Raw genomic sequence first — 57671 nt, forward strand, 5'->3', positions numbered from 1 at the left:
TTCACGATCAACACGAATGGAACGTGGACTTACGCCACGAACACTGCCCACGACGAGTTCGTGGCCGGCCAGACCTATACGGACAGCATCACGGTGTCGTCCGCAGACGGCACGACAACGACGATCACCGTCAACATTGCCGGCACGAACGACGCCGCGGTTCTGACGCCGGTGACTGTGAACCTGACGGAAACCAACGCAGTCCTGACCACGGGCGGCACTCTGACGATCAGCGATGTCGACAGCCCGGAGACCTTCGTCGCTCAGACGAATGCTGCTGGTTCGAACGGCTATGGCAAGTTCACGATCAACACGAATGGAACGTGGACTTACGCCACGAACACTGCCCACGACGAGTTCGTGGCCGGCCAGACCTATACGGACAGCATCACGGTGTCGTCCGCAGACGGCGCGACGACGACGATCACCGTCAATATTGCCGGCACAAGCGATGCGCCGACTTATTCCGTCATCGCCGATATTGCGGGCAATGGTCAGGGCAATGCCATGACCATTCAAGCATCGGAGCTTACCGGTAATACTTCGTCTTCCGCGACGATCACTGCAATTTCGAATGTAAGCAGCCTTGATCTAGATGGCGGTGATATATCCGCTGATGGTAAATCCGTTCAGATCAAGGACATCGGCATCACGAGCGGTGGTTCGTTTACCTATCAGTTGAGCGACGGATCGACGGGAACTGTGTCGGTGGTCGGTGGCTCCACGATCACAACGCCGGACAACGGGAATTATATTCTCGTAGCCAGAGACGGGGTCGTTAACACAATGACCGGCAGCAATGGTGACAATATCTTTATTGGCGGCACCGGTGCCGATACCATTGCAACCGGCAACGGTGTAAACACGGTTTATGGTGGAGGCGGTAACGACACCATCACGACCGGCAATGGCACCAACACGATCACCGGCGGCAGCGGTAACGACAGGTTCACCCTTGGCACGGGGACCAACACCATCACCGACCTGGGCAACGGAGACATTCTCGTGGCGGCGGGAACCACCGTTGCGACAGCTGACACTAACTGGTCGGCGTCGAGCAGTTCGGGTTCGCTTTCCTCCAACAGTGGCTCGGCAACGATCATCGCGGCTGGCCACGACATCAGCGTTGCCAATGCCACCGGCGCGAATGGCTGGACACTGACCAATGATGGTGATTCCACGGCTGTCTCGCTGACCGGTTCGTCCAAGGCCGACACCATCACGGGCGGTTCGGGCAACGATACGCTGAGCGGCGGTGCGGGCAAGGATACCATTACCGGCGGTGGTGGCAATGACACCATCACCGGCGGTGGCGGCGGCGACACTCTTACGGGTGGCGCAGGCAGCGACACGTTCGTGATTGCTGCCGGCGATTCCACGCCTCAAATTGGCGGGACCTTAAACGACGGCACCATCACGGGCTATGACGTGATCACCGACTGGGGTACCGGCGGAACTGCGGACAAGCTCGACTTCTCGGTGCCAGTGAAGCAGGCCAATCTATTCGTCACCAATGGTGTTGACTCTACTCTCGCAATCGGCGGAGATACCGTCGAACTGCACACGGTCAACTATCAAACGGGTATTGCTACGTTCTATGGCACCGATAACTTGCAGACCTATCAGAATTACCCGCCCCTTTCGATAAACTCGACACAGGCTCTTGCCGCTGTTGTGCAATATCTTATGGCCACTAACATTGGCGAAGCCGGCGCGACACTTGCGTTTAACGCAATGGGTAACGGCTACGTGTATCAGCAAACCGGAAGTGGCGCGGGCGGAACACTGGTAGAGTTGACCGGGGCACCGCTCACCGACATCTACACCACCCCCTTCAACCCTAATGGTGTCGTATCGTCTATTGACCCCATCATCCTCGATCTCGATCACAACGGCTTCACCTTCACCTCGGTCGAAAATGGCGTGAAGTTCGACATCGATGCCGATGGCCACAAGGACCAGGTGGCTTGGACCAAGACCGACGGCATCCTTGCCTTCGATGTCGATGGCAACGGCAAGATCGACAACGGTTCGGAGATCTTCACCCCGAACTTTGGCGGCGGCACGCATGCCGGCGGTGTGGCGGCGCTTTCGACGCTTGACGTCAATCATGACGGCAAGATCGATGCCTCCGACACCGGCTTCGACAAGCTGCTGGTCTGGCAGGATGCCAACGGCAACGGCATCAGCGACGCCGGCGAGCTGAAGGGCCTCCACGATTACGGCATCACCGGCATCTCGCTCGATGCTCATGGCGCGGAAGGTTATATCGACGGTCAGTCACTGTTTGCAGAGGGTTCGTTCACCTACGCAGACGGTTCGACCGGCTCGTTCGTGGAAGTCGGGTTCGACACTCTGTTCAGCGATGCGCCTGACCACTCCCTGGTCGGAACCGATGGCGACGACATCCTTGCCGGCATGCCGGGCCTGACGCAGATGACCGGCGGTGCCGGCGCGGATACCTTCGTGCTCGACCCTTCGGCCCTGCACGAACTCGACATGGCCGACATCATCACCGACTACAAGTCGAGCGAAGGCGATGCGGTCGATGTTTCGAAGCTCCTCGACACCCTGCTTGGTCATCAGGCAACCGGTGAAGAGGCTGCCGCGAACGTTCGCACCACGATTGCCGGGACCGACACGACCGTCAGCGTTCAGGTGGCGACCGATAGCTGGAAGGACGTCGCCGTGCTTCAGAATCACACGGAAGCCGTCAAGATCCTCTTCGACGACGACAAGCACGCGGCCAACATATCTCATGTCTAAGTGAAGATTGCCCAAAATCGAAACAACGGAAAAGGCGCGCAAGCGCCTTTTCTTGTTTCAGAAGATGCTGATCAATAAAATAATACCAAAACTTGAGTCTCTTCAATTTTATACACTTTTGAGGCGTTACGTGATTTGCGGCCAACTACGGAAGGGACATACCGATGTGTCTCGGAGGCTACACAAGAGGTAAATGTATACGCCTGGGCAATTAGATGCCAAACCACAAGTTTTTAGGCCGATATTTTGTCGTTAGAAATTTCGCATAGAAAACAATTATATAGATAGTTTCCATTTGGTAATTAACCCTAGGCTATGGAATATTCCGAGCGGGCTTGGGCCTCTGAATTAGAAATGATAATACTTCCCAACGAAATCGCCGCAGTATATGAATGCCGTAATGGGATTTAGATCGGCGAGGGGCTTCCGATTGTTTAAGAGCAAAAGAATTTTAGCGACGCTGTTGGCGACTGTAGCTTTGGGGATCGTGTTTAGCGCGCCTGCCAATGCAATGACGCTTGATGAAGCGGTAGCAAAAACCTTGAAAACGAACCCGCAGATCATGCAGGCGGTAGAAAACCGCGAGGCTGTGGAGTTCGAGTTGAGGCAGGCACGGGGCCTTTATCTTCCTTCGATAGATTTGCAGGCGGGCGTAAGCCGGCGTAGACTGTCGAACAGCAGTACAGGCACGCTTACCCGTGACTATGAAAACTTCAAGGGGTCCGACGCGAGCCTGACGATTACTCAAACGTTGTTTGACGGCGGTAGTCGCCGTTCTCAGGTCGAGCAGCAGGCGTCGCGCGTTGATGGTGCTTCGTTCCGCGTTGTTGAGCGGTCCGAGTCGCTGGCTCTTCAGGTCACTCAAGATTATCTCGAGTATATCCTTCAGTCCAAGATCGTCGCTATTGCGCAGCAGAACGTTGCTGCCCACAATCAGATCCTCGGCGATATCGGTGCCAGCATCCAGGGTGGTGCGCTGACCGACGCCGATCGTCTGCAGGGCCGCGAGCGACTCGAAGCGGCACGTGCCCGGTTGCGCGAAGCCCAGGAAGAGCTGGAACTCACGAAGATCCGTTTCCTGAAGACGGTCGGCGAGCCGATCGGCCCTGTGAAGGCGCCGGTATCGCTTGCGAAGTTCATTCCGAAGACGCTCAACGATACGATCTTCATCGCCAAAAAAAACAGCCCGCAGATTCATGCGGCCGATGCAGATGTCGATGCGGCGGATGCCGGTGTGCGTGGCTCGCGCGCCAACTATCTCCCGAAGGTCGATCTTCAGGGCAGTGCGCGGGTCGGCAACGACATCGATGGCAACCAGGGCAATACCAATGACGTTCAGGTCGGTGTGACCGCCCGCTGGAACCTCTATCGCGGTGGTATCGATCAGGCGCGTGAGCAGGAGCAGATCCGTCGCGCCAGCGAACAGCGTTACGGTTTGGCCCAGGCCCATCGCGAGGTCGAAGAATCCATTCGCTCCGCATGGAACGAGCGTAGCGGCCGCGGCGAACTGGCCGGGATCCTGGCGCGCCAGTCCTCGACGAACGGCAGCCTTGTCACCTCGTATCGCGAACAGTTCAAGGTCAATCAGCGTTCGCTTCTCGATGTGCTGGATGCCCAGAACACCCGTTTCAACACCAGTATTCTTGCGGAAACCGCACGATTTGCTTCCCTTTTCGCCGAATACAAGATCCTGGCCGCATCCGGCAGTCTGCTTCAATCGATGAAGCTGAAGCCGGTCGGCCAGGCTGAGGCGTATGCCCGGAATGAGTTTGCTGTCCCGGGTGGCGTCACGAATCCTGGCTATGTCGAAGTTGACTCCCGTCAAAAGGCTGGCATGCCCATGGATCTCCTGGCGCCGATCCGACAGTAACGGATTGGCAAGGACCAAATGCTCAACGTAAAGCTCGACCACGCAGATACTACGCCGTTTCGGACATTTAAAACTGCATTCAGGTCTGTTGCGAGCTTTTACGGGCGCCCGACGTCAGACATCGTCCTGTTCTCCGGATTGCCGGATGAGGTTTCCGAATCCCTGGAACTGGACGATGTCGAACACCTTGCCCAGCGTATCGGGCTGGAAGTCATCCGCCACGGCGAACGCGAGTGTCGCGAGGGCAATTTCGATTGCCCAGCCATCATTGTCTTCGAGAACGGCGGCGTGCTGCCGCTACTCGAAACCGATCCCGATGGAAACTACATCACGGATCTCGTTCCGGCCTCGGGAAATCCCGTCAAACTGACGCGTCAGGAACTCATGGCCCTGAAGCCGAGCTTCGGTTTTGCCTTCACGCTTTATTATCAGAACGCGTCCGAGCATGCCTCGGTTGGTACAGCCGGAGAAATCGAGCGCCGCCACTGGCTGTTGCGCGCGCTGGTTCCCTATTGGCGCACCTATATCCGCGTCATCATGGCTGCGCTGTTCATCAATCTGATTGCGCTCGGATCGCCGCTGTTCACGATGAACGTCTATGACCGCGTGCTTCCCAACAAGGCGTTTCCGACGCTTTGGGTGCTCGCCATCGGCATCACGCTAGCCTACACGTTCGATTTCCTGCTGAAGACCGCCCGTGCCGCCCTCATCGACCATGCCGGGCGAAACGCGGATTTGCGCCTGTCCCAGATGATCTTCGACAAGGTGTTGAATTCCACGCTCGCTTCGCGTCCGTTATCGACGGGCGAATATGCCAACCGTGTCACGCAGTACGAGTTCGTCCGTGAATTCTTCACGTCCAACACTGTCGGCCTGCTGATCGATACGGCGTTCGTGTTCATCTTCCTGATCGTGATCTACACGCTTTCCGGCTGGCTCGTGGTGATCCCATCCGTGGCTTTGCTGCTGTCGGTGCTGATCGGCCTGCATGCCCAGGCCAAAATCGGTCATCGCATGGCGGCGGCCACCAACGAGGCGTCACGCCGTCAGTCGCTGCTGGTCGAGACGATTTCGACGATCGAGACCGTGAAGAGCCTTCGCGCCGAGGCCGGCATGCTGCGTCGCTGGCAGGAACTGATGAAGCTTTCGAGCCGCACCAGCGAAGAAATCAAGCATGTCTCTTCGAATGCAGTGAACCTCACCAATCTTGTCCAGCAGATGGTCAGCGTGCTGATCGTGATCGCCGGTACCTACGAGTTTTCCGAGGGCCATCTGGCAATGGGCGCGATCATCGCGACCGTCATGCTGGCAGGCCGGGCCGGCGCTCCGCTCGGCCAGATCGCCATGGCGCTTGCCCGGTTCCGGCAGGCGATGACGTCGCTCAAGATCCTCGACAAGATCATGGAACAGCCGGAGGATCGTCCCTCCACGGTGGGTTTCGTGAACCGCGAGATCAAGCGGGGCGGCTTCAGCTTCCAGAACGTTTCCTTTCAGTATCCGGGCTCTGACTACAAGGTCATCAATCAGCTTTCGCTGACCGTCGCTCCTGGCGAGCGGGTCGGGATCATCGGCCGCATCGGCTCGGGCAAAACGACGCTCGGCCGCCTTCTCGACGGCCTCTTCCTGCCATCCGACGGTCGCCTGTTGATCGACGGCGTCGATATTCGCCAGTATCACATGTCGGAAGTCCGCTCGGCGGTGGCAGTGGCCGGGCAATCATCCGATCTGTTTTCGGGGACGGTGAAGGAAAACCTTCTGATCGGTCGCGCCGATGCGACGGACGAGGAATTGCTCCACGTGTCGCAGATGACCGGCGTCGACGAGTTCGTTTCCAACCATCCGCGCGGTTTCGACATGCCGGTCGGCGAACGCGGCAGCAATCTCTCCAGCGGCCAGAAACAGGCCCTGGCGATCGCGCGCCTGCTGCTGACCAAGCCGAAGATTGTCTTTCTTGACGAGCCATCAGGCGCCATGGATCTTGCGAGCGAGCGCCACCTGCTCGCCAAGCTCTCGACCGCATTCAGCCGCGACACGACGCTGCTGATCGCCACGCACCGTTTCAGTATGCTGGAACTGTGCGAACGGCTGGTGGTGATCGACAAGGGCCGTATCGTTGCCGACGGGCCGAAGGCTGCCGTGCTCGAGGCGATGCAGCGCAAGGGAGCAAAGCCGTGAGCAAAGGCGTTCACGACAATCCTCCGTTCTTCGCTCGCATGCTGGTCGGGCTGGTGGCCGCCTGCATGGCGACATTCCTTGCCTGGGCCGCACTTGCGGAGATCGACGAGATCGCCCGGGGCGAAGGCAAGGTCATTCCCATTTCCAAAACCCAGATCATCCAGTCGTCCGAAGCCGGGGTTGTGCAGGACATTGCGGTTCAGGTCGGCCAAGTGGTCCGCAAAGGCGATCTGATTGTTCAGCTGAACAATACGACAACCGAATCGACGCTCGGGGAATCGGTTGCCAAGGCAAGGGCGATCGGTGCGAAGATCGCACGCCTGCAGATGGAAGAAAAAGGCGAGTACGACCAGCCGTTCGTATGTCCGGCGGATGTCTTGAAGGTCGCCAAGAACGTCTGCGACAACGAAGATCGGCTGTTTTCGGCGAACAAGGCCAGTTACAAGAACAAGTTTGATGTGCTGCAGGAGCGTGTGAAGCAGCGTCAGAACGAACTCAGCGAAGCCAATGCCAATATTGATCGGCTTGAACAGAATATCGCCTCCTCGATGCGGCAGCGCGATCTTTACGGTCCTCTCGCTAAAAAGGGGCTGGTCTCGCAGACGCAGCTTCTGACGATCGAAAGCCAGCTTACGGACCAGCAGGGTCAGCTCAAGGTCTATCAGGAAAGCCTGATACGCCTTCGTGGTGCTGTCGATGAAGCAAAGCTCCAAGTGGGTGAAATTTCATTGGCGGTTCGTCAACAGGCCCTCACCGACAAGGCGCAAGCTCTCGCAGAGCTCTCGGTCATCGACCAAACGATCCGCGGTGCTTCGGACCGCGTCAAGCGTACCGACATTCGCTCGCCGGTCGACGGCATCGTCAATACCCTGGAAGTCAACACGATCGGCGCCTATGTGGATCCGGGCCGTGTGGTTGCCGGGATTGTTCCGACGGCCGATACGCTGCTGATCGAAGCGCGGATATCGCCACGCGACGTCGCGTTCGTCCGCCGCGGGCAACCGGCGATCGTCAAGATCACGGCCTATGATTTCGCGATCTTCGGCGGACTCGAAGGCGAAGTGACCAACGTTTCAGCCGACAGTATCGTTGAGAAGGAAAAGGGCGAGACCTACTACCTCGTCCAGGTCAAGACCAACAAGTCCGAGCTGGAACGCAACGGCAAGCTCTATCCGATCATTCCTGGCATGATTGCGTCCGCGGAAATCATGACGGGCCGCAAGACAGTCCTCAGCTACCTTATGAAGCCTATCAATCGGGCGCGTTCCGATGCGCTTACCGAGCGGTAGAGGCCTCCAATGAAATCAGGTGCGCTTTCAATGTCCGTCATCGAACCTGCGGGCGACCCGCTGCCGATCATCGACAAGGAAGAAGTCGAGCCGCGTTTTCGCGCGGTTGTCGCGCGCAATGGCGAGCGCCGTGGTATCAGGCTCGAGAAGATCTATTGGGAAGGCCTCAGCCGGATGTCGGCGGCGGGCAAGATAACCACGGGTGATCTGGTTCAGTACACTGCGGCCCAGATGCCGGAAGCGGGCAATCTCACCTCGTTGCTGCGCGTCCTCAGCCTTAAATGGGCGCTTGGGCGGCTGGCGACGGTCGAGGATGTCTCGTCGCTCGAAAATCTCAATGCGCTGGTCCAGGCTTCACCGTCGCCGACGGTCGTGCTGACACGTGAAAAGCGCCTGCAATTCTTCAACGAGCCGTTTCTCGTCATGCTTCGGCAGCGGTTGGTGGGAGAGGATACGTCGCAGCTGATGAAGACCTTGAAGTTCTCGATCGACACACAGATCGAGGACGCCATGGATACGCTGCAGATGAACCGTGGCAAGACCTTGAATACCGGCTTCACGATCTCCTGCGCCAGGCAGGTCATCAAGGGTCAGATCAATCTGGCCCTTGCCCCGGCACACGAAAAGCCGATGCTGGTCGGCTATATTTCCCGTTATTGATGTTCTCAAGGTTTAAGGCCGGAGCGCAACGCGCGCCGGCCATGGGAGAGCTTAGAAGTTGGCGCCTTCGCCCGGCGCAATCTTTTCCAGCGGCGTCACCATCGCCACGTTCTGGTCCTTGCGGCGTGAGCCATGCAGGAAGCCCTTGCCGCCTTTGATGGAGTAGAGCGGCATATAGTCGGGAAGCTGGGTGTCCAGGAGAACCTGATTGCGCATGTTGTCGAGGATGAAGAACTTGCCGCCGGCTTCGACCGAGAGAATGGCATGGTAAAAATGGCGTTTCTGGTCGAACAGGACGACGATCGACATCTGGCTGGGGTCGATGCCTTCCGCACGAAGCGCCGCCATCTTGAGGATCGCGAAATCTTCGCAATCGCCCTGCTGGAGGCTCAACGTTTCCTGGGGAGTGCTCCAGCGGTCGGCGACCCCGTAGGCGTCCTGGTCGGTGCGGTAACGAATGGACTGGTTCACCGCGGCGTTGACGGCATTGAGCTTGTCGCGGAGCGACGATTGTGACGTGTTCATGCCGACAAGCTGGATGGCGGCAAAGGCAGGGCTGCAGCCCTTGCCGTTACATTTCACCGCAGTGCCATTGTCCATCTCTTCGAGAGCCGGAGCGAGCTTCTTCAAGGCGGCAAGCCGCTTGAAAGGAATAGCGACCGTATCGAACACGGCGCCGTTGGACGGTGCTGGTTCTACTCGCCGGGACGGGTAAAGGTCGGCCGGCTTGATTGCGACCTCGGTCACGTTCGCAGATCTTGCCGCAGGCAGAGCGATCTTCGAGCCGAGCTCGCTGAATGTCTGAAATGCTGCGGCAACCTGTACGTTTCCGAATGCAAGCGAAGCCATGATGGAAAGCGGCTTCGGAAGATATTCAAGAAAATGACTTCCGATGATCGATACCGTTGATCCAGTATTGATCTGAAATTGTTGCTGGTTCATGGGTGCGGATAGTGCTGTTGAAGCAATGAATGGTAATACTAATGTGGCGACGACTGCGGCTTTCAGCGTATTCTTCTTGTTTGCCATTTTCTGTCTCCCTTGTTGAGGAGAAGTTAGCAAAGCCGCCTGAATTTCTGGTTTTTGAAGATAGATAATCTATAAATAAGTTATTTGAGAGAAAAAGCATAAAATTTTATATTCATACGTGGGCGCTTGTTAATGAGTTTTGTCTGGGCTAGCATGCCGCCGCGACAATCAAGAAGGCCGCAGAGTGGTCCACGAAATGCCCCAGGGACGTTCATTTTTTTACTGTTCAGATCTCGCCGACATTGCTCATAAAACCTTCCGGATGACGATGCGCCTGCGTCCGGTACGCTTATGGCTGCTAAGTCTGTTTGCTGCCGCCGTTCTCTCCGGCTGCGAGTCCTCGTCCGTCGCCGATAAGGTTCTGGACGACAAGGCGCTGAAGCCGCCGCCGTCCATGGTTGAGGAAACATTCGGCCGGGGCTCGACGGAAATTACGCTGCTTCTGACAAAGGCGCCGAACGGCGTCTATGAGGGCGCCGCGCGCGACATACGCGACGGTGCGGCGCTTGCCATCGGCGAACTTGACGATGCCGCTGTGATGAAGATCAAGGTGGTCGACGTGGCGGGAGGGCCAGCTACTGTGGCTGCGGCGCTCGCAGCTGCCAAGGCACGCGGTTCCGGTCTGCTGATCAGCTATGCGCCGCAGGCGACGACGGCGGCGATTGCCGCCATTCCGGCCGATCAGCGACCGTCGCTGATCAATCTTTCAAGCCCTGTGGCGGGCGCGAAAGTCTTCAATTTCGGGTTTGACGAAGTGGCGAGCGTTGCTCGGGGTGTGCACCCGGTCATCGCTTCCGGCCACAAGAGAGTTGTCGTTCTGACGCCCAACAGCATAGCCGGCGTTGACGAAGAGCGCCTAAGATCGGCCGTCACCCAGGCCGGCGGTGCGCTGATCGGCGTGGTTCGTTATGATCCAGCCGCGCCGCTTGGTGACCTGCTTACCCGCAACAAGGCTTTGCTCGATGATGCCGGTGCCCTGGTGCTGATGGGTGATTCTGCGGCGATCGGGCCTATCTTGAAGGGTGTCAGGGCCTCTTTCGCCAAACTGGCCGTTGTCGGAACCAGCCATTGGCCGATGGAGCTTTATTCCGATCCGGCAGCCAACGGCGTCATCATCGCAGCGGTCGATCCGGATGCTTCGCTGCTGATCGGCGAGCGCTATCGCCGTTTCAACAAGCGTTCGCTCTCGGTCTATGCCGCCGAGGGTTACGACAGTATCGCGGTCGCTGCCGGCATCGTCAGAGGCAAGGGTGCTGCGGCACTGACGCCGGAAATGCTGATGACAAAGACCGGTTTTCGAGGGGTTACGGGTCTGTTCCGCTTTACGCCGAGTGGTATGGCTGAGCGCAAGATCGGGCTTTACAAGATCGACGGCGGCCGGTTGGTGGCCATCGAGCCGAAGGCGGTCAGCTTCTAGCGGTGCATGGGCGGTTCCCTTTCTGCCGGCATGCTCTATGTGCTGGTAATCCAAGGTTCTCTCTCAAAGGCATACATGGCTTCAGCAGATACTGAGACGACGGATGTCTGCATCGTCGGCGCCGGCCCCGTCGGGTTGGCACTCGCCTTCAAGCTGGAGGAGTTGGGGCTCTCGGTAACCCTTGTCGAGATGGGTGCGGGCGGAGCAACGGATGATGCCGGTGCCGGTGGTATCGAATTCACCAACGGCCATCATGCACCTTCGATGGCGATGTCCCGGCCAGGCATCGGCGGAGCTTCCGCGCTCTGGGGCGGCCGGTGCGTTACCTTCGACGATATCGATCTACAGAAGCGAGATCATGTGCCCTTTTCCGGCTGGCCTATTTCTCACGAGGAGCTTCGCCGCCATTATCCGGAGGCGCTGACATTCCTCAATTGCAATGCCGCCGAGCCTGCTTTTGAGGCGATCGACGTTTCCGACCATGGGGTCTATACGAACGCTCTGGAGCGATGGAGCCGGTCTCCGGATCTTGGCCCGGTTTACAGAGAGCGGCTCAAGGCTTCCAAGCGTATTCGTTTCGTCAACACGATCGTCACTGGGATTACACTCGATCGTTCTGGTGGACTTGTCGAAGCTCTCGCCACCTCGCGCGGAGGGCGGGAAGGCCAAATTACGGCTAGGACTTTCGTGCTTGCGGGAGGAGGGCTGGAAAATGTCCGCCTGCTGCTTGCTCTGCGGGAGAGGCAGCCAGAGGCATTGGGCGGTACCAGCGGTCCGCTCGGCCGTTTTTATCAAGGGCACCTCACCGGCTATATTGCCGTGCTGCAATTCGACAGGTCCAGGCTCGCGAGCCATTTCGCCTTTAATGTCGACGACGAAAACTATGTCTTTCGTCGCAGGCTGCAGATCGTACCGGAGATCCAGGCAGAGGAGGGGCTTCTCAACTGCGTCTTCTGGATCGACGCAATTTCGGTCGCCGACCCCGCGCATGCCTCCGGCGCGCTGTCGCTGATCTATCTGTTCCTGAAAATGTTCGGCCTCTACCGCCGTCTCTCGAATGGCCTGGCACCGACGGCCAAGGGGCCTGAGAATATCGACCGCCGGCAGCATTGGCGGAATATCCGCGCCGATCGCCGCCTGGTGTTCGATCTGTTCGGGTCGCTTCTCAATATGTTGGAGAGGCGCATCGAGCCGTGGCGTACGCTGATCAATCCGAAAGGTCGTTATCTGCTTCGCTACCATGCCGAACAGGTGCCCAATCCGGAAAGCCGGGTCCACCTTCAACAGGGTGGAGCGGGCAGGCAGGCCGCCCTTGTCGTCGATTATCAAGTGGTCGAACAGGACGTCAGTTCGGTCCTGAAATCGCACGAGATTCTCGATACGTGGTTACGTCGAACCGGGCTCGGTCGGCTGGAATATCTGCATGATGCTTCCCAGCGGCGGCAGGCCGTGCTGAGCCAGGCGTTCGACGGTTATCACCAGATCGGCCTCAGCCGCATGTCCGATACACCCGATGATGGCGTCGCGGATGCCAATTGCCGCGTGCATGGCATCGGCAATCTTTATCTCGCCGGCAGCGGCCTGTTTCCGACAGGAGGCCATGCCAATCCGACACTGCCGGCCGTGGCGCTGGCGCTCCGGCTCGCCGAGCACCTCTTCGAAAAGCTCAAGCGGTAACGGTCCGCCTGCCTCCAACGGGATGAGAGGTGAATTCGGCGGACTTCTGGCGAAGGGTCAACCGGCCGGCCGCGTAGAACATCAGGAATGAACCGATCTGGTAGGGGAAAAGTACGTCGACTTCGACGAAGGCCCGGATCAGCAACAGAACGCTCAGCGCGCATAACAGCGTCGACGCGGGATCGCGATTGCGGCTCAGCATCGCGCTCAGATGGCCGAAGACGTTTATCAGCATGATCATGCACAATAGGGCGAGCCCGACCAGACCGGTCTCGACGGTGACTTCGATGAACGTGTTGTGGAAATGAAAGCCGCTACGGGCCGTGATGAAGAAATCATCCCATAGCCTCTCGGCATCGGCGAAGCCGGGAACCCAGTAACCCTGATAACCGGTGCCGAGAATCGGGTTGTCGCGGATCGCCTCGATTCCCTGCTGCCAGAGATAGGTCCGTCCCGTCAGCGTCGAATCCTTGCCAAAGATGCCGAGAACGGCATCGACAGCGCCCATCTGCAGCGCTCCGATGATCGCGACCACGCCGACCACCACCAGCCCGGAGACCAGCAGCTTGCGGTGATTGGGGGAAAGCTGTGCGACCGGCATATAACCGGCGCAGAGCGCCAAGACGCCGGCGGTCGTAATGGCAGAGGTCGCCGACTGCGAGGCGAGAAGGCAATAGGCGCTGAGCAGGCCGACGCCGCCCGACGCCATCAACCAGGGGCCTTTCTGCCGCCAGATGAGCAGATAGGACGCGGCGAAGAAAAGGCCGAGCGAAGCGTAGAAACCGAGCTGGTTCTTCGAGGAGAAGGCTCCGACGAAACTATAACTGCCGTCAATGGCGTCGTAGAGGTAGGTTCCGAACAGGATGGAGAAGACGAGCACGATCGCCGTGCCCAGGATCGCACCGCGGGTCAATGTCAGCACGCTGATCGTGCGCATGGCGATCAGCGCACAGACGACATGCGTCAGGTATTGTATCGCGGTTCGCAGCGAGATGCCGAAGGCGGGCGACCAGAAGGCGGAGACGAAGCAGAACAGCGCAAATCCGAATATCCAAAGATATTTCAGATAATTACCGAGAGCCTGCCGATAGTCGGCAACTACCAGCAGGAACCAGAGGCCATAATAGGCGAGGATCGAAATCTGCCCGAACCGGCTCGAATAGGCGAACACGAAGAAGGACAGCGCGACCGCAGCCACGCCGTAGACTTCATTGCGAGCCGGGTCGATCAGCGCAGATTTCGCAATCCTCATGCGATCCTCATTGCATCAGGAGTTCAGCAGCGACCTTGACAACATCGCCGGGCAGAAGCTTGTCGTTTTCGCCGACGGCGACCTCTTTCGGCCCCTGGCCCTCGTCCCGCACCACGGTGTATTTGATGGTGGCGGACTTGCCCGAAGGGTCGAATTTCAGCGCCTCGGCCGATTGAGCCACGGCTTCCGACATCAGCTCGCGGCTGGTTCCGAGCTGCAATCCGAGCTTTTCGAGTTCGGCTTCGGTGTTCTGCAGCTCCTGGGCGCGCTGGGCTTCCCAGTCGTTGCGCAGGTTGATCTCGTCCTGGTTCGCCTTGTTGATATCCTGCTTGGCGCGAAGTATTGACGTGTCGATATCAAGGAGGTTCGCTTCGATGGTCGCGGCCCTTTCCTCGGCGGTGATGCGGCGGCTGGAGGTCGCCAGTCCCTGTTCGGTCAGCTTCGCCATTTTTTCCCGGTCCTCGCTGACGAGCTGCAGCTGCCGCTTCTGGGTGTCGGTCTTCTGGCTGAGAGACTGGACCTCGTTTTCGAGCAGCGTCCGCAGGTCGGTGAGAGCCTTCAACTGAAGCTCGTAGCGTTCTCGCCGCGATTTCATCAGCGAGACTTCGCTGGCGATCAGCTTTTCGGCATTGCCGACGTCCTTGAGTTCCGGCGGGACTTTCAATTCGGTAGCACCGGCGACTTCCGCCAACAGCCGGGCGCGGCGGGCGAGAAGCCGGCCGCGTTGGGAATCGTAGACCGAGGCGTCGCCGCGGGCATTGATGAAGTCGCGGGCGAAACGCTGGCCCGAATCAGACCGGAGAAGACCGCCGGCGAGGCTGATGGCCTTCAGCACGGTCAGGTTGGGGGTATAGGGATATTCGCCCGGCGTATGCACGTCGCCAGCCAGGAAAACCGGCCGGAACTGGGCGATTTCCACGGAAGCCGACGGCAGGTTGCGCAACGCGAATTTGCCGCGCAATTCCTCGCCGATGGTTTTTGCGACTTCGCCCGCCGTCTTGCCGGCAGCCGGGAGGTCACCGATGAAGGGGAGCGAGAGCGATCCGGTCGGCCCGATGGTATAGTCGCCGCTCACCGCATCCCAGTTGCGGATCGTGCCGTCGGCCGGCTGCCACTCGGCGACGCGGACGCGAAGCTTGTCCATCACCCCGAGGCGATAACCGGTCTCTTCCGCAGTCGCGTTCCCGGCCAGAGCGACTGTGATCGCACCGGCCAGAAAACATAACGCACGCAAGCTCCTCGCGGAGGCGGTTTGTGTCTGCATGGATTTTTCCTTCAAAAGGCGCGGAACCAGTCCGCGCTCGAAGCCGCCAGATTTGCCGATCCCGTCAAGCGGTCCGGCGCCTCAGCAGAGAGGATGGACTATCAGTAACTGCCGCGCGCCATGCAGACGGCGGGAATCGTTTTCACAATGATTGCGACGTCGCCGATCAGCGACCAGTTCTGGACGTATTGGGTGTCGAACGCGATGCGGGTATCATAGGAAACGTCATTGCGACCGCTGATCTGCCACAGACCGGTGAGGCCCGGGCGCGTGCTCAGGTAAAAGGCCGCAAAGCTGTCATAGAGGTTCAGTTCCTCGTCGACCACGGGGCGAGGGCCGACCACGCTCATTTCGCCACGCAGGATGTTGAGAAGCTGCGGAAGTTCGTCGAGGCTAAGCTTACGCAGCACAGTGCCGACAACCGTCACCCGGGGATCGAACTTGAGTTTGCGCGTCGCTCGCCATTCCTCCGCCGCTTGCGGATTGGCTTTCAGATAGTTTCGCAGGACTTCATCGCCATTCACGGCCATCGTGCGGAACTTGAGGCATTTGAAGGTACGACCGTTGTGGCCGATCCGGCGATGTCCATAAAAAATGGGGCCATTATCGGAGAACTTTACCAACGCCGCGATCATCAGGAAGATGGGACTGAACAGGATGAGGGCCAGGGCGGCGGCGGTGATATCGAAACTTCGTTTTGCCAAGCCCCCAGTTGGGAGAGTCATGCGGGCTTGGTCTGACGTTGAGAACGGCGAACCTGCCGAACGTGTCGCTGACTTCATAGAGTGAACTCCATTTATGTTTTGCGATAGTCGGTGCCATTACGGCGCGTCATTGAGCGTTAATGTGATAATAAGTCTGTGTTCGCAATTTGATGAAGATCAAACTTTTCCGTCAACCGCATCCCGCCGGAGTCGGGGCGCGGATTCCAACCCGCGATTGGGCGGGAACAACTTGAGAGATATACGCCGGAAGCGCAGTCAATACTGTACTGGGCGTGTAAAAGCGGTCTAGTGGCTAATATTCCCGACCTGGTTCAAACTTATCCCGGCATTCTCTCCTGTCGGCCGCCTAGTCATAGATCGCCCAGCTGCTTGGGGACGGGGACCAAAGTAGCTTGCGTCTGGGACCAAAGGCCCACTCCTGCTGCGCCGCAATACAATGCTGCGGCGCAACAAAGCCTGTCGGTTTCGAGTTAGCTTTGTAACAAAAGTTGATCGGGTTCGAGGGGAATTGAGAGATGCGGCTGGCGAGTTCGTTCCAACAGCGGCGAATCCGGGCATAAATGTGGCAAAAGAGAGGCGCAGTGCTTGTGGCGCTGTGATAGATGGGCCTGCTGCCCGCAGTATTTGTTCGGAACCTCATGGACCTTACGAAAGTTTCACCAATAGTCTGGCATTATCGAGATCGGAAAACTTGAATCCTCTCCTGCAGACTCATATGGTTGTCTTATCGGGAGAGGAGCCTGAAAAACCACGAACTGAACAGCCACGTTCGGGAGGAACGATCATGTACGCGCCACGCGTCTTTATCAGCATGACAGTAACTCTGATCGTGTTCGCGGTGGCTGCGTATCTTATCACCGGGTCGTTCTATACGGCAGTTATACAGACGCTGATCTGTGCAGTCCTGATCCAGGCCGGATATTTCGCTGCTGTCCTTTACCTCGTTCGCCGTGAAAAGCAGATACGGGAGACGGGAGCGACTTCGGATGCTGCCGCGGCTGCCAAAAGCTCCAAGGATGGCAGCCGGCGCGACGGATTGCGTGCCGATGCCGCCCCGAACCTTCCTGCCGGCGATACCTGACCGTTCTGACGCTTTTTTCCGCCAGTTTCACACGAGAGCCATTTTCCTGAGCCCATAGTTGCGGACGGATGCAACATGGAGAGGGCTATGGTTGAACACGCTTCCCAGACGATCTGCGTCATCATCGCGGCCAAAAACGCCGCTGAAACCATTGGAATCGCGATTCAATCCGCCTTGAACGAGGCGCATGTCAGCGAAGTCGTGGTGGTCGACGACGGCTCCACCGACGAGACCGCGGATGTCGCGCGCAGATCGGATGATAGGTCAGGACGGCTGACGGTTGTCTCGTTCGATCAGAATCGCGGACCCTCTGCTGCCCGCAATCATGCCATTGCCATATCGGCGGCGCCGCTGATCGGTATTCTCGATGCCGACGACTTCTTTTTTCCGGGCCGGTTTGCGCCGATGCTGGCGGAGGACGGCTGGGACCTGATTGCCGACAATATCGCCTTCATTTACGAGCCAAGCGAATTCATTCGCCCGGAAAGGTTCGAGACGCGGGCGCGGAGCATGTCGCTTACTGAATTCGTGGAAGGCAATATTTCCAAGCGCGGGGTCAAGCGCGGCGAGACCGGTTTCCTGAAGCCGGTGATGAGCCGGGCGTTTCTCGACGCCCATGGTCTTCGCTACGACGAAAACATGCGGTTCGGCGAGGATTACGACTTCTACGCCCGGGCGCTCGCCAAGGGCGCGCGCTACAAGGTGATCGAGCATTGCGGCTACGGCGCCATCGTGCGCCAGGATTCGCTGAGCGGCCGGCATCGCACCGACGACCTGCGCAAATTCTACGAGGCGGACGACGCGCTCCTTGCCGATCCGGCGCTCAGCGAGGAGGAGCGGGCGGTGATCGTCCGGCATCGCGACCATACGCGCGACCGCTACGAACTGCGTGCCTTCCTCGACATCAAGTCGCAGGCGGGGAACGGTGCGGCCATCCGGCACCTGCTCTCCCACCCGCAGGTCCTGCCGGCCGTGGCGACCGGCATATTCCTCGACAAGCTCGATCTCCTGCGCGCCAGGTCGTCCAAACCGCAGGCACAGCCGGTCGGCATGCGCTATCTTCTGCCCGGCATACCCGCCGCTCAGAAATAGTCGCGGCGGATCCCTTCCAGCGTCGCCCGGAATTTCTCCTTGCGCTCCTCCAGAACCTCGACGGGGCTGAGCCGCGGTTCAGCGCGGCTTGCCTGCCAGAGCGCCAGCACGGATGGGGCTGCGAGGAACTGTTTCGCCATGCCGCGAAGGCCGCTTTGTGACGGCGCCGGGTGGGTCATGACTTCGCCGCCATGAGTGTCGTGTGCGGCCTGACTTGGCTGCTCCTGACCGTCGAAGCTGATGCCCCAGAAACGCGAGCGCTTGGCGACAGCTTCGGCTCGGGTGGAGACCGGCACGTAACGAGGTTCGTATGTTGTCCCGACAGATTTGGCCCAGTCATTCCATTTGAAATTGTTGATGGAACGGGAGCTGCTGACGGCCACCCAGGGAACCCGGAACGCATCCGCCAGGATCGCACCATGCATGGATTCGGCAATGATCAGTTCCGACTGGGCTATATGGCGGATGACCGACTTCGCCTCGCCGCGCGGATCGAGATAGGTGAGGCCGACGGGCTCGCAGACGGCGTTCCACATGCCGAATTCGGCCGACTCCCAATGGGGGATGAAGGTTTTCCTGTGGATTTTCGGCAGGTTCCGGAATTCCGGCATGTCGGCGATCATGACCGCCGGATCGGTGATCGCCTTGTCGGGCGAAATGCCGAGCTTGGCGGCCGTCATCGGACCGCGGACTGCCCGCACGTCCCATTCCGCCGCGTCGGTGACATCAGGCGGCGTGCCATAACCGTAGCCGCTGCCGATCACCAGCTTCTTCTGGCCGACAGGCAGCAGGACCGGATTGAGGACTGTGCCGACGCCGACCAGCAGGACTTCAGGATGGACGTCCCGAAAGCCGGGTAGCAGCGCATCCCAGAGCCAGAGATTGAGATCGTCGCCGAAATTGCCGTGATGCGATTCCCAGTAGTACGCTTTCATGCGGCCCTCCGTGGGATGATGAATTTGAAAGGAAACGCAAGCATTTAGCGTGCGCTGCGGCCGAGTTTCCCGGCTCCGAGTTCGAATGCCGCCCGGATCAGCGCGGGATCGCGCATGACCCAGCGGGCGAGCAGGCCAAGGTCCGGCGCCTGGCGGCGTTTCACTCGTCCGGCCTGGCTCCAGAGCGCCTGTCGGCGGGCGGTGTTCTTGTAGGATGCGATTGAGGCGACGTCGCTGGGGCGGGAGCGGAAGCGCTCCTCCAGCGTATCGAGCGCCACCCAGGTGTTGAACTGCTGTCGCAGGAACTGCGGAGAGCGATTGTCGATGCTGTGGAAGATATTGAGGCCCATGCCGCGGGCCGCACCCTCTTCGTCGCAAAGCAGGGTTCGCTTCGATTTCAGGATGCAATCGACGAAGAACAGCACGTCTTCAGCCGCCAGCCGCAGGGAGGGTTCGAAACGAACCGTCTCGAAGACCGGCCGGGCGATGACCATGCAGGAGAGATGCAGGAAACTCCAGTTCTTCAGCATGACACTCGCGAGATCCGGCATTTCGATCAGGAGCGGGTTTTCGGAAAGCCGCGTGCCGCCCTCCGCCTGTTCGAGCTCGGCCATGCCGAAGTGGTAATAGAACTCGTCGCTCGCCTGCATCGAGGCCCAATAGCACTCGGCATCGAAGCGGGTCATGCTCTCAAAGGCGTTTTTCAGATGATCCGGCAGCCAGACGTCGTCCGAGTCGAGAAGTGCCGCGAAACGGGTTGAAGCCGGGACGTTGTCGAGGCCGGTATTGCGTGCGGCACCTGGCCCGCCGTTCTGCTGGCGAATCACGCGGATGCGGGTTTTCCAAGCATCTTCAATGCCTTGAAGCTCAACGTCAGCGGGTAGGGGTGATTCGTCGTCGACAATGACGATCTCGAAGTCCTGATAGGTTTGATCGAAAATCGATTTCAGTGCGCGGCGAAGAATGCCGGCTTCCTTCTGGAAAAATGGGATAATTACGGTGAACGTCGCCATGTGTTCGCCCCTGCTTTCTCAAACAATTGCAAGCCGCCGACAGTTGCCGGGCTTCGGGTTAGCGGCAGTTCGCTGCCGTATCGAATGACCTCCCAGTAACAAGACTTGACCATTTCGCCCCCTGCCAAGGCGTAAAGACAAACGCGACCAATGTCGGTGGAGCGCGCTATCAAAGACCGCTACATTCGGGCTGAAATTTGTCACAGCCCTCATTCTGGCAAGAGTGCCGACCCTGGAAGATCCTGGATCGGTGGCGGTGACGCTCACTCTTATGTGGTTTTTGGCAGCGCTCGCCGAGCCGTCCCGCACGTCTTTGCGGAGAGGTTAATGAACTCCTACCGGGAGCGGGCGCGGCGGAGTTTGCCGGGCGATCACTTCATCGGGGCCATTTCTGATGCCCGAATACGCGCAGTTTCATGGAGCGTTCTCGAACTCGTCCGGCGACTCGGATTGAGCAGCCCGGCCGGTGTCCCTTTCGTTTGATTGTGTCGCAGATTTGCCTTTATTTCGCCACATTACGGGACCGCCTCGACGTAAAGAGGTATCCAGATACAAACGCATTAGCCGTTTTGGTCTATTGCAAAAAGATTTTTTTGTGCTGCTGCGGTGCAGCATTGCCCTGGCTCCAACATGCCGTGAATCCTTGAAAATCATAAGCCCAAGGAGCGGCAGCGGGCCGCCGGAGGGGGGCCTCTTCGTGCCCTTCGCATCCCGCTACAAGCTCCTTTTTTGTTGCGCCGCCACATTTTGTGCCAAACTCGGCACGATCCTTTTTGGGTGACTGCGGGCTCAAGTCTGCTCTGATTGAAACGGTAGTGGCGGGAGGCACTGCCCAAAAAGGGTGACTCGTTTGACTGTCGATCCAAATATATCCTCCCGTATCAATTTGATGCGCATCCTGCTGATCTCCGGCATTCTCTTCGTCCATGTGCCGCATGATCCCGACACCAGCCCGTTCCTCGGGCTGAATGGTTTGTTCGATTGGCTCAGGGTTTTCCTCGGGGATAGCCTGTTCCGGATTGGCGTACCCTGCCTCAGCGCGATTTCCGGCTATCTACTGTTCCAGCGGGGGTGGGAGACGTTCAACTATTCCAAGACGCTTCGCTCCAAGGCGAAGACCGTCCTCTTGCCTTTCCTGTTGTGGAACCTCGGTCTGCTTGGAGCCATGTTCGTCATCCAGCGCGTCGACATGGGCGTTGGATATTTTCCCGATCTCTGGAACATCTCGACGCGCGAACTCCTAAGTAACGCGTTCGCGACGGAAGGCTTGCCGATCAATATTCCGCTCTACTTCCTGCGCGACCTGATCGTCTGCATCCTGCTGTCGCCGATCCTTGCCGTGCTGGTGCGGCGTTTTCCGGCAGCGACGCTCGGCGTTCTGTTCCTGCTGGCGATCACCCCCATGCTGACGGTCGGCATCGTGCTGAAGAAATCGATCCTGTTCAGCTTCACCCTCGGCATCTTCCTGGCGCTCTACCAGGTGGACCTCAAGTCCGCGGACCGGTTTGCGGGACCGGGTACGGCGGTGATGCTTGCCGCCGCGGTGCTGCTGTCCATCGGCCTCTACTGGACCGGCCCCGACTTCCCCTGGCCTCTCGACATGGCGCGCAACGCGCTTTCGATCCTCGGAGCCGGTGGTTTCTGGCTGATGTCGGCGATCATCATCCGTTCCTGGATCGGTCAGCGACTGGCCGCCACTGGAAGCCTGAGCTTCTGGATGTTCTGCGCCCATTATCCGCTGCTCGTCCTGATGTGGATGGTGTGGAACCGCGTGGCAGGCGACGACCTTTACCCGCTCTTCTACGGGGTCGCCGCCGTCGCAAGCTTCGTCATCCTTGTTGTCAGCAACCGCCTCGTTTCGCACAGAATGCGCGGTCTCTACGAGGTGTTGACCGGCAGCCGCGGTCGCAAGGCCAAGCTTCTGGCCGCCACCAAATCCCACCCACTCGCCGAGGCTTCCGGTCCCGGCGAACCCGCAATAACGCAACAGCACAGGTGAAACATGACGGCCAAGGCCAGACAGATTCAACTAACCTGCCAGGTTATCATCGCTGCCGCGGTGTCTGGACTTCTCTCGCCCGCAGCACAGGCCCAGCAGGCTAACGCGGGCAAGTCCTTCGTGGAAAACTTCGACGGACTCAACCGTTCCTTCTGGTACGTCTCGGACGGCTGGAACAACGGCAAGCATCAGAATTGCAACTGGTCGAAGAAACAGGTGAAAGTCGAGGGCGGTACTCTGCAGCTCGGCTTTGCGCAGGACAAGGCCAGCGACCGCGACTTCGCCTGCGGCGAAATCCAGACCAATGCGCGTTTCGGCTATGGCACCTATGAGGTGCGGATGAAATCCGCATCGGGCTCAGGGCTCAATTCGGCGTTCTTCACCTATATCGGCCCGACCGACAAAAAGCCGCATGACGAGATCGACTTCGAAGTGCTCGGCAAGAATACCGGCCAAGTTCAGGTCAACCAGTATGTTTCCGCCAAGGGCAATAACGAAAAACTGGTGCCGGTCGCCGGCGGTGCGGACCAGGGCTTCAACGACTATGCCTTCATCTGGGAGGAAAACCGCCTCCGTTACTTCGTGAACGGCAAGCTCGTTCAAGAAGTAACGGACAAGGCGAAGATACCGCAGAACCCTCAGAAGATTTTTCTCAGTCTCTGGGGAACCGACACGCTCAAGCAGTGGATGGGCGCATTTTCCTACACTCAGCCGACCTCGATGACCGTCGACCGGGTCGCTTTTACCGCGCTCGGCGAGCCCTGCCGTTTTCCTGAATCCGTGCTCTGCACGCTCGGCTGAGCCGCCTCGGCGGCTCGACAATGGAGTTGGACGATTTGACGTTGAACGTTCTCTATCTCGCGCATGACATGGCCGACGCGGCTATCCGGCGGCGCGTGCTGACCTTGAAGGCCGGTGGTGCGAGCGTCACCGTCGCCGGCTTCGAGCGCGGCGCGAACGTGCTTGCCGACGAGCGGGATGTGACGACCGTTTCACTCGGGCAGACGGCGGACGGGCGTTTTGCGCAGCGCATCGGAGCGGTTCTTGCCGCGCGCATGAGGCTGAAGCGGACGCTGGCCGGTATCGCCGTGCCCGACATCATCATCGCCCGCAACCTGGAGACGCTGGCGTTTGCCGGACGTGCTGCGTCCATGTTCAGCCGCCGGATTCCTGTCGTTTACGAATGCCTCGATATTCACCGCCTGCTTCTCGACGAGGGGATGAAGGGTCGTCTGATGCGCCAGGCGCAGCGGTTCTTCGGCCGCCGGGCGAGCCTGCTGATCACCAGTTCCCCGGCGTTCGTGGATAATTTCTTCAAGCCGCGTTCAGGCCTCGACCTTCCGATTCTGCTTCTGGAAAACAAGGTGCTCGCCCTCGAGCCGGAACCGGTGTCCGAGCCAACCCTGCCCCGTCCGCCGGAACCGGGCAAGCCCTGGCGGATCGGCTGGTTCGGAGCGATCCGTTGCCGCAAGTCGCTCGATATACTGATCGATTTTGCGGCCCGCATGGACGGCAAGGTTGAGATCGTATTACGCGGCCGCCCCGCCTACAGCGAATTCGACGATTTCGATGCGGCGGTCGCGGCCGCCCCACATGTCGAATTCCATGGTGCCTACCGCAATCCGGAGGATCTCGCTGCGATCTACGGCGACGTGCAGTTCACTTGGGCGATCGATTTCTTCGAGGAGGGGCTGAATTCCAGCTGGCTGCTGCCGAACCGCCTTTACGAAGGCGGGCTTTACGGAGCGGTGCCGATCGCGCTTGCCGGCACGGAGACCGGCCGTTTCGTCGGCAAGCGAGGCATTGGCCTGGTGCGCAATCACGTGACGCCGCAGACGCTCGAAGCGCTGTTCGGTGAGATGACGGAAGCGCGCTACGTCGACCTTTTTTCCCGGCTTGCGGCCGTCGAGCGCTGTCAGTGGGTGACCGGACCGGCGGAATGCCGTGCTCTTGTTTCGCGGCTCTCCGCCCTGCATCCCAACGTCCCGTCGCCGGCCGAAATGCCGGCTATTTCAACCGCGCAATCGTGAGGTGGAGTATGGTTTTGCGTTCTCACTCCAATGCCCAGATGTCCGAAATCCGGACGCTTCTGGTGATCCCATGCCTCAACGAAGCGGCGACGATCGCGCCGTTGCTGCATAAGCTGAACGGCCAGCGCGGCGACATGGACATGCTGATCGTTGTCGCCGACGGCGGCAGCCAGGACGGCACGCCGGACATCGTCCAGGACCTTATTCCGGAAATCCGCGACCTCATGCTGATCGGAAATCGCAAGCGTATCCAGAGTGCGGCCATCAACCTCGCCGTCGACCGGTTCGGCGAGGATCGGGACTTTCTCATCCGCATTGATGCGCATGGGGATTATCCGGACGATTACTGCCGGACGCTTCTGCAGGAGGCCGTCGAAATGGACGCCGACTCCGTCGTCGTCGGCATGGAGACGATCGGCTTCGGCACTTTCCAGAAGGCAACTGCGGTGGCGCAGAACTCGAAGCTTGGAAACGGCGGTTCGAAACATCGCGCCGGCGGCGGCGGCGAGTGGGTCGATCATGGCCACCACGCGCTGATGCGGATTTCGGCCTTCCGGGCCGTTGGCGGCTATGACGAGAGTTTCAGTCACAACGAGGATGCGGAACTGGACTTCCGGCTGCGCGCGGGCGCTTTCCGCATCTGGATGACCGGCAAGACCTACATGACCTATTATCCGCGCTCGACCGCCTCGGCGCTGTTCCGGCAATATCTCGCCTATGGCCGGGGCCGGGCGAAGAACCTCGTCAAGCATCGTACCATTCCAAAGCTCCGGCAAGCGATCCCGCTTGCAGTCGCGCCGGTCGTCGTCGCGGCGCTGCTTGCACTTCTCTATTGGTGGGCGGCGGTGCCGATGGTCGTCTGGGCCGCGGCCTGCATCGGTTACGGTTTCTGGCTCGCGGTAGGGCAGAAGAACCCTTACGGCCCGCTTGCCTCGCTTTCGGCGATGATCATGCATTTCGCCTGGTCGGCCGGCTTCTGGCTGGAGCTGATCGGCATCCGGCCGCGGAGGATCGCTTGATGACGGCAGAGGAAAAGCCGGTCCGCATCGATATCGGCATCTGCACCTATCGGCGGCCGGAGCTGGCCGAGACGCTGATCTCGCTCTTCGGGATAGCCGTCCCGGCAGGCGCGGAATTGCGCCTGATCGTTGCCGATAACGATGCGAGCCCGAGCGCAAGCGGGCTGGTGGATGGTTTGCGGGCGCGTTCGCCGTTCCCGATCCGCTACGTGCATTGCCCGAAGTCGAATATCTCGATCGCCCGCAATGCCTGCCTCGCCGAAAGCGATGCGGATTACCTCGCCTTCATCGACGACGACGAGACGGCGGAACCTGAATGGTTGGCCGGACTGATGGCGATGGCGAGGAGCACGGGGGCAGACGCCGTTCTCGGCCCGGTTCGAGCCGTCTACGGATCGCAAAGCGCCAGCTGGATGCGCAATGGCGATTTCCACTCGACGATGCCTGTCTGGGTCGGCGGGCAGATTAGGACCGGTTATACCTGTAACGTCCTCCTCCATTTGCGCTCACCGGTCGTCGCAGGCCGCAGGTTTGCGCTCTCACTCGGCCAAAGCGGCGGCGAGGATACACATTTCTTCACCGCTTTGACCGATGCCGGCGGGAGGATCGAATTTGCGCCGGATGCGGTGATCGAGGAACTGGTACCAGAAAAGCGGGCAAGCTTTTCCTGGCTTGCCAAGCGCCGGTTCCGCTCCGGACAGACACATGGACGCATTCTCGCCGCCAAGAACTCCGGTCTCGGCCGCCTCAAGCAGACCGGTCTCGCGATGCTGAAGCTCGGTTATTGTCTGGCGGTGACGGTGGCAACCATTGCCTCGCCGGTTACCCGCGTTCGCTACGCCCTTCGTGCGGCACTCCATGCCGGCGCCGTCACGGGCACGCTCGGCGTCCGAGAGATTCGCCAATACGGAGCCGCCGAAGCCACATGACGATGCATGATCTGCAGGCCCCGGATTTCCAGCCCGACGTGAGCTTCGTGATTGCGGCTTACAACGCCGAGGAGACGCTCGCGCGTGCGATTGACAGCGCGCTTGCGCAGATCGGCGTGACGCTCGAAGTGATCGTCGTCGACGATTGCTCGACCGATGGGACGCGAGCCATCGCGGGGGCTTATTCGGATCACCGCGTCAGGCTGATCGCCCAGGCGGTGAACGGCGGACCGGCTGCGGCTCGAAATGCCGGACTTGCCGCGGCCAGGGGCCGTTGGGTCGCCATTCTCGATTCCGACGACACGGTCTACCCCACCAGGCTTTTGGCCATGCTGGAGCGGGCCGAGAACGCGCAGGCGCAGATCGTCGTCGACAATCTCGATGTCATCCCGTTCGATGCCGGCGAGCCTTATGAGATGTTCTCAAAGGAGGCGCTCAGGCAGCGGTCGATGCTGACGCTTGCCGATTTCATCGGCTCGAACGTGATTTTCCAGTCGACCTTCAACTTCGGCTACATGAAGCCGATCTTCGAACGCGTATTTCTCGTCGAGCACGGGCTGCGCTTCGACGAGGCGCTGCGGATCGGCGAGGACTATCTGCTGCTTGCTTCCGCCTTGGCGAGCGGTGCGCGATGCGCGATCGTGCCGGAGATCGGATATGTCTATCACCTGCGTCAGGGTTCGATCTCGCGCGTCCTGGAGCAAAGCCATCTGGATGCGATGCTGGCCTCCGACAGCGCTTTTCTCGCCCGCTACAAGCTGGATGCGAAAGCCTCGGCTGCCCAACGCAGGCGCACCCGCAGCATCCTTGAAGCGGGCTCATTTCTCACGCTCGTCGACGAAATCAAGAAGGGTTCCGTCGGCGGCTTCCTGAAAACGGCAATCGAAAACCCACGTGCGCTCCGACTTCTGCGCATGCCGATCGCCGTTCGCATGCGTCGGCTGGTGAAAACGGCCGACGTCAACTGAAAATCCGATCAATAGGGCGGGGCGCCCTCAGAAAGGACGAAGGAATGGACATGAAAAGACCAGTTCGAAAGGCGGTGATACCCGTCGCAGGCAACGGCACTCGGTTCCTGCCGGCCACCAAGGCCATGCCGAAGGAGATGTTGACGATCGTCGATCGGCCCGTCGTACAATACGCGGTCGACGAAGCCATGCAGGCGGGAATCGAGAACATCATTTTCGTGACCAGCCGCAACAAAACCGCGATCGAAGACTATTTCGACAGCGCGCCGGAACTCGTCGCGACGCTGACCCGCTCGGGCAAGACGGTCCAGGTTACCCAGCTCGAAAAGATGCTGCCGGTCGCCGGCACCGTCAGCTATACGCGCCAGCAGGTGCCGCTCGGGCTTGGTCATGCGGTCTGGTGCGCCCGCGAACTGGTGGGCAACGAACCCTTCGCACTGCTTCTGCCCGACATGGTCTCCTACGGTTCGCAGGGTTGCATGGCGGGGCTGATGGATCTCTATGAAGAAGTCGGCGGCAATGTCTTCGCGGTCGAGGAATGCGCACCCGAAGAGACGTCGAGCTACGGCATCGTGGGGGTCGGCCACAGCGTGCCGCACGGTTTCGAGGTGACGGAAATGGTCGAAAAGCCGAAACCTGCCGAGGCGCCGTCCAATTATTACCTGAATGGGCGCTATATTCTGCAGCCGGAAATCTTCGAACTGCTGGCCCGGCAGGAACGCGGCGCCGGCAACGAAATTCAGCTGACGGACAGCATGCACAAGCTTGCGCAGGTCCAGCCGTTCCATGCGCATCCCTATCAGGGACGCACATTCGATTGCGGCAGCAAGCGCGGCTTCATCGAGGCGAATGTCGCCTTCGCCATGCTTCGCCAGGACATGGGGGCCGAGATTTACGCCTCCATCAAGGAATTGCTGATGTCGCACGAAACGCGGGTCAAGGCCGCCTGACGCGCATTCAAGTCATACGAGGCGGATGGCGGCGGTTCCGCCATCCGTCCCCCAAAGCTCCAGAAAGCGAGCCCTATGGATCAGGTAAACTTCAGACCGAGAACGATATTTCCGAGCGAAACGCGGGATCACGACACATTCATCGATCTCGATAAGCTCTGGGCAGCGGCGATCCGTCGTTCGGGCGTCATCGTCGTGTGCCTCGTTGTGACGGTTGTCCTTGCCGGGGTTTACCTCGTGATGGCGCAGCCGATTTATACTGCGCTGACGCAGATACTGATCGATGATAACCTTTCGCGTTACGCCGACGACCCTCAGGACAGTCAGACGGCCCAGCAGATCGACAATCGCATGTCGAGTGCGGTCGAGATCCTGAAATCCAAGGCCTTGGCGGTAAGGGTGGTCGACAAGGCCAAGCTCGATCAGAACGAGGCGGTGGTCAACCCGCCGCAGTCGCCCGTCGATCTTGCCAAGGGCGCCATCCGCAGTGTCGTTGCGCTTCTGACGCCCGGCAGCCCACCGCCTTCCGAGGAGAATGTCAGGATGGGCCGGGTCGAAAAAGCGGCGGCCGTTCTGCAGCAATCGCTGACTGTGGAGCGTGTCGGCCGCAGCTCGGTGATCGCTCTGTCCATTCGTTCGCCAGACCCGCAACTTGCCGCGCTGATCACGCGGACCTATGCGGAATCCTATCTGACCGAACAGCTGAACGCCAATTTCGATGCGACGGAGCGGGCTTCGCTCTGGTTGCAGGAACGGTTGAACGACCTCAACACCCGCTCGCAGCAGGCCTCGCTTGCCGTCGAGCAATTCAAGACCCAACACGGTCTGGTTTCGCCGCGCGGCGAACTCCTGTCGACGCAGCAGCTTTCGGATCTCAACAGCCAGCTGATCGTCGCCCAGGCCGATGCGGCAACCGCTTCGGCACGCTACAACCAATATCAGGCGATCATCGACAAGGGGCCTGACGCGGCCGTTCAGAACGCAGTCGTTTCGGCTCGCGATACGGACAACACGGTCATTCAGGACCTCCGCAAGCGGTATATCAACATTTCCGACCGCGAGCAGGGCATCATCCAGCAGTTCGGCGCGAACCATCCGCAGGCGGTCGCGCTCAAGACGGAAAAGAGCGAACTCGCGCAGCAGATTTATCGCGAGCTGCAGCAGTTGACGGGCAGCTTCCGCAACGTGTTCGAAGTGGCGAGTTCGCGCGAAAAATCGCTGCGTGAGAGCATCGACCGGGTTGCGGGCCGCAATTCGGAGGCGAATGTCTCGATGGTCCAGCTGCGCGAACTGGAGCAGAAGGCGGCGGCGCTGAAGACGCTCTACGAATCCTTCCTCGGTCGTTTCGAAGAGGCAACACAACGGCAATCCTTCCCGATCGCCAAGGCTCGCGTGATCTCTGACGCTGGCCTGCCGACTGCCCCGTCCAGCCCGCGCAAGACGCTGACCATGGCGCTCTCCGTCGTGCTTGGCCTGCTGATCGGCGGCGCGGCGGCAACGCTCTTGGAATTCCGCGAGCGGTTCTTCCGGACCGGCGACGATGTGCAGGAGAAGCTTGGCCTTCGCTTCCTCGGCTACCTGCCGAAGGTCAGCGGTGCCTTCGCGGAGGACGCGCCGCCACCGCCACCAACTGAGGCCGAGGCGGCCGGAGCGCCTCCCGGCAACCCGATCTCGTTCCGCCGATTGATGCGGGTCGCGGTCGAGGCGCCGCGGTCTCAATTCGCCGAGACGCTACGCAATGCCAAGCTTGCCTGCGATATCATGCTGCAGGAGCGGAAGTGCCGGGTGATCGGCGTGGTCTCCTGCCTGCCGGGCGAAGGCAAATCCATGGTCGCCGCCAATTTCGCCGGACTGATCGCCTCGACGGGCGTTCGCACGCTGGTGATCGACGCCGACCTGCGCAATCCGGGCCTCAGCCGCATGCTGGCCTCCGAACCGGAAGTCGGACTGGTCGAGGTGGTGCTCCAGCAGACGCCATGGACCAATGCCGCGCGGGTCGACCGCCGGTCGCGCCTGACGATCCTGCCGATGACGACGCGTAGCAAGCAGCTTGCCCATACGAGCGAGCTCCTCGCTTCTTCCGGCATGAGCCATTTCCTCGAAAGCATCAAGGATACGTTCGACGTCATCGTCGTCGATCTGGCGCCGCTCCTCCCGGTTATCGATGCGAAGGCCTTCGAGCCCTATGTCGATGGTTTCGTCTTCGTTACCGAATGGGGCGTGACGCCTGCGAAGGCGGTGCAGTCGGTGATCCGGTCCGAACCGCAGATCGCCTCGAAAACGGTGGGCGTGATCCTCAACAAGACAGAGATGTCGGAGCTGCACCGCTATGCGGATCCGGGCGCGCCGGAGCGGCTGCACAGCAGCTACGTCTCCTATTACAAGGACGGGTCCGCCTCTGCGCCTCGATAAGCCTGTGATTCAGTTGATCTGTGATTCAAGGGGCGGTTTTTACCGCCCCTTTTCCGTCAGGCGCTTGCTGCGGCCTGGTCGTTCCACTGCGTGCAGTCGCCGAAATCGACCTTGCGAAATACGTGGCCGATGCCGATCAGCACGGGTTCGTCGATACCGATCTCTGCCATGGCCGCAGCCATGTCGCTCAGCCGTCCGGCCCAACGCCGCTCGTTCGGCCGGGTCACCGCGCTGACGATCACCACCGGCATGTCGGGCGTCATGCCGGCGTCTGTCAGCTTGCTGACGATCTCTCCCGCCGTGCGTCCCGCCATGTAATAGATGGTCGTGGTCTTCGGATCGGCGAGGCTTTTCCAGTCCAGATTGTCCGGCAGCACGCCCTTGCGCGAATGGCCGGTGACGAAACGAACGCCCTGCGCATGGTCGCGATGGGTCAGCGACACGCCGAGCCGCGATGCCATGGCGCTCGCCGAAGTGATGCCCGGCACCACGTCGACGGGGATGCCTTCTCGTTCCAGGCAGGCGATCTCTTCGCCGGCACGGCCAAAGACCATCGGATCGCCGGACTTCAGGCGGACGACGCGTTTGCCCGCCTTGGCGAACTTCACCAGCATGTCGTTGATGTCTTCCTGGCGGCAGCTTACCCGGCCACCGCGTTTTCCGACCAGCATGCGTTTCGCCTCGCGGCGTGCGAGCTCCAGCACCTCGTCGGAGACGAGATCGTCGAACAGGATGACGTCGGCCGCCTGCAGCGCACGCACCGCCTTCAGCGTCAGAAGTTCGGCATCGCCGGGGCCGGCGCCGACAAGGGTGACACGGCCCTTCTGGGCCGAGGATGCGACGCGGCCGGCATCGGCGAGGATAGCGGCTTCGCTGCCCGATCCCGGTTCGCTGCCGAAGGCGCGGTCCACGAAACGTTCCCAGAAGGCTCTTCGCTGCGGGCCGGGCGCCAGGCGGTCGTTGATCTTTTCCCTGAGCGATTGGGCGAGTTCCGCCCAGCTTTTCAACGAGGCTGGCAGCAGGGTTTCGATACGGCGGCGGATCGCCTGCGCCAGGATCGGCGCCGCGCCATCGGTCGAGATGGATACGACGACCGGTGAGCGGTTGACGATCGAACCGAACTGGAACTGGCAGAAGGCGGGTTTGTCGATGACATTGACCGGCACGCCGGCCGCGCGGGCAGCATTGAAAAACGCCTGCGCCTCGGCCTCATCCTCGCAATCCGCAATCGCAATCGCTGCGGCCTCGAAAATCGAAGGGTCCCACACCTTCGGATGATGGATAAAGCGGCCCTGCGGATGTTCCGCCCCGCGTTCGATCAGCTTTTCGAAGGTCTCGGACAGTCTATCCGCATAGACATGCACATTGGCGCCGCAGGCGGCAAGCAGCTCGGCTTTCCAGGCAGCCGCATCCGACCCACCGGCAACGATGACGGGCCTGCCTTCGAGCGCCCAGAAGACCGGGAGCTTCGCAAGCGGCGCCATGCGGGCACCACGATCAGGAGATGCTTCATTCCGCGGCTGCTGCAAGACATCCATCGATGATCCCCCTGATTTCAGCGCGGCAGGAGCCGCAATTGGTACCGGCATTGGTTGCTTTTCCGACGGCCTCGACGCTGTGACAGCCGGTCCTGACCGCGCCGATGATCCGGTTGACGCCGACCGAAAAGCAGGAGCAGACGGTGGCGCCGGGATCGGGCTGGTCGGCCCCGGGGCGCCCGGCGACGATCGCAAAGCGCTTGCGCAAGTCGGCGTGTTCGGCGGCAAGTTGGCCGATTGCCCAGTTGCGGGCGACGGCGACGGGCTGGTTCGCGAGGAAAAGTGCGGCAAGCAGCTTTCCGCCGTCGAAGAAGGCGAGGCGCAGGTCGCCGGACTGATGGTCGGCATAACCGAGCGGCTCGATCTCGGCCGGGATGCCGAATGCTGCCCGGCACCAGGCCACCCAGTCCTCGACCGGGTCCGCGAACGCCAGCTCGATCCGCCAGCCGCCATCAGCCTTGGCGAGCGCCCAATAATCCGCCTGCGGGTTCAAGGGTTTCAAGGCGGAAACGGCAAAGCCGTAGAAACAAGTAGCGAATGGCCGGGCGGCAATCGCGACATTCTTCGAAGCCGGTTGGCCGGAAAACGGGTCGGTGACGGGTGCGACCAGCGCATCGATGCGGGCTTTTGCGGCGAACTGGTCGTTCCAGTGCATCGGCACGAAGACGTTTCCACGGGCCTGGCGTTCCGTGACCAGCGCCCGGACGATTGCCTTGCCGTGCGGGCTTTCGAGTTCGACCAGGCCGGCGCCGCGAATGCCGAGTTCCATCGCATCGCGCGGATGGAGCTCCGCAAAGGGCTCGGCGATATGGCCGGAAAGCCTGGCACTTTTCGCCGTTCGCGTCATCGTGTGCCAGTGATCGCGGATGCGGCCGGTATTCAGCGTCAGCGGGTATTGTTCATTGGTGCGGTCGGTGGCCGGCGCCTGGACGGCGATGAAACGTGCCCTACGATCTGGGTGATAGAAGCCGCCATCGGCGAAGAAGCGCTTGTCGCTACCCCCCTCTGGCCTGCCGGCCATCTCCCCCTCAAGGGGGGAGATCGGCTGGGCGCCAACTCTTTGTCCAAAATCATCCGTCGAGCAGGCCGTCTCGTTTCTTTGGAAGCGACGATCCTGCCGCTTGTGATCTCCCCCCTTGAGGGGGAGATGGCCGGCAGGCCAGAGGGGGGTATCTCCCAGCGGAGCAGGCCATTGGAACGGCGTCAGTGCATCGTATCCCTCTTCGCCGATTTCGACACACGCTCCGATATCGAAATCCCGGCTGCCCTCGTTCTCGAAGGCCGAAAGTGCCGCATGTTCGGCGAAGATCTCAGCCGCAGATTTATAATCGAAACCGGCAAAGCCCATGCGCTTGCCGGCCTCTGCCATCTGCCACCAATCGGCCTTGGCCTCGCCGGGCGCGGACAGAAACCAGCGCTGGCGGGAGATGCGGCGTTCCGAATTGGTGACGGTGCCGTCCTTTTCGCCCCAGCCGACCGAAGGCAGCAGGACATGGGCGTGGCGGGCCGTGTCGGTGTCCCGAAGAATGTCGGAGACAACTACGAAAGGACAGGCCTTGATGGCGGCCTCAACCGCATCGGCATCCGGCATCGAAACGACCGGATTGGTGGCCATGATCCACAGCGCCTTGATCCGCCCGTCGGCAACAGCGCGGAACATGTCGACGGCCTTCAGGCCCGGCTTTTCGGCGATCCGCGGCGAGGCCCAGAAACGCTGCACCCGGTCCCGATCGTCCGCGCTTTCGATCGCCATATGGGCGGCGAGCATGTTGGCGAGACCGCCGACCTCGCGGCCGCCCATGGCATTCGGCTGGCCGGTCAGCGAAAACGGTCCCGTGCCCGGCCGGCCGATGCGGCTGGTCGCCAGATGGCAGTTGATGATGGCGTTGACCTTGTCCGTCCCCGACGCCGACTGGTTGACGCCCTGGCTATAGCAGGTGACGACCTTTTCCGTCGTCTCGAACAGGTGAAAGAACTCGCGAAGCTGTATCGCCGGCAGGCCCGTCCGCTCCATCAATTCGGTGAAGGAAAGCGCGGCAGCGGCAGCAAAGGCTTCGCCAAATCCTTGCGTATGTGCGGCGATATAGTTCTGGTCGATCGCCGGGCTTTGCGCCAGATGGGCGAGCAGGCCCATGAACAGCGCCACGTCGCCATCCGGCCGGATGCCCAGATGCAGGTCGGCAATGTCGCAGGTCATCGTCCGGCGCGGATCGATGACGACGATCTTCATGCCCGGCCGTGCGGTCTTGGCCGCTGCAAGCCGCTGATAGATCACCGGATGGCACCAGGCGAGGTTGGAGCCGGTGAGAATGACCAGATCGCCGAGTTCGATGTCCTCGTAGGTGCCGGGAACGGTATCGGATCCGAAAGCGCGGCGGTGGCCGGCGACGGACGAAGACATGCAAAGCCTGGAATTGGTGTCGATATTTGCCGAGCCGATGAAGCCCTTCATCAGCTTGTTGGCGACGTAATAGTCTTCGGTCAGCAACTGGCCGGAGACGTAGAAGGCAACGGAATCCGGTCCGTGTTCGGCAATGGTTTTCGAGAATTTTTCGGCGACGAGATCGAGCGCCTCGTCCCAATCCGTCTGCCGGCCGAGGATCTCGGGGACGAGTACCCGACCGTCGAGATCCACGGTTTCCGCCAGTGCCGATCCCTTGGAACAGAGCCGGCCGAAATTGGCCGGGTGTTCCGGATCGCCTTTGACCGTCACGGCGCCGTTGTCCGCCACTGTGGCGATGACGCCGCAGCCGACGCCGCAATAGGGGCAGGTCGTCCTGGTGGTGTTTCCACCCGCCTGCATTTCCGTTTCCAGAAGGCCCGCCCCCATCGGTTCACTCCGCCGGAACGCCGGCAGGATTGCCGATATGGCCAGCCGGAACGCTCTGCTTGCTCTTCTTGCGGCCGTGGGTCGAATAGAGGGTGAGGCCGACGAAGGTGAGGCCGCCAACAAGATTGCCGATGACGGTCGGGATTTCGTTCCAGATCATGTAATCCATGAACGAGAACTTGCCGCCCAGCAGCAGGCCGGAAGGGAACAGGAACATGTTCACGATGGAATGTTCGAAACCCATGTAGAAGAACAGCATGATCGGCATCCACATGCCGATGACCTTGCCGGACACCGAGGTCGACATCATCGCCGCGACGACGCCGGTCGAAACCATCCAGTTGCAGAGAACGCCGCGGACGAAGAGCGTCAGCATGCCCGCCGCGCCGTGCGCCGCATAACCGAGCGTGCGGCCTTCGCCGATATGACCGATCCTCTGGCCGACTTCGTTTGGTGCCTCGCTGAAGCCGAAGGTGAAGATGATCGCCATCATCACCGCAACAAGGAAGGCGCCGGCGAAATTGCCGACGAAGACGAGCGTCCAGTTGCGCATCACGCCGCTGGCGGTCACACCCGGCCGCTTGTCGATCAGGGCGAGCGGTGAAAGCGTGAAGACGCCCGTCAGGAGATCGAAGCCCATGAGGTAGAGAAGGCAGAAGCCGACCGGGAAGAGGATGCCACCGGCGAGAGCGTTGCCGGTCTGCACCGTGATGGTGACGGCGAAGGCGGCGGAAAGCGCAAGGATTGCGCCCGCCATGAAAGCCCGGATCAGGGTGTCGCGCGTGGACATGAAAATCTTCGCCTCGCCGGCGTCGATCATCTTCGTCACGAATTCCGTTGGTGTGACATAGGACATTTTTTTCTCGTCTCCCTAGAGCGTAGTCGTTTGAAATGGCCGCGCCGATTATTCGGCTGCGGCCAGCTGTTCTTCGAGTGCCATGAAGATGTCTTCGCCGCGCAGTTCGAGCCGGATGGTCCGGACCGAACCTTCGTCGGCGCCGAGCGCCTTGCCGGTTTCGAGCGAGATCACCCAGTTGTGCAGTGGACACGTCACCGAGGTGCCGTGCACGATGCCCTGGCTGAGCGGTCCACCCTTGTGAGGGCAGTGATCTTCGATGGCGAAGACCTGGTTTTCGGCGGTGCGGAACACGCCGATCTTGCCTTGGGGCGTCTTCACGCAGCGCGCGCCGCGGAGCGGAATGTCGGTCAGCTTGCCGATTGCGATCCAGTTCATGTCCATCTCCTCACTCGGCTGCATGCGAATAACCGACTGTCGCCATCGGCCGGAACTCGTGTTTGTCCTTGCCGGAGACACGCTCCGACCAGGGATCGACCTGGGCGAATTTCTGGGAGAAGACAAAGCGCTCGTAATAGGCCTGGCGCTTCTCCGTATCGGTCATGATCTGCCGGCGGATTTCGTCGAGGCCGATGCGCTTCGCCCATTTGTAGATGCGCTCGAGATAACGACCCTGTTCGCGGTACATCTGCGTGAGTGCGACGATGTATTCGAGCGCCTCGTCCTCGGTCTTCACTAGGCCGAGCACTTCGGTGCCCTTGATGTCGAGGCCGGCAGCGCCTGCGAAATGGATCTCGAAGCCCGAGTCCACGCAGATGACGCCGATGTCCTTGCAGGTCGCTTCCGCACAGTTGCGCGGACACCCGGAGACCGCCATTTTCAGCTTGGCCGGTGTCCACGAGCCCCACATGAATTTCTCGATGCGGATGCCGAGGCCGGTCGAATCCTGCGTGCCGAAGCGGCACCAATCGGAGCCGACGCAGGTCTTCACGGTGCGCAGGCCCTTGGCGTAGGCCTGGCCGGAGATGAAGCCGGCCTTGCCCAGATCGGCCCAGACGGCAGGCAGGTCTTCCTTCTCGATGCCGAGAAGGTCGATACGCTGGCCGCCGGTGACCTTCACCATCGGGATCTCGAACTTGTCGACGACGTCTGCGATGGCGCGCAGTTCGTTCGAGTTGGTGACGCCGCCCCACATCCGCGGCACGACGGAATAGGTGCCGTCCTTCTGGATATTGGCGTGGACGCGTTCGTTGATGTAGCGCGACTGGTAATCGTCGGCATATTCATCCGGCCAGTCGCAGACGAGGTAATAGTTGAGCGCCGGGCGGCATTTAGCGCAGCCGCAGGAGGTCTTCCATTCCAGTTCCTGCATGACCGCGGGGATGGTCTTCAGGCCCTTCGCCTTGATCAGGCGGCGGACGTCGTCGTGGCCAAGTTCGGTGCAGGTGCACATCGGCTGCACGGCCTTCGGGTTGTAGGCGTCGCCAAGCGTCAGAGCCATCAGCTGTTCGACGAGGCCGGTGCAGGTGCCGCAGGAGGCGGAAGCCTTGGTGTGGGCGCGCACGTCGTCGAGCGATGTCAGGCCCTTGGCGGTAATGGTCGAGGTGATCTTGCCCTTGCAGACGCCGTTGCAGCCGCAGATTTCTGCATCATCCGGCAAGGCTGCAACGGCCGCCATAGGGTCCAACGGGGACCCTCCCTGGTAGGCCTGGCCGAAGATCAGCGTGTCGCGCATCTCCGAGATATCGGTCGCCTTCTTCTTCAGGTCGTTAAACCAGGCGCCGTCTGAGGTCTCGCCGTAAAGAACCGTGCCGATGATGCGGTTGTCCTTCAGGACGAGGCGCTTGTAGATGCCGGCGGTGGCATCGCGCAGCACGATTTCCTGCCGATCGTCGCCATCGGCGAAGTCGCCGAGCGAATAGAGGTCGATGCCGGTGACCTTGAGTTTGGTGGGCGTGTCGGAATGCACGAAGGCCGGCTTCGTATCGCCTGCCAGATGCGATGCCGCGATGCGGGCCATTTCGTAGAGCGGTGCGACGAGGCCATAGACCATGCCGCCGACTTCGGCGCATTCGCCGATTGAATAGATGTCGCCGTCAGACGTCTGCATTCCCGCATCGACGACGATGCCGCGATTGACCGCAAGGCCTGCTTCCTTGGCGAGGCCTGCGCTCGGGCGGATGCCGACGGCCATGACCACCAGGGTCGCCGGGATGATCGTGCCGTTGTCGAGTTCGACGCCCTCGACCTTGCCATTGCCGATGATCTGTTTGGTATTGGCCTTGCAGATCACCTTGATGCCGCGTTCTTCGACGGCCTTCTGCAGCAGGTAACCGGCGGCCGGATCGAGCTGGCGCTCCATCAGCGTCGGCATCACGTGCAGCACGGTCACGTCCATGCCACGCTGGGCAAGACCGGCTGCCGCTTCGAGACCGAGCAGACCGCCGCCGATGACGATCGCCTTTTCACGCGACTGGGCGGCGAGAAGCATGGCCTGGACGTCGTCGAGGTCGCGATAGGTGATGACGCCCGGCAGGTCCTTGCCCGGTACCGGGATGATGAACGGCACCGAGCCGGTGGCGATCACCAGCTTGTCGTAGCTTTCAGTGACGCCGTGATCGGAGGTAACGGTCTTCGCCGCCCGGTCGATCGCAACGATCTTGTGGCCCTTGTAGAGGGTGATCCCGTGGTCGATGTACCAGCCGTCGCCATGGATGACGATCTGCTCGAAGCTCTTTTCGCCGGAAAGCACCGGCGAGAGCATGATGCGGTCGTAGTTGACGCGCGGTTCGGCGTTGAAGATCGTGACGTCGTAGCGGCCGGGCGCCTGTTCGAAGAGGTGTTCCAGCATGCGTCCCGGCGCCATGCCATTGCCGATGATGATGAGTTTTTCTGTCATGGTTTTTACTCCGCGGCTTCAACGAAGCGGTGGCGTTCGTAGAGGAATTTCAGCACTGCCTCGCGGCACTTGAGATAGGTTCGGTCCGAGGCAAGCTCGATGCGGTTGCGCGGCCGGGGGATCGGCACGTCGAGCACTTCGCCGATCTTGGCGGCCGGGCCGTTGGTCATCATCACGATGCGGTCAGAAAGCAGTACTGCCTCGTCGACATCGTGGGTGATCATCACCATCGTGTTGCCGAGCCGCGAATGGATCTCCATGACCGCGTCCTGCAGGTGGGCACGAGTCAGCGCGTCCAGCGCGCCGAAGGGCTCGTCGAGCAGCAGGATCTTCGGTTCCATGGCGAGTGCCCGGGCAATGCCGACGCGCTGCTTCATGCCGCCCGAAATCTCGGATGGGCGCTTGTCCTTGGCATGGGCCATCTGCACGAGGTCCAGATTGGCCATAACCCATTCGTGCCGTTCGGTCCGGCTCTTGGTGCGGCCGAAGACCTTTGAGACGGCGAGGTTGACGTTTTCGTAGACCGTCAGCCAGGGCAGCAGCGAATGGTTCTGGAAAACGACAGCGCGTTCCGGACCCGGTGCGTTGACTTCACGGTTTTCGAGCAGGACAGCACCTGCCGAGACGCGTGTCAGGCCGGCGATGAGGTTGAGGAGCGTGGACTTGCCGCAGCCGGAATGGCCGATGATCGAGACGAACTCCGCCTTGGAGATCGTCAGGTTGATATCCTTCAGAACCTCGGCGCGATTGCCGCCTCGGTCGAAATGTTTGTCGATATGGTCGAGCTTCAGATAGGCGTTCATGGTCCGCTCCTCAGTTTGCCGAAGCGCCGCGGGTGATGATCTTGCCGAGCGCGGAAACCAGCTTGTCGAGGGCGAAGCCGACGACGCCGATATAGGCGAGCGCAACGATGATGTCGGGCAGGCGCGAAGAGTTCCACGCATCCCAGATGAAGAAGCCGATGCCGACGCCGCCGGTCAGCATCTCGGCGGCGACGATCGCCAGCCACGAGAGGCCGATTCCGATCCTGAGGCCGGTGAAGATGTACGGGGCGGCCGACGGCAGCATGATCTTGAAGAAGAATTCGATCTGGTTCAGCCGCAGCACCTGCGCGACGTTGCGATAGTCCTGCGGGATGTTGCGCACGCCGACGGCGGTGTTGATGATGACAGGCCAGATCGAGGTGATGAAGATCACGAAGATCGCAGAGGGGTTCGAGTCCTGGAAGGCGGCGAGCGACAGCGGCAGCCAGGCGAGTGGCGGCACGGTGCGCAGCACCTGGAAGATCGGGTCGAGCCCGCGCATAGCCCAGACGGATTGGCCGATGATCGCGCCGATCAATACCCCGGCTACAGACGCAAGACCGAAGCCATAGGCGACGCGCTGCAGCGACACGAGGACGCGCAGCCCCAGGCCGATATCCTGCGAACCGTTGTAGAAGAATGGCGAGACGATCAGGTCATAGCTTTGCTGCCAGACGACATGCGGCGAAGGAAGCGAGGCATTCGGCGCGGAACAGAGGACTTGCCAGACGAGCAGGATCAGCGCCAGCACGATAACCGGCGGCACGACGTTGCGCAGTGTCGTCATGCCGATCTGCTTGAAATCGATCCTCGATACGGGCTTGCCGGAAAAGGGGACGATAGTTGCTGCCGGCTTTGCGGTAGCGACTGCGGAAACATTTTCTTTTTTTGCCAGGGCGGACATCTGCGCGCTCCTTAGAAAGGGAAAAGGCCGGCGCGTGCGTCCACGCGCCGGAGGTGGGGAAATCAGGACGCGGCCTTGATGGAAAGGCTGTCGAGATAGGCCGAGGGGTTTTCCGGATCGAAGACCTTACCGTCGAAGAAGGTTTCCTTGCCGCGCGAGGAGGAAGCCGGAATGTCGGCTGCCGCGACACCGAGATCCTTGGCGGCATCGCGCCAGATGTCCTCGCGGTTCACCTGGTTGACCAGCGCCTTGATGTCGGTATTACCCGGAAGGTAACCCCAGCGGATGTTCTCGGCCATGAACCAGGTGTCATGGCTCTTGAACGGGAAGGAGGCATTGTCCCTCCAGAATTTCATGAACAGGCTGGTGCCCTTCACGTCGCGACCGTTACCGTAGTTGATGTCGCCCTTCAGGCGTCCGAGGACGTCCTTCGGCGGCACGTTGAACCACTGGCGGCGTCCGAGGATCTCGGCCATCTCCGCCTTATTGTCCATGCTTTCGCACCATTGCTGGGCCTCCATGACAGCCATCAGCAAAGCCTTGGCGGCGTTCGGGTTCTTCTCGATCCAGTCGGCGCGCAGGCCGAGCGCCTTTTCCGGATGGCCCTTCCAGAGTTCGCCGGTGGTGGCGGCGGTGAAGCCGATGCCCTGGTTGACGAGCTGCTCGTTCCAGGGTTCGCCGACACAGAAGACGTCCATGTTGCCGACCTTCATGTTCGCCACCATCTGCGGCGGCGGCACGACGATGGTCGAGACGTCCTTGTTGGGGTCGATGCCGCCGGCGGCGAGCCAGTAGCGAATCCAGAGGTCATGGGTGCCGCCCGGGAAGGTCATGGCGGCCTTGATCTCCTTGCCCTCCGCCTTCTTCTTCTCGAACGCCGCCTTCAGCTTGGAGGCATCGAGCTGCACGCCGGTCTCGGCATATTCCTTGGCGACCGAAATGCCCTGGCTGTCGAGGTTGAGGCGGGCGAGAATCGCCATCGGCACCGGCTTGTTGTTCTGGGTCACCTTGCCGGTGTGCATCAGGTAGGGGAGCGGAGAAAGGATATGGGCGCCGTCGATGCCGTTGGCGGCACCGCCAAGCACGAGGTTGTCGCGGGTCGCACCCCAGGAAGCCTGCTTGGCGACGTCGACATCGGGGAGGCCGTGCTTGTCGAAGAAACCCTTTTCCTTGGCGATGACCAGCGGGGCGGCGTCGGTGAGCGCGATGTAGCCGAGCTTGATGCCTTTGACTTCCGGGCCGGCCCCGGCTGCGAAGGCGCCGGACGGGAATGCGGTCTTGACGGCGCCGACGAGGGCGACAGTGGCTGTGGTCTTGATCAGGCTGCGGCGGGTGATGCCGCTCGTCAAAATCCCAGTCTTCGAAATCTTGGTCATGCGCAGGTTCCCTCTGCTGGTTCTTAGGAATTCAGGCACAAAAAAACGCCGCTTGGAGATTGCGCCTGCGGAAACTGGGAGGAGTTTCCGGGCAGCAAAAACCTTGCGACGTCGATGTCTCTGGAAGCGCTTATCGCGCGCTTATCTGCTCCAATCGCCATTGACTGGGGCGACTATGAAGAAGCAAGCGGCGTGCCAAGTCCGATGTAATCTTCTAGGCCGTTGAAAATGAAATGAATTTCTTCTATGAAACTTTTGGCTTAAATTGTCGGCAATCTGTGCGACTGCAATATTTTTGTGCGGTTGCTAAATTGAATGCGCGCAATTGCTGTGCAGCACATCTCGGAAGATCAGACCTCGTCGCGGTCGGCGGGGATTGCGAGAGAGCTGCTGACGGCGAAATTCTCGACATAGGTCGAAACCTCGGAAGGGTCGAAGACATGGCCGTCCATAAAGCGGTCGCCGTCGCGATCGCCTTCGACGCCGATGTCGGGTTGCGTCGGCCCGATGCCGAGCGCGGTCCGATAGAGATCGGGACGATAGGCTGCCGCCGCGGCGGCCAAACCGTCCTCGCTGAACTCTACCTGGCCCCAGCGGATCATCTGGCTGTAGAGCCACAATGCGTGGCTTGGCCGCGGGTAGTTCGCAAAGCCGCGATGGAAGGTGAAATAGTCGGCGATGACGCGCCGGTTGCCCTTGGCGTCGAGGCTGAATTCGCCGGACAATACGTGACGGATGATATTGACCGGGGCGCCGATGAAGCGGGGGCCGGCCAGGACTTCCGCCAGCGCATCATGGTTCTCCGCCTTGTCGCACCAGCGGGCTGCGGCATCGAGCGCGACGATGAGCCGGGAAACGGTTTCGGGATGGCTTTCGGCCCATTCCGGCCGCATGGCGATCACCTTTTCCGGCGCCGACGGCCAGATGTCCTGCTTGGCGGCGACGATGCGGCCGACACCGCGTTCGGAGGCGACCATGTTCCAAGGCGCGCCGACACAGAAACCGTCGATAGCGCCGGCTGCCAGCGCATCCGATGTCAGCGGTGGCGGAACGACGACAAGCTTGACGTCACGGTCCGGATCGATGCCGCCGGCGGCGAGCCAGTAGCGGAATTCGTAATTGTGCGAAGAGAACGGATAGGTCATGCCGAGCGTCGGCAGGGTCTCGGCATTGGCCTTCATGCTGCGGATCACGGTTGCCAGGGCCTGGGCATTTTCCAGCGCTCCCGCAGTCTCGGAAAGACCGGCCGTCTCGCGCATCCGGTCGAAGAGGCGGGTCGAGAGCGTGATGGCATTGCCGCCGCGGCCGAGCGAAAACGGCGTGATGGTTGGCGAGGGGTTGGAGCCGAGGCCGAGCATCGAGGCGACGGGCATCGGCGACAGCATGTGGGCGATGTCGAACTGGCGGAAGGCGAGGCGATCACGCACGTTTGCCCAGGAAACGTCCTTGACCAGATCGAGCGTCAGTCCTTCCTTCGCGGCAAAGCCGAATTCGGCGGCGGCGATCAGCACGGATGCATCCACCAGCGGAATAAAGCCGGCTCGCAGGACTTTGGGCCCTTCACCGTCGGCGCGGGCAGGGGCGCCGAGATTGCTTCCGGATCGGTCGGTCTTGGTCATCATGTTCACTCCGGCTTTCTCCCGGACATTTCGGTACTCGACATCATCACATCAACAAGCCCGCGGCAGTCACAACGCTCTGGGCGATATCCGATATCTTCTTCTTTTCGTTCATCGCCGTCTGGCGCAGCAGAGCGAAGGCATCCTCTTCGGAAAGGCCGCGCATCTTCATGAGGATACCCTTGGCGCGTTCGATCACCTTGCGTTCCTCGAGCGCCGACTTCGCCTCCGCGAGTTCCCGCTGAAGCCGGCTGAAGGCGTTGAAGCGGCTGACCGCCATGTCGAGGATCGCCTTGACGCGCTCCTTCTTCAGCCCGTCGACCACGTAGGCCGAGACGCCCGCATCCATCGCCGCTTCGATCAGGGCCGTATCGGAACGGTCGACGAACATGGCGATCGGCCGGCTGACGGTGCGGGTCAGTTGGAACAGATGCTCCATCATGTCGCGATTGGGGTTCTCGATATCGATGACGATAACGTCCGGCTTCAATGTTTCGATGATGCGCGCGACGCCCTGGACCTCGTGGATGACCGTGACTTTGCTATGCCCAGCCTCCCGCAGCCCTTCCTCGATAATGGAAGCGCGGATGGCATTTTCATCGATAACCAGAATGGTGAGATCGGGTGCCGGCATCCTTATAGGAATGACGCAGCGCAGCAATCTTGGCAAGCCTGCTAATCCGCTAATCAAATCGTGCCATCATCCATCGCGTGGAAAGAACCGGTTAACCTTTATTTTCTACTTCCTGTGAGAATGTGCCGTTCCCGTATCTCGTCTGGTTGTCATGCAGTTCTCACGCAATAATCATCCCCAGAGTTCTGACCTCCCTAACGCCGGAGACGATGCCGTCGACGCGGCGCAGCAGCCTCGTCCCGCGCAGAGCCTTGCGGATTTCAATCAACCGGTTCTGGAGCAGGCGCCTTGGCAGGCGGCTTTCCGACTGGCGCCGAATGTGCGGTTCACCCGCACGCCCGAAAGTGTGCTCACCCGCAAGGCGAATGCCGGACAGGCTCCCGAAGGGCCGGTCAATATGCCTGTTGCCGAAGAGATCGAAGTGATTCCGTCCGAAGTGTTCCTGACAGCTGCCACTCATGATTCGCCGGTAACCTATCAACCGTCCGCCGCTCCGCTCGAACAGATCGCGGGCCTGCAGCAGCTTGCCGCGACCATGCGTTACCATGTGCCGGAAACGCATTCGGTCCTCGTCACGCGGCCCGAACCGGTTCAGGAGGCAACACCTCTCGTGGCGCCGCGCCAGGACATCGCGATCTCCGATTTTGCCTTCTGGGACGCGATGCCGTTCGAACTCGAAGGGCCAAATGTCATCGAGGCCGAAGCCCGGCCGATTGAATCGCAGGTCCTGCCCGTCGTCGTGGCGCAACCCGGTGCTCCGGTCACGGATCTCTATCGCGAAGTGCCGCGCAGGGCTGCTGCCAGGACCGTGGTCGTCGCGCCGTCTCCGAGACCGGAGCCGGTCAAGACGCCCGGACCGGTTCAGCCCGCTCCGCAGCGCGTGGCGAAAACCAAGACACCGGTCGTCGTCGCACCCGTGCCTGCCCCTGTCGCGCAGCAGGTACCTGTATCCGCGCCGGTCATGGCCGCGGAGCCTGTTGCCCTGCAACCGGCTCCCGTCCAACCCGAGATCGCACGTCCGCGGACCGTGCGGCCGGCGGATGCGGAATATGAGTTCCCGCCGATCTCGCTGCTCCAGGAGCCGCAGGGCGAGCGTGGCCAGGCGATGCAGCCGGATGCCCTGCAGCAGAGCGCCGGCCTGCTCGAAAGCATTCTCGAGGATTTCGGCATTCGCGGCGAGATCATCGACGTGCGGCCGGGTCCGGTCGTGACGCTTTATGAATTCGAGCCGGCGCCCGGCGTCAAATCCTCGCGTGTCATCGGCCTTGCGGACGATATCGCCCGGTCGATGTCGGCGCTGTCGGCCCGCGTCGCCGTGGTGCCCGGCCGCAACGTGATCGGCATCGAACTGCCGAACGCGACGCGCGAGACGGTGTATTTCCGCGAACTTATCGAATGCGAGGACTATTGGGAAACCAAGCATCGGCTGGCGCTCTGCCTCGGCAAGACGATCGGCGGCGAACCTGTTATCGCCGAGCTCGCCAAGATGCCGCATCTGCTTGTCGCCGGCACCACCGGCTCGGGCAAATCGGTCGCCATCAATACGATGATCCTGTCGCTTCTCTACCGGCTGCGGCCGGAGGAATGCCGGCTGATCATGATCGACCCGAAGATGCTGGAGCTTTCCGTCTATGACGGCATCCCGCACCTGCTGACTCCTGTCGTGACGGATCCCAAGAAGGCCGTCCTGGCGCTGAAATGGGCGGTCCGTGAGATGGAGGATCGCTACAAGAAGATGTCGCGCCTGGCCGTGCGCAATATCGACGGTTACAATCAGCGTGCCGCAAGCGCCCGCGAAAAAGGCGAGGTCATCTCCGTCAGCGTCCAGGCGGGCTTCGACCGGCAGACGGGCGAAATCCTCTACGAAGAGCAGGAGATGGATCTCTCGCCGATGCCTTACATCGTCGTCATCGTCGACGAGATGGCCGACCTGATGATGGTTGCGGGCAAGGATATCGAAGGCGCGATCCAGCGGCTGGCGCAGATGGCGCGCGCCGCCGGCATTCACCTGATCATGGCGACCCAGCGCCCGTCGGTGGACGTCATCACCGGCACGATCAAGGCGAATTTCCCCACCCGCATCTCCTTCCAGGTGACGTCGAAGATCGACAGCCGCACCATTCTCGGCGAGCAGGGTGCCGAACATCTGCTCGGCCAGGGCGACATGCTGCATATGGCCGGCGGCGGGCGGATTTCCCGCGTCCACGGCCCGTTCGTCTCGGATGCCGAAGTCGAACTGGTGGTCCGCCACCTGAAGACCCAAGGCCGGCCGGACTATCTCGGCACGGTTACCGAGGATGAAGACGCCGAGGAAGACGAGGACGTTTCGAGCCAGGAAGCCGTGTTCGACAAGAGCGCGATGGGCGGAGACGACAGCGACGAACTGTACGACAAGGCCGTCAAAGTGGTCATGAAGGACCGCAAGTGCTCGACCTCCTATATCCAGCGCCGCCTCTCGGTCGGCTACAATCGCGCGGCATCGCTGGTCGAGCGCATGGAGCAGGAAGGCCTGGTCGGCCCCGCCAACCATGTCGGCAAACGAGAGATCATTGCCGGCGGACGTTCCGCCGCAGCCGAGGATTTCGGGGACTGATCGCCGGCAGCCCTTACCGCTGGCGGCAGATGAAGGGCAGGAAACTGCTCGCGGTGCCGAAATTCATCGCCGCCATGGTCAGCGCATTGGCGAGCTCAATCTCCTTGGGCGTGTGCGGGCAGACGTCCGCACCGCTCGAACAGCCATCGGCGATGAACTTTTCGTTGCCGTTGATGAACTCGGCGCTAACGCCCTCGAGCCCAATGAAATCCTTGGCCCGGTTCCAGGCGCGCTCGTAGCGGATGCATTTTTCCTTGGCCCAGGGTTCGACTTCAGCATCCTCGGCACGGGCGGGACCGAAGCTCGCCAGAGTGACGACAAGGATCAATAGAATTCTGGTCATGTGGCACCCGGATCGATGGCTCCGGCGGATTACCGGCTGCGGATATAGTCGCTGAGCCGGTTTGCGGCATCCTCGACCTGCAACGGATCGCGCAGGAAACAGGCGCGCATGAAGCCTTGTCCGCCCGGGCCGAAGGCGGTTCCCGGCGCCAATCCGACGCCGGTCTTGTCGACGATCCTGAACGCCTCCCCGCGGCTGTCGGTGACACCGTCGATCTTCAGGAAGGCATAAAGTGCGCCGGCAGGCTTCAGCGTTTCCACACGGTTGGTGGCGATCAGCGCGTCGCAGAGGATGTCGCGGGATTTTCGCGCCCGTTCGATATTGGTGCGGACGAAGTCGTCGCCTTGTTCGAGAGCGGCAATCGCGCCCTTCTGCATGAATTGGGCGACGCCCGAGGTCGAATACTGGATGAGGTTGGTCAGCGTCTGGCCGATTTCCGCCGGTGCGACCATCCAGCCGACCCGCCAGCCGGTCATGCACCAGTTCTTCGAAAAGGAATTGGCGAAGATGATCCGGTCTTCCGGCTCCATGACGTCCATGAAAGAAGGCGCGCGGGCGCCTTCGAAATAATAGAGGCCGTAGATCTCGTCGGCGACGATCCACAGGCCGTGCTTGCGGGCGAGTTCGAGGACGGCCTTCAGGTCGTCATGCGTCGCGGTCCAGCCGGTCGGGTTTGACGGCGAGTTGATGAAGAGGGCGCTGGTCTTCGGTGTGATCGCTGCCTCCAGCCGGTCGATATCGAGCGCCCAGCGACCGTCGGTAAAGTCGAGTTCGACGGTCACCGGCTTGGCTTCCGAAACACCGATGGCGTTGACGACATTCGGCCAGGCAGGAGAGAGGTAAACGATCTCGTCGCCGGCGGAGGCGACGGTCTGGATGGCGAGCACGATCGACTGCATGCCGGAGCCGGTGACATAGATGTTGTCGACCGACAGGTCCCGCCCATAGTGCCGCTGGTAATAACGCACGATCGACTCGCGGAGCGCCGGAATCCCTTGCGTCCAGGTGTAGAAGGTTTCGCCGGCGAGCAGGGCTTCGCTGGCGGCGCGGGTAATGAAATCGGGCGTCGGCAGATCGCCTTCTCCGATCCAGAGCGGCATCAGGTTTTCGCGGCCTCGGGCATAGGTGACGATTTCGCCAATGCCACTGCGGGGCGCTGCTGCGGCGCGGGCGCTGATCTCCGGTCTGATGATTGTCATGGATTGCCCTGTCGGTCCTGGCTGGTTTGTCGCAAGACTGACTTGGCCCAACCGCGCCCGCGGGTCAACATTTCCGATGCCGGATTTTATTGTTTACTGGCTGGTGGTGCTTGCGAAACGGCCGAAAGTGCCGCGGGAGAAACACAGCGGATCGCCTTCGCGGTGGGCTGCACGCAGCACGCGGCCGAGGATCAGCGTATGATCGCCGGCATCGTGCATCGAGGACAGCTCGCATTCGAAACGGGCGAGCGTGCCGGGTATGACCGGCACGCCTTCACGGTTCAGGTTCCAGCAAAGCTCCTCAAAGCCGAGACCGCCGCGGGTGAACCGGGCGCTGAGCAGATCCTGGTCGGCGCTGAGCACATGGATGGCGAAATGGTTCGCCGTCGTGAAGGCGCCATGACGAGACGAGCTCTTTGCCGGCGACCAGAGAACCAGCGGCGGATCGAGCGACACCGAGGTGAAGCTGTTGACCGTCATGCCGATCGGGCCATCCGGCGTTGTTGCCGTCACCACAGTCACACCGGTCGTGAACGCCCCGAGCGCGTTGCGATAATGCCGCGCGGTCGATGCATCCGGAACGAAGATCTGTTCGCTGGATATGCTTGCGGTGTCGGCAGTGATCATCATGGCACCTGCTTTCCGGTTGCGGCTGTGTAGAGTTCGAACCAGGTCTGCCGATCGATGGTAACCTTCAAGGCGTCCGCGCTCGTCGCGATGCGCGCGATATTGTTGGTTCCGATGATCGGAAGAATGTTTGCCGGATGGTGCAGCAGCCAGGCCAGCGCCACGGCCGATGCGTCGACGCCCTGTTCTGCCGCTACCCGTTCAAGTACGGCCATCAGAGGCTGGTGTTCGGGTTTGAAGATGCCGCCGCGGGCGAGCGGTGACCAGGCCATCGGCGCGATGTTGCGCTCCTGCAGATAGGCGAGATCGCCATTGGTGAATGCCTCGGAGGCGAGGAGGCTGATCTCGATCTGGTTGGTGACGAGTTCGGCCTCCATGGAGGATTGCAGCAGCGAAAAATCCCAGGGGCGGAAATTCGAGACGCCGACGGCACGCACCTTGCCGGATACGACCAGTGCATCGAGCGCCGGGCCGGTTTCGTCCGGATCCATCAACGGGTCGGGCCGGTGGATCAGCAGCAAATCGATATAGTCCGTTGCCATGTCACGCAGCGAGGCCTCGACCGAAGCGGTGATATGGGCAGCGCTCGTATCGTAGTGCTTGCCACGGACGACGGAGTGGCGGCCAGCCGGCGCGACGATGCCGCATTTGGTGACGATCTCGATTTTGTCGCGCAGCGAAGGCGAGGTTTTCAGCGCCCCGCCCAAAATCGCTTCCGCCGTATAGCCGCCATAGATATCGGCCTGGTCCATGGTGGTGATAGCCTGCGCCAGGCAGGCTTCGATCTTCGCCTGAACATGTTTCGGCGAGGTATCGGCATCGTCGCCGATCCGCCACATGCCATAAACGAGGCGGCTGAGCTGGAGATCGGGCGAAAGTTGAATGCGATCCAGGTGATGAGGGGCCATCAGTGTCGTCTCCCGTTGCCGAGCGGCGTTGCGGGTGTCTCGGCCGGCACGCGACCATAGGCATGCGGCAGCGAACAGGTCTTGAGCTCGGGCAGCACCTTCTGGCCGAAATGTTCCGCTTCGTCGAGATGCGGATAGCCCGAAAAGATGAAGGCCCGGATGCCCATCTTCTTGTAGGCCTCGATTTCCGAAAGCACCTGGTCGGCGGAGCCGACAAGTGCCGCGCCGCAGCCGGAGCGGGCACGGCCGATGCCGGTCCAGAGGTGAGGTTCGACGTAGCCAAACTTGTCGGCGAGTTCACGGGCCTTCGCCTGATGCGAAACACCGAGCGAGGTGCTGTCATGGGCGCGGCTGCGGATCAGCTGGCCGTATTCGTCGTCCAGCTTGGAGACGAGGTGTTCCGCATATTCGCGGGCCTCCTTTTCCGTGTCGCGGACGATCATGTGGACGCGCAGGCCGTAGTCCAGCGTCCGCCCATGGGCCGCGGCGCGGGCATGGACGGCCTTCATGCGTTCGGCCAACTGGTCCCTGGTTTCCGGCCACATCAGGTAGACGTCGCATTGGGCGCCGCAGAGCTCCAGCGCATCCGGCGAATAGCCGCCGAAATAGAGAAGCGGGCCGCCGTTCTGCTGGTAGGGGCGGGCGGGCTCGGTGGTGATACCCTTGAAATTGTAGACCTCGCCCTCGTGGTCGATCGTGTCGCGGGTCCAGGCCTGGCGGAGGATCTGCACGACCTCATGGCTGCGGCGATACCGAAAGGCGCTGTCGGCGACTTCGCCGGGGAAATCGGAACTGATGACGTTGAGCGTCAACCGGCCCTTCAGCATGTGGTCGAGCGTGGCGACCGTGCGGGCGAGCATGATCGGCTGCATCTCGCCGCAGCGGATGGCAGCCAACAGATTGATCCGGTTTGTGATTTGCGAGGCGGCTGCGGCGAAGCTCAGCGTGTCCTGGCCGACCTGATAGGACGAGGGGCAGAGGATGTTGCGGAAACCGAGCGTCTCGGCGCGCCTGACGATGTCGGAGCAATGTTCCCAGCTGGACTTCAACGCGTCATCCGGGACGCCGAGATAGGCGTAGTCGTCTGAGCACAGGGCGGCGAACCAGGATACCTCGGCGGCATCGAGATCCTGTGATGTTATGGGCACGACGGTCATCAAAATTCTCCTCGACTCCTGGGACTTGAATATCATCCGCGTTCGTGTAAATCAATAGTGTATCAATTTCGATGCGTCATTCCTCGGGGAGGGGGAACGGCTTATGGACAGTTATCCGGGCAGCCTGCCGATCTATCTGCAAATCGCCGAACTTCTGGTTCGCGACATCGCGGCCGGCCGGCTTGTCGACGGGGAGAAGCTGGCGCCGGAGCGCGACATGGCGGTGCAGCTCGGCATTGCGGTCGGCACGCTGCGCAAGGCGCTGGCGGAACTGCAGAACCGCGGGCTGCTGGAACGGGTGCAGGGGTCCGGAAACTATGTCCGGGCGATCAGTGATCCGAAGAGCGTTTATGCGATGTTCCGGCTGGAACTGATCCAGGGCGGCGGTCTGCCGACCGCGGAATTGCTCGATGTGATGCGGCTCGACAAACCCAAGGACTTGCCGAGGTTCGGCTTTTCGCCGGAAGGGCATCGCATCCGCCGCATTCGTCGGCTGTCGGGCAAGGTCGCGGCGCTCGAGGAGATCTGGCTCGACGGTTCCTATGTGGCGGCGATCACCCCGGAAGACCTGTCGGAATCCCTCTACCTCTTCTACCGCACCCGGTTGGGTCTCTGGATCGTCCGGGCGGAAGACAAGATCGACCTCGGCACCGTGCCCGACTGGGCGCCGCCGGCCTTCGGCCAGAAGCCGGGTGCGCCGATCCCCCATGTGCTGCGCGTGAGCCAGGCACAGGATGGCGCCCTGGCCGAGGTTTCCCGCACATGGTTCGACCATTCCGTGGCGCGATACGTATCGCGGCTGCGGTAGACAACAATCGAGTACCGACAAGATGAAATTCGAAACGACACAAGACGGTTTTTCCATATCGCTGAATGGCCGCAGCATCCTGCGGCACAGCGCTGCCTCGCCCTGCATATTCGTCGGCCATGGGCAGGAGCGAATGGACATGTACCGCGGCAATTTCGAGGTCGAGGATTACATCGTCGAGCGCAGCGCCCTGCGCCATGCGGAGGTCGCCGGCAATGTGGTCAGCCTCTCGGAGGCCGAGGGCCGGGCGCCGCGGCTGGAGCTGACGGTCTCGGAAACCGCCGTGCATTTCCGGTCATTGGACGAGACGATCAACCGCTTCTGGATCCGAATTCATGCGGACAACGACGAGCATGTCTGGGGCGGCGGCGAGCAGATGTCCTATTTCGACATGCGCGGACGCCGCTTTCCGCTCTGGACCTCGGAGCCCGGCGTCGGTCGCGACAAGACGAGCGAGATCACCTTCAAGTCCGACCTGAAGGACAAGGCGGGCGGCGACTATTACAATACCAACTACCCGCAGCCGACCTATATTTCCTCGGCGCGCTATGCGCTGCATGTGGAGACGACCGCCTATTCCGTCTTCGATTTCCGGCGCAAGACCTTTCACGAGATCGAAACCTGGGCGGTGCCGGAGCGGATCGAGCTGTTTGCCGCGCCGAATTTCGCCGAGTTGGTCGAGGCCCTGTCTCTGCGGTTCGGGCGGCAGCCGGAATTGCCGGACTGGGTCTACAAGGGCGCGATCATCGGCCTCAAGGACGGCGTCAATTCCTTCGAGCGGCTGGAAAAGATGCGCAATGCCGGTGTGCAGGTCTCAGGTCTCTGGTGCGAGGATTGGGTCGGGCTTCGCCAGACCTCGTTCGGATCGCGGCTGTTCTGGGACTGGCAGGCGAATGACGAGCGTTATCCGGACCTGCGCCAGCGCATCGCCGAGCTGAACGGCGAGGGCATCCGCTTCCTCGGCTACGTCAATCCCTATCTCTGCGTCGACGGCTCGCTGTTTCCGGAAGCGGAAGCCGCGGGTTATTTCGCCAAGGATCAGCTCGGCCGCACGGCGATCGTCGATTTTGGCGAATTCGATTGCGGCGTCGTTGATTTCACCAACCGGCAAGCGGCCGAATGGTTTGCCGAGGAAGTCATCGGCCGCCGTATGCTCGATTTCGGGCTGACCGGCTGGATGGCCGATTTCGGCGAATACCTGCCGATCGATGTGGAGCTTGCGAACGGCATCGATGCCAAGCTGATGCACAATGCCTGGCCGACCCTCTGGGCCGAAGTCAACGCCAAGGCGATCGCCAGCCGCGGCAAGACGGGCGAGGCACTGTTCTTCATGCGGGCCGGCTTTACCGGCGTGCAGAAACATTGCCCGCTGCTGTGGGGTGGCGACCAGTCGGTGGACTTCTCGCGCCACGACGGGCTCGTCACGGTGATGTGCGCAGCCCTCTCATCAGGCCTGCTCGGAAACGCCTATCATCATTCCGATATCGGCGGTTATACGAGCCTGTTCGGCAATGTCCGCACCCCGGAACTGCTGATGCGCTGGGCCGAGATGGCGGCCTTCACACCGGTCATGCGCAGCCACGAGGGCAACCGTCCGCGCGACAATATCCAGATCGACCAGGACCCGGAAGTGCTGGAGCATTTCGCCCGGATGACGCGGATCTACGTGCACCTGACGCCGTACCTGAAGACGCTGTCCAAGGAAGCCGCCGCCCGTGGCCTGCCGGTGCAGCGGCCGCTCTTTCTGCATTACGAGCATGACCCGAAGACCTACGCCATTCAGGATGCCTATCTTTACGGCCCGGAACTGCTGGTGGCACCGGTCTGGCATGCGGCGCAGGATGTGCGGAACGTTTATCTGCCGGAAGGGGCGAGGTGGGTGCATGTATGGAGCGGCGTCGAATATGCAGGCGGGGAAGAGGTGACGGTTGCGTCGCCGATCGGTTGTCCGCCGGTCTTTTATCGGACGGATGCGGCTTTTGCGGAGATGTTTGCGGCGTTGAGGGAAATGTGAGGCGCTGCGGTAAATTCCCAATCTCCCCCTTTGTGGGAGATGTCACCGGAGGTGACAGAGGGCGGCGGTGCAGCGAACTCAACTGCAGAAGAGTGCCCGCAGCACCCCCCTCTGCCCTGCCGGGCATCTCCCCCACAAGGGGGGAGATTGGTGTGCCGCACGGTCGTCAATTCCGCCTCACCGCGCCGCCCAGTTGGCACCGCGGCGGAAGATCGTCTTCATTTGCGGCACGTCGAATTCCTTCGCCTGGTGGCCGAGGGAGGAATAGAAGACGCGGCCCTCGCCGTATTTCCGCTTCCAGACGACCGGCATGACGACGCCGTCGATCCAGTAGGCGTGGTCGCCGGTAAACGTCGTCGTCGCCAGCACCTCGTTCGAGGGGTCGACATGCATGTAATATTGCTCGGACGTGTAGGGGAAATCGGCGATCCCCTCCATCAGCGGGTCGTCGGGCCTCGTGATGTTGACCGTATAATCGATGATGTTGCCGGGATGGGCGACCCACTGGCCGCCGATGATGAACTGGTAGTCGACCGATTCGCGGAACGCGTCGCCGGCGCCGCCGTGATAACCGGCGATGCCGACGCCGTTCTGGACGGCCGCGGCGAGGTTCTTCACTTCTTCCTTCTCGATCTTCGACATCGTCATGATCGGCACGATGAGGCTCAGATCGTGAATGGATGGATCGGCGAAGGCCTCGGTCGAATGCTCGATATAGACCTTGAAACCGTCCTCCTCGAGCATGTCCTTGATGATTTCGGCGCATTCCTGTGGTTCGTGGCCGCTCCAGCCGCCCCAAACGATGAGTGCTTCACGCATTTTAGTCTTCCTCCAGAATTATTTCGCTAGCTGGCCGTCAACAAGCGATTCCGACAGCGGAGCAGGGCGCTCCGTGGCCGTGGTGATCTTGATCGTGCGCCCTTCGGCGGAGGCCGTATGGAAAGCCTCCATGACCTCCAGCACGTGCAGCGCCAGGTCGCCGTTCGCCCGGTGCGGGCGGTTGGAGCGGATCGCGTAAGCCAGGTCCGCAACGCCGATCGAGCGATAGTTGCCGTCCGCATAGGGCAGGGTCACGGGCTGATCCTCGAACTGGCCGCCCTTCTTCAGGTAATCGACCGGCCCGGCGAAGCGGTTCGGGTCCGGTACGATCAGTGTACCCTCGGTGCCGTAGACTTCGAGCGGCACATGCTTGTGGCCGGCGACGTCGAAGCTCATGCCGATCTGGACGACCGCGCCGTTCGCAAAGGCCATGACACCGGCCACATGGGTTGGAACATGCACCGGAATACGCTCGCCGTTGCGCGGCTCGCTGGTGATGATGCGCTCTTTGCGGGGCGTCACCGCGAAACCCGCCACCTGCGACACGGGGCCGAGCAGGTTGACGAGGTCGGTGATGTAATAGGGACCCATGTCGAGCATCGGACCGCCGCCGACCTCGTAATAGAAGGCGGGGTTCGGGTGCCAGCGCTCGTGGCCAGGGCACATGAATGTGGCGGTGCCGCCGACCGGAATCCCGATGACGCCCTGGTCGATCAGCTCGCGGGCGGTCTGGTGGCCGCCGCCGAGGAAGGTGTCGGGGGCGGCACCGATGCGCAGGCCCTTGGCCTTTGCGGCCTCCGCCAATTTTTTCCCTTCCGCGAAATTAATCCCGAGAGGTTTTTCCGAATAGGTGTGCTTGCCCGCATCGAGTGCCTGCAGCCCGACGGCGACATGCGCCTTGGGGATCGTCAGGTTGACGATGATCTCGACCTTCGGATCGGCGAGCAATTCGTCGACCGTACGGGCCTGAAGGTTGAATTCGGAGGCTTTCGCCTCGGCCAGATCGCGGTTGAGATCGCCCAGCCCGCGGATATCGAGGATCGGAAAAGCGGATGTCATCGCCTTCAGGTAGGCGCCCGAAATATTGCCGCATCCGATGATGCCGATACCGACTTTGTCCATTGTTTCCTCCCGATGAATGCTGATGCTTGGCGCGTCAGAGCGCCGGCCCGGTGGTGCTCCAGGGCGATTCGTAAAGTTCGTAAAGTGCTACGGCCGCCGCTCCCTGCGCCCAGAAATCATCCGTAGAATCGTCAAAGACGAGTTCGCTGACGCCTTTCAGCGACGGCGGGATGGCGAGCGCATAGGCATCGCGCAGGCTGTTCAGGAACGGTTCGCCCAGCGCCAGCGACGAGCCGACGAGGATGACGCGCGGCGGCGCAAACAGCGTGACGATGTTGGCAATCGTTAGCCCGACAGCCTCGCCGGCGCGAACGGCCGCGGCGATCAGCCGGTCGTCGTCGGCCTGGATCAGTGCCTGGACATGGGTCATGCCGCGGCCGAGCCTTACCGCTTCGGCAAAACGTCCGTCCGCCTGCTGCTCGCCGAGGATGGCGCTCTCGCCCGCCTGGCTCGAAAGCCGCACGATGCCCTGCGGACCGGTGCCGAGCACGAGATCGCCGAGATTGTGGCTGAGGCCGCCGGCACCGCGGAAAAGCCGGTTCCCATGCAGCACGCCGAGACCAAGCGTCTGTTCCAGCGAGATCAAGACCATATCCTGCAGATCGCGGGCCTTGCCGAACCAGTGATGGCCGAGCGTGATGGCATGTGCGTCACTCTCGACGATGGTCGGCGTCGAGAGGCGCGTCGACATTTCGGTCGCAAAATCGATGTTGATCTCGCGAAAGATCGGGCTTGAGCGGACATGCCCGGTACGGTGTTCGATGACGCCCGGAAGGCCGAGGCAGACGCTGTCGACATCCTCCAGCGACAGGCCGGCATCGACGACGCAGCGGCGCACGCCGTCTTCGACGAGGTCGGCGATGACTGCGATCGGCTGCCGGTCGATACGGATCGGCAGGGTGAGCTTGGAGAGCACGTCGCCGCGGAAATTCGTGACGACGAAGACCATGCGGCTTGCGGCGATCTTGGCGCCGACGACGCGGGCGGCATCCGGATTGACCTCCAGCATGACGCGCGGCCGGCCGCGCACCGCCTCGTTGCGGATATCACCTTCGTGGCGGGTCAGGATCAGCCCATCATCGAGCAGGGAAGCGGTGATGGCGGAAACGGTGGTCGTGGAGAGTTCCGTGCGCTCGGAAATTTCGACACGGGAGATGGGACCGCGCCGCCGGATCGTATCCAGCACGCTGAGGCGATTCATCGCACGCATGAGTTCCGGATCGGCGGTTTTCATCTGTTCTGCGCACTCGTCGGCTTCTGCACCAAACTGCTATTTAATTCGAGGTGCAAATTAAATTCGCTTTGTTCTAGAGCCGATTTTGTGCGGCATGCAATAGGTAAAAGCAGAGAATGGCGCATTTTTTGCCAAAATCGGCCAATCTCGTGCAGGGCTATTGACAGATGCGTTGGGCTTGCCGATTATTTAATTCGGATACAGGAATAAAGCTTTGGGAGGAGCGCCTTCAATGTCCAACAGATACTACAGGATGCGTCTGATTTCCGCGACCGCTGTTGCTCTCGCGGGTGGGCTGTTTACGGCCAGCGTCGCTGCAGCGGACAGCGTCATTCGCTGGATGCATGTCGAGCAGGTGCCGGCGAACATCACGGTCTGGAACCAGATCGCCAGGGATTTCGAGGCCAAGCATCCCGGCGTCAAGGTCGAGATGCAATTTCTGGAAAACCAGGCCTTCAAGGCGAAGCTGCCGACGCTTCTGCAATCGAAAGACGCGCCAAGCATCTTTTATACCTGGGGCGGCGGCGTCCTCAAGGCGCAGTCCGAGACCGGCACGCTGCGGCCAATCAATGCGGCGATCGACGCGAACGGGGGGGAATGGCGCAAGTCGATCAATGCCTCCGCCGTCGATGGCCTGACCTTTGACGGCAAGGTCTGGGCTTCGCCCGTCAGGACCGGCCTCGTTTCCTTCTATTACAACAAGGAATTGTTCAAGAAGGCTGGCGTCGACGCCTCGAAGATCGCGACCTGGGACGATTTCCTCAGCGCTGTCAAAACGCTGAAACAGGCCGGCGTGACGCCGATCGCTGGCGGCGGGCGGGACAAGTGGCCCCTGCATTTCTACTGGAGCTATCTCGCTATGCGCGAAGCGGGGCAAAAGGGCTTTGCCGACGCCA

The 57671-nt window shown here is 61.1% G+C and carries 44 protein-coding genes and 2 pseudogenes (1 of these 46 running past the window's edge); 21 read left to right on the forward strand and 25 right to left on the reverse strand.

Going from position 1 to position 57671, the window contains the following annotated elements; all coding sequences use genetic code 11:
• The 5 genes from MOV61_RS05670 to MOV61_RS05690 all read left to right on the forward strand — a co-directional run.
• On the forward strand, positions 1 to 2766 hold a 2766-nt coding region (locus tag MOV61_RS05670; protein WP_247135893.1), incomplete at its 5' end, for a VCBS domain-containing protein.
• 430 nt (positions 2767 to 3196) lie between these two features.
• Positions 3197 to 4636 (forward strand): TolC family outer membrane protein, encoded by a 1440-nt coding sequence (locus MOV61_RS05675; RefSeq protein WP_157885177.1) that lies wholly within the window; start codon positions 3197 to 3199, stop codon positions 4634 to 4636.
• Between the two features lie 18 nt (positions 4637 to 4654).
• The gene (locus tag MOV61_RS05680) at positions 4655 to 6811 is read left to right on the forward strand and encodes a type I secretion system permease/ATPase (RefSeq protein ID WP_247135894.1); all 2157 of its coding nucleotides are present in this window, start codon (positions 4655 to 4657) and stop codon (positions 6809 to 6811) included.
• Between the two features lie 38 nt (positions 6812 to 6849).
• On the forward strand, positions 6850 to 8100 hold the full coding sequence (locus MOV61_RS05685; RefSeq protein WP_051900193.1) for an HlyD family type I secretion periplasmic adaptor subunit: 1251 nt from the start codon (positions 6850 to 6852) through the stop codon (positions 8098 to 8100).
• A 30-nt stretch (positions 8101 to 8130) separates the two neighbouring features.
• Positions 8131 to 8760 carry a ribbon-helix-helix domain-containing protein gene (locus MOV61_RS05690; protein WP_244446577.1) on the forward strand — a complete coding sequence of 210 codons (630 nt, stop codon included), beginning with the start codon at positions 8131 to 8133 and terminating at the stop codon, positions 8758 to 8760.
• 51 nt (positions 8761 to 8811) lie between these two features.
• Here the strand turns inward: MOV61_RS05690 and MOV61_RS05695 are convergent, their stop codons facing one another.
• On the reverse strand, positions 8812 to 9609 hold the full coding sequence (locus MOV61_RS05695; protein WP_247135895.1) for a transglutaminase-like cysteine peptidase: 798 nt from the start codon (positions 9607 to 9609) through the stop codon (positions 8812 to 8814).
• A 442-nt stretch (positions 9610 to 10051) separates the two neighbouring features.
• Between MOV61_RS05695 and MOV61_RS05700 the strand changes: the two genes are divergently transcribed.
• Entirely contained in the window at positions 10052 to 11206 is a 1155-nt protein-coding gene (locus MOV61_RS05700; RefSeq protein WP_247135896.1) for a hypothetical protein, read from the forward strand.
• Between the two features lie 75 nt (positions 11207 to 11281).
• Positions 11282 to 12883: an FAD-dependent oxidoreductase gene (locus MOV61_RS05705; protein WP_247135897.1), complete on the forward strand. Its 1602-nt coding sequence runs from the start codon at positions 11282 to 11284 to the stop codon at positions 12881 to 12883.
• Here the strand turns inward: MOV61_RS05705 and MOV61_RS05710 are convergent.
• From MOV61_RS05710 to MOV61_RS05720, 3 genes are all read right to left on the reverse strand, one after another.
• Complete coding sequence (locus MOV61_RS05710; protein WP_247135898.1) at positions 12873 to 14135, reverse strand: O-antigen ligase; 1263 nt, start codon at positions 14133 to 14135, stop codon at positions 12873 to 12875. The genes MOV61_RS05705 and MOV61_RS05710 overlap by 11 nt on opposite strands.
• Positions 14136 to 14142: 7 nt before the next feature.
• Positions 14143 to 15399: a polysaccharide biosynthesis/export family protein gene (locus tag MOV61_RS05715; protein WP_051899834.1), complete on the reverse strand. Its 1257-nt coding sequence runs from the start codon at positions 15397 to 15399 to the stop codon at positions 14143 to 14145.
• A 101-nt stretch (positions 15400 to 15500) separates the two neighbouring features.
• A complete protein-coding gene (locus tag MOV61_RS05720; RefSeq protein ID WP_038545957.1) occupies positions 15501 to 16181 on the reverse strand; it encodes a sugar transferase in 681 nt (226 codons plus the stop codon).
• A gap of 727 nt (positions 16182 to 16908) precedes the next feature.
• On the opposite strand from MOV61_RS05720, the gene MOV61_RS30405 reads away from it, so the two are divergent.
• The gene (locus tag MOV61_RS30405) at positions 16909 to 17205 is read left to right on the forward strand and encodes an exopolysaccharide production repressor protein (RefSeq protein ID WP_293405476.1); all 297 of its coding nucleotides are present in this window, start codon (positions 16909 to 16911) and stop codon (positions 17203 to 17205) included.
• An 87-nt stretch (positions 17206 to 17292) separates the two neighbouring features.
• Positions 17293 to 18297: a glycosyltransferase family 2 protein gene (locus tag MOV61_RS05730; RefSeq protein ID WP_247033109.1), complete on the forward strand. Its 1005-nt coding sequence runs from the start codon at positions 17293 to 17295 to the stop codon at positions 18295 to 18297.
• Here MOV61_RS05730 and MOV61_RS05735 read toward each other — a convergent pair.
• The gene (locus MOV61_RS05735; RefSeq protein WP_247135899.1) at positions 18288 to 19232 is read right to left on the reverse strand and encodes a polysaccharide pyruvyl transferase family protein; all 945 of its coding nucleotides are present in this window, start codon (positions 19230 to 19232) and stop codon (positions 18288 to 18290) included. The genes MOV61_RS05730 and MOV61_RS05735 overlap by 10 nt on opposite strands.
• 44 nt (positions 19233 to 19276) lie before the next feature.
• Positions 19277 to 20245, reverse strand: coding sequence for a glycosyltransferase family 2 protein (locus tag MOV61_RS05740; RefSeq protein WP_247135900.1), 969 nt, complete (start codon positions 20243 to 20245; stop codon positions 19277 to 19279).
• A gap of 850 nt (positions 20246 to 21095) precedes the next feature.
• Between MOV61_RS05740 and MOV61_RS05745 the strand changes: the two genes are divergently transcribed.
• The 8 genes from MOV61_RS05745 (at position 21096) to MOV61_RS05780 (ending at position 30552) form a co-directional block, all read left to right on the forward strand.
• Complete coding sequence (locus MOV61_RS05745) at positions 21096 to 22244, forward strand: acyltransferase family protein (protein ID WP_408962354.1); 1149 nt, start codon at positions 21096 to 21098, stop codon at positions 22242 to 22244.
• A gap of 3 nt (positions 22245 to 22247) precedes the next feature.
• On the forward strand, positions 22248 to 23045 hold the full coding sequence (locus MOV61_RS05750; protein ID WP_247135901.1) for a glycoside hydrolase family 16 protein: 798 nt from the start codon (positions 22248 to 22250) through the stop codon (positions 23043 to 23045).
• Positions 23046 to 23065: 20 nt separating this feature from the next.
• Positions 23066 to 24274 carry a glycosyltransferase gene (locus MOV61_RS05755; protein WP_247135902.1) on the forward strand — a complete coding sequence of 403 codons (1209 nt, stop codon included), beginning with the start codon at positions 23066 to 23068 and terminating at the stop codon, positions 24272 to 24274.
• 38 nt (positions 24275 to 24312) lie between these two features.
• Complete coding sequence (locus MOV61_RS05760; RefSeq protein ID WP_247135929.1) at positions 24313 to 25293, forward strand: glycosyltransferase family 2 protein; 981 nt, start codon at positions 24313 to 24315, stop codon at positions 25291 to 25293.
• Positions 25293 to 26222, forward strand: a complete 930-nt coding sequence (locus tag MOV61_RS05765; RefSeq protein WP_247135903.1) for a glycosyltransferase family 2 protein — start codon at positions 25293 to 25295, stop codon at positions 26220 to 26222. Before MOV61_RS05760 ends, MOV61_RS05765 begins: the two co-directional genes overlap by 1 nt.
• The gene (locus MOV61_RS05770) at positions 26219 to 27190 is read left to right on the forward strand and encodes a glycosyltransferase family 2 protein (protein ID WP_309493784.1); all 972 of its coding nucleotides are present in this window, start codon (positions 26219 to 26221) and stop codon (positions 27188 to 27190) included. Before MOV61_RS05765 ends, MOV61_RS05770 begins: the two co-directional genes overlap by 4 nt.
• 44 nt (positions 27191 to 27234) lie before the next feature.
• Entirely contained in the window at positions 27235 to 28140 is a 906-nt protein-coding gene (locus MOV61_RS05775) for a UTP--glucose-1-phosphate uridylyltransferase (RefSeq protein ID WP_247033099.1), read from the forward strand.
• A gap of 75 nt (positions 28141 to 28215) precedes the next feature.
• Positions 28216 to 30552, forward strand: coding sequence for a polysaccharide biosynthesis tyrosine autokinase (locus MOV61_RS05780; protein ID WP_038545930.1), 2337 nt, complete (start codon positions 28216 to 28218; stop codon positions 30550 to 30552).
• Positions 30553 to 30608: 56 nt separating this feature from the next.
• On the opposite strand, the gene cysG is transcribed toward MOV61_RS05780, so the two are convergent.
• The 11 genes and pseudogenes from cysG to MOV61_RS05830 all read right to left on the reverse strand — a co-directional run bounded on the left by cysG (position 30609) and on the right by MOV61_RS05830 (position 43951).
• Complete coding sequence (cysG, locus tag MOV61_RS05785) at positions 30609 to 32090, reverse strand: siroheme synthase CysG (RefSeq protein WP_247135904.1); 1482 nt, start codon at positions 32088 to 32090, stop codon at positions 30609 to 30611.
• Positions 32062 to 33087 (reverse strand): annotated as a pseudogene (locus MOV61_RS30410) (molybdopterin dinucleotide binding domain-containing protein); the annotation flags it as partial. The pseudogene MOV61_RS30410 and the gene cysG, both read right to left, overlap by 29 nt.
• 168 nt (positions 33088 to 33255) lie before the next feature.
• A pseudogene (locus MOV61_RS30415) lies at positions 33256 to 34893 on the reverse strand (molybdopterin-dependent oxidoreductase); the annotation flags it as partial.
• Positions 34894 to 34924: 31 nt separating this feature from the next.
• Positions 34925 to 35776 (reverse strand): formate/nitrite transporter family protein, encoded by an 852-nt coding sequence (locus MOV61_RS05795; protein ID WP_247135905.1) that lies wholly within the window; start codon positions 35774 to 35776, stop codon positions 34925 to 34927.
• Positions 35777 to 35824: 48 nt separating this feature from the next.
• Positions 35825 to 36160, reverse strand: a complete 336-nt coding sequence (gene nirD, locus MOV61_RS05800) for a nitrite reductase small subunit NirD (protein WP_038545923.1) — start codon at positions 36158 to 36160, stop codon at positions 35825 to 35827.
• Between the two features lie 4 nt (positions 36161 to 36164).
• Positions 36165 to 38615 (reverse strand): nitrite reductase large subunit NirB, encoded by a 2451-nt coding sequence (nirB, locus tag MOV61_RS05805; protein ID WP_247135906.1) that lies wholly within the window; start codon positions 38613 to 38615, stop codon positions 36165 to 36167.
• Between the two features lie 5 nt (positions 38616 to 38620).
• Entirely contained in the window at positions 38621 to 39418 is a 798-nt protein-coding gene (locus MOV61_RS05810) for an ABC transporter ATP-binding protein (RefSeq protein ID WP_247135907.1), read from the reverse strand.
• Between the two features lie 10 nt (positions 39419 to 39428).
• Positions 39429 to 40322 (reverse strand): nitrate ABC transporter permease, encoded by an 894-nt coding sequence (gene ntrB / locus MOV61_RS05815; RefSeq protein WP_038545914.1) that lies wholly within the window; start codon positions 40320 to 40322, stop codon positions 39429 to 39431.
• Positions 40323 to 40384: 62 nt separating this feature from the next.
• Complete coding sequence (locus MOV61_RS05820; RefSeq protein ID WP_247135908.1) at positions 40385 to 41698, reverse strand: CmpA/NrtA family ABC transporter substrate-binding protein; 1314 nt, start codon at positions 41696 to 41698, stop codon at positions 40385 to 40387.
• Between the two features lie 350 nt (positions 41699 to 42048).
• Complete coding sequence (locus MOV61_RS05825; RefSeq protein ID WP_247135909.1) at positions 42049 to 43326, reverse strand: CmpA/NrtA family ABC transporter substrate-binding protein; 1278 nt, start codon at positions 43324 to 43326, stop codon at positions 42049 to 42051.
• A gap of 37 nt (positions 43327 to 43363) precedes the next feature.
• Positions 43364 to 43951: an ANTAR domain-containing response regulator gene (locus MOV61_RS05830; protein ID WP_038545908.1), complete on the reverse strand. Its 588-nt coding sequence runs from the start codon at positions 43949 to 43951 to the stop codon at positions 43364 to 43366.
• Positions 43952 to 44102: 151 nt separating this feature from the next.
• Between MOV61_RS05830 and MOV61_RS05835 the strand changes: the two genes are divergently transcribed.
• Positions 44103 to 46544, forward strand: coding sequence for a DNA translocase FtsK (locus MOV61_RS05835; RefSeq protein ID WP_247135910.1), 2442 nt, complete (start codon positions 44103 to 44105; stop codon positions 46542 to 46544).
• 13 nt (positions 46545 to 46557) lie between these two features.
• Here MOV61_RS05835 and MOV61_RS05840 read toward each other — a convergent pair whose 3' ends face one another.
• The 5 genes from MOV61_RS05840 to MOV61_RS05860 form a co-directional block, all read right to left on the reverse strand.
• Positions 46558 to 46887 (reverse strand): hypothetical protein, encoded by a 330-nt coding sequence (locus tag MOV61_RS05840; RefSeq protein ID WP_247135911.1) that lies wholly within the window; start codon positions 46885 to 46887, stop codon positions 46558 to 46560.
• A 29-nt stretch (positions 46888 to 46916) separates the two neighbouring features.
• Positions 46917 to 48086, reverse strand: a complete 1170-nt coding sequence (locus MOV61_RS05845; protein WP_247135912.1) for a pyridoxal phosphate-dependent aminotransferase — start codon at positions 48084 to 48086, stop codon at positions 46917 to 46919.
• Between the two features lie 93 nt (positions 48087 to 48179).
• Complete coding sequence (locus MOV61_RS05850; protein WP_408962355.1) at positions 48180 to 48713, reverse strand: flavin reductase family protein; 534 nt, start codon at positions 48711 to 48713, stop codon at positions 48180 to 48182.
• Positions 48713 to 49606: an aldo/keto reductase family oxidoreductase gene (locus MOV61_RS05855; RefSeq protein WP_247135931.1), complete on the reverse strand. Its 894-nt coding sequence runs from the start codon at positions 49604 to 49606 to the stop codon at positions 48713 to 48715. The genes MOV61_RS05850 and MOV61_RS05855 overlap by 1 nt, the downstream gene beginning before the upstream one ends.
• Before the next feature lie 14 nt (positions 49607 to 49620).
• Positions 49621 to 50778 carry an LLM class flavin-dependent oxidoreductase gene (locus tag MOV61_RS05860; protein ID WP_247135914.1) on the reverse strand — a complete coding sequence of 386 codons (1158 nt, stop codon included), beginning with the start codon at positions 50776 to 50778 and terminating at the stop codon, positions 49621 to 49623.
• Between the two features lie 103 nt (positions 50779 to 50881).
• On the opposite strand from MOV61_RS05860, the gene MOV61_RS05865 reads away from it, so the two are divergent.
• Together MOV61_RS05865 and MOV61_RS05870 are read left to right on the forward strand one after the other, a co-directional pair.
• Positions 50882 to 51586 (forward strand): GntR family transcriptional regulator, encoded by a 705-nt coding sequence (locus MOV61_RS05865; protein ID WP_247135915.1) that lies wholly within the window; start codon positions 50882 to 50884, stop codon positions 51584 to 51586.
• Complete coding sequence (locus MOV61_RS05870) at positions 51513 to 53600, forward strand: alpha-glucosidase (RefSeq protein ID WP_258718797.1); 2088 nt, start codon at positions 51513 to 51515, stop codon at positions 53598 to 53600. The genes MOV61_RS05865 and MOV61_RS05870 overlap by 74 nt, the downstream gene beginning before the upstream one ends.
• A 177-nt stretch (positions 53601 to 53777) precedes the next feature.
• Here the strand turns inward: MOV61_RS05870 and MOV61_RS05875 are convergent, their stop codons facing one another.
• From MOV61_RS05875 to MOV61_RS05885, 3 genes are read right to left on the reverse strand one after another with little or no spacing between them, the layout of a single operon-like run.
• Positions 53778 to 54419 (reverse strand): ThuA domain-containing protein, encoded by a 642-nt coding sequence (locus MOV61_RS05875; RefSeq protein ID WP_247135917.1) that lies wholly within the window; start codon positions 54417 to 54419, stop codon positions 53778 to 53780.
• Positions 54420 to 54437: 18 nt separating this feature from the next.
• Entirely contained in the window at positions 54438 to 55541 is a 1104-nt protein-coding gene (locus MOV61_RS05880; RefSeq protein WP_247135918.1) for a Gfo/Idh/MocA family protein, read from the reverse strand.
• 34 nt (positions 55542 to 55575) lie between these two features.
• A complete protein-coding gene (locus MOV61_RS05885) occupies positions 55576 to 56775 on the reverse strand; it encodes an ROK family transcriptional regulator (protein ID WP_038545882.1) in 1200 nt (399 codons plus the stop codon).
• 232 nt (positions 56776 to 57007) lie between these two features.
• Here MOV61_RS05885 and MOV61_RS05890 point away from each other — a divergent pair, with 232 nt between their 5' ends.
• Positions 57008 to 57671, forward strand: the 5' portion of a protein-coding gene (locus MOV61_RS05890) for an ABC transporter substrate-binding protein (protein WP_038545877.1). 632 nt of this gene lie beyond the right edge of the window; 664 of the gene's 1296 nt are visible here — the first part of the coding sequence; its start codon is at positions 57008 to 57010; the stop codon falls past the right edge of the window.

Source organism: Neorhizobium sp. BETTINA12A (assembly GCF_023006485.1).
In the GTDB taxonomy this organism is placed as follows: domain Bacteria; phylum Pseudomonadota; class Alphaproteobacteria; order Rhizobiales; family Rhizobiaceae; genus Neorhizobium.

Bases quoted from the DNA above. Each gene is read 5' to 3' on its own strand.
- MOV61_RS05690 (WP_244446577.1), top strand. From the start codon at position 8,131: ATGTCCGTCATCGAACCTGCGGGCGACCCGCTGCCGATCATCGACAAG.
- MOV61_RS05870 (WP_258718797.1), top strand. From the start codon at position 51,513: ATGGCGCCCTGGCCGAGGTTTCCCGCACATGGTTCGACCATTCCGTGG.
- MOV61_RS05845 (WP_247135912.1), bottom strand. From the start codon at position 48,086: ATGACAATCATCAGACCGGAGATCAGCGCCCGCGCCGCAGCAGCGCCC.
- MOV61_RS05810 (WP_247135907.1), bottom strand. From the start codon at position 39,418: ATGAACGCCTATCTGAAGCTCGACCATATCGACAAACATTTCGACCGA.
- MOV61_RS05705 (WP_247135897.1), top strand. From the start codon at position 11,282: ATGGCTTCAGCAGATACTGAGACGACGGATGTCTGCATCGTCGGCGCC.
- MOV61_RS05840 (WP_247135911.1), bottom strand. From the start codon at position 46,887: ATGACCAGAATTCTATTGATCCTTGTCGTCACTCTGGCGAGCTTCGGT.
- MOV61_RS05865 (WP_247135915.1), top strand. From the start codon at position 50,882: ATGGACAGTTATCCGGGCAGCCTGCCGATCTATCTGCAAATCGCCGAA.
- MOV61_RS05720 (WP_038545957.1), bottom strand. From the start codon at position 16,181: ATGAAGTCAGCGACACGTTCGGCAGGTTCGCCGTTCTCAACGTCAGAC.
- MOV61_RS05830 (WP_038545908.1), bottom strand. From the start codon at position 43,951: ATGCCGGCACCCGATCTCACCATTCTGGTTATCGATGAAAATGCCATC.
- MOV61_RS05730 (WP_247033109.1), top strand. From the start codon at position 17,293: ATGGTTGAACACGCTTCCCAGACGATCTGCGTCATCATCGCGGCCAAA.
- MOV61_RS05880 (WP_247135918.1), bottom strand. From the start codon at position 55,541: ATGGACAAAGTCGGTATCGGCATCATCGGATGCGGCAATATTTCGGGC.
- MOV61_RS05795 (WP_247135905.1), bottom strand. From the start codon at position 35,776: ATGTCCTATGTCACACCAACGGAATTCGTGACGAAGATGATCGACGCC.
- MOV61_RS05760 (WP_247135929.1), top strand. From the start codon at position 24,313: ATGTCCGAAATCCGGACGCTTCTGGTGATCCCATGCCTCAACGAAGCG.
- MOV61_RS05715 (WP_051899834.1), bottom strand. From the start codon at position 15,399: ATGCAGACACAAACCGCCTCCGCGAGGAGCTTGCGTGCGTTATGTTTT.
- MOV61_RS05770 (WP_309493784.1), top strand. From the start codon at position 26,219: ATGACGATGCATGATCTGCAGGCCCCGGATTTCCAGCCCGACGTGAGC.
- MOV61_RS30405 (WP_293405476.1), top strand. From the start codon at position 16,909: ATGTACGCGCCACGCGTCTTTATCAGCATGACAGTAACTCTGATCGTG.
- MOV61_RS05680 (WP_247135894.1), top strand. From the start codon at position 4,655: ATGCTCAACGTAAAGCTCGACCACGCAGATACTACGCCGTTTCGGACA.
- nirB (WP_247135906.1), bottom strand. From the start codon at position 38,615: ATGACAGAAAAACTCATCATCATCGGCAATGGCATGGCGCCGGGACGC.
- nirD (WP_038545923.1), bottom strand. From the start codon at position 36,160: ATGGACATGAACTGGATCGCAATCGGCAAGCTGACCGACATTCCGCTC.
- MOV61_RS05755 (WP_247135902.1), top strand. From the start codon at position 23,066: ATGGAGTTGGACGATTTGACGTTGAACGTTCTCTATCTCGCGCATGAC.
- MOV61_RS05765 (WP_247135903.1), top strand. From the start codon at position 25,293: ATGACGGCAGAGGAAAAGCCGGTCCGCATCGATATCGGCATCTGCACC.
- MOV61_RS05740 (WP_247135900.1), bottom strand. From the start codon at position 20,245: ATGGCGACGTTCACCGTAATTATCCCATTTTTCCAGAAGGAAGCCGGC.
- MOV61_RS05885 (WP_038545882.1), bottom strand. From the start codon at position 56,775: ATGAAAACCGCCGATCCGGAACTCATGCGTGCGATGAATCGCCTCAGC.
- MOV61_RS05695 (WP_247135895.1), bottom strand. From the start codon at position 9,609: ATGGCTTCGCTTGCATTCGGAAACGTACAGGTTGCCGCAGCATTTCAG.
- MOV61_RS05700 (WP_247135896.1), top strand. From the start codon at position 10,052: ATGACGATGCGCCTGCGTCCGGTACGCTTATGGCTGCTAAGTCTGTTT.
- MOV61_RS05820 (WP_247135908.1), bottom strand. From the start codon at position 41,698: ATGACCAAGATTTCGAAGACTGGGATTTTGACGAGCGGCATCACCCGC.
- MOV61_RS05780 (WP_038545930.1), top strand. From the start codon at position 28,216: ATGGATCAGGTAAACTTCAGACCGAGAACGATATTTCCGAGCGAAACG.
- MOV61_RS05735 (WP_247135899.1), bottom strand. From the start codon at position 19,232: ATGAAAGCGTACTACTGGGAATCGCATCACGGCAATTTCGGCGACGAT.
- MOV61_RS05860 (WP_247135914.1), bottom strand. From the start codon at position 50,778: ATGACCGTCGTGCCCATAACATCACAGGATCTCGATGCCGCCGAGGTA.
- MOV61_RS05710 (WP_247135898.1), bottom strand. From the start codon at position 14,135: ATGAGGATTGCGAAATCTGCGCTGATCGACCCGGCTCGCAATGAAGTC.
- MOV61_RS05685 (WP_051900193.1), top strand. From the start codon at position 6,850: ATGCTGGTCGGGCTGGTGGCCGCCTGCATGGCGACATTCCTTGCCTGG.
- ntrB (WP_038545914.1), bottom strand. From the start codon at position 40,322: ATGTCCGCCCTGGCAAAAAAAGAAAATGTTTCCGCAGTCGCTACCGCA.
- MOV61_RS05835 (WP_247135910.1), top strand. From the start codon at position 44,103: ATGCAGTTCTCACGCAATAATCATCCCCAGAGTTCTGACCTCCCTAAC.
- MOV61_RS05875 (WP_247135917.1), bottom strand. From the start codon at position 54,419: ATGCGTGAAGCACTCATCGTTTGGGGCGGCTGGAGCGGCCACGAACCA.
- cysG (WP_247135904.1), bottom strand. From the start codon at position 32,090: ATGGATGTCTTGCAGCAGCCGCGGAATGAAGCATCTCCTGATCGTGGT.
- MOV61_RS05850 (WP_408962355.1), bottom strand. From the start codon at position 48,713: ATGATCACTGCCGACACCGCAAGCATATCCAGCGAACAGATCTTCGTT.
- MOV61_RS05775 (WP_247033099.1), top strand. From the start codon at position 27,235: ATGGACATGAAAAGACCAGTTCGAAAGGCGGTGATACCCGTCGCAGGC.
- MOV61_RS05750 (WP_247135901.1), top strand. From the start codon at position 22,248: ATGACGGCCAAGGCCAGACAGATTCAACTAACCTGCCAGGTTATCATC.